The sequence below is a fragment of the Tsukamurella spumae genome (genome assembly GCF_012396015.1).
In the GTDB taxonomy this organism is placed as follows: Bacteria; Actinomycetota; Actinomycetes; order Mycobacteriales; family Mycobacteriaceae; genus Tsukamurella; species Tsukamurella spumae.
The window spans coordinates 56,935-112,966 of sequence record NZ_JAAXOQ010000008.1 but is presented as its reverse complement, the minus strand read 5'-3'; the positions used below and the strand labels follow the sequence as shown (position 1 = coordinate 112,966).

The 56,032-nt window shown below is 69.8% G+C and carries 57 protein-coding genes (1 of these 57 cut by a window edge); 24 read left to right on the top strand and 33 right to left on the bottom strand.

The annotated features are described in order from the left end of the window. Positions 1-74, top strand: the final stretch of a protein-coding gene (locus tag HF999_RS08075) for a (4Fe-4S)-binding protein (protein ID WP_168545375.1). The gene continues 199 nt to the left of window position 1, outside the view; the window shows 74 of its 273 coding nt (coding positions 200-273); its start codon lies beyond the left edge, outside the window; the stop codon is at positions 72-74. Positions 75-90: 16 nt separating this feature from the next. Here HF999_RS08075 and moeZ read toward each other — a convergent pair whose 3' ends face one another. The 3 genes from moeZ to HF999_RS08060 all read right to left on the bottom strand — a co-directional run bounded on the left by moeZ (position 91) and on the right by HF999_RS08060 (position 3,390). Then, on the bottom strand, positions 91-1,272 hold the full coding sequence (gene moeZ / locus HF999_RS08070; RefSeq protein ID WP_210733605.1) for an adenylyltransferase/sulfurtransferase MoeZ: 1,182 nt from the start codon (positions 1,270-1,272) through the stop codon (positions 91-93). Between the two features lie 96 nt (positions 1,273-1,368). Further along, on the bottom strand, positions 1,369-2,370 hold the full coding sequence (locus HF999_RS22960; protein ID WP_168545373.1) for a DUF3152 domain-containing protein: 1,002 nt from the start codon (positions 2,368-2,370) through the stop codon (positions 1,369-1,371). A gap of 51 nt (positions 2,371-2,421) precedes the next feature. Further along, positions 2,422-3,390, bottom strand: a complete 969-nt coding sequence (locus tag HF999_RS08060) for an alpha/beta fold hydrolase (RefSeq protein ID WP_168545372.1) — start codon at positions 3,388-3,390, stop codon at positions 2,422-2,424. A 128-nt stretch (positions 3,391-3,518) separates the two neighbouring features. Between HF999_RS08060 and fasR the strand changes: the two genes are divergently transcribed. The 4 genes from fasR to HF999_RS08040 all read left to right on the top strand — a co-directional run bounded on the left by fasR (position 3,519) and on the right by HF999_RS08040 (position 8,474). Further along, entirely contained in the window at positions 3,519-4,190 is a 672-nt protein-coding gene (gene fasR / locus HF999_RS08055) for an HTH-type transcriptional activator FasR (protein WP_168545371.1), read from the top strand. Positions 4,191-4,321: 131 nt separating this feature from the next. Further along, positions 4,322-5,476 (top strand): EfeM/EfeO family lipoprotein, encoded by a 1,155-nt coding sequence (locus tag HF999_RS08050; RefSeq protein ID WP_168545370.1) that lies wholly within the window; start codon positions 4,322-4,324, stop codon positions 5,474-5,476. Beyond that, complete coding sequence (locus HF999_RS08045) at positions 5,473-6,615, top strand: Dyp-type peroxidase (protein WP_168545369.1); 1,143 nt, start codon at positions 5,473-5,475, stop codon at positions 6,613-6,615. The genes HF999_RS08050 and HF999_RS08045 overlap by 4 nt, the downstream gene beginning before the upstream one ends. Continuing rightward, positions 6,612-8,474, top strand: coding sequence for a phospholipase C (locus HF999_RS08040; protein ID WP_168545368.1), 1,863 nt, complete (start codon positions 6,612-6,614; stop codon positions 8,472-8,474). Before HF999_RS08045 ends, HF999_RS08040 begins: the two co-directional genes overlap by 4 nt. Before the next feature lie 68 nt (positions 8,475-8,542). Here HF999_RS08040 and HF999_RS08035 read toward each other — a convergent pair whose 3' ends face one another. Continuing rightward, on the bottom strand, positions 8,543-9,691 hold the full coding sequence (locus HF999_RS08035) for a DUF418 domain-containing protein (RefSeq protein ID WP_168545367.1): 1,149 nt from the start codon (positions 9,689-9,691) through the stop codon (positions 8,543-8,545). Between the two features lie 145 nt (positions 9,692-9,836). Here HF999_RS08035 and HF999_RS08030 point away from each other — a divergent pair, with 145 nt between their 5' ends. Then, on the top strand, positions 9,837-10,085 hold the full coding sequence (locus tag HF999_RS08030; RefSeq protein WP_168545366.1) for a type II toxin-antitoxin system Phd/YefM family antitoxin: 249 nt from the start codon (positions 9,837-9,839) through the stop codon (positions 10,083-10,085). Further along, positions 10,082-10,462, top strand: coding sequence for a type II toxin-antitoxin system VapC family toxin (locus HF999_RS08025; protein ID WP_168545365.1), 381 nt, complete (start codon positions 10,082-10,084; stop codon positions 10,460-10,462). The genes HF999_RS08030 and HF999_RS08025 overlap by 4 nt, the downstream gene beginning before the upstream one ends. Positions 10,463-10,636: 174 nt before the next feature. Here the strand turns inward: HF999_RS08025 and HF999_RS08020 are convergent, their stop codons facing one another. From HF999_RS08020 to HF999_RS08010, 3 genes are read right to left on the bottom strand one after another with little or no spacing between them, the layout of a single operon-like run. After that, entirely contained in the window at positions 10,637-11,032 is a 396-nt protein-coding gene (locus tag HF999_RS08020) for a type II toxin-antitoxin system VapC family toxin (protein WP_168545437.1), read from the bottom strand. Next, the gene (locus HF999_RS08015) at positions 11,029-11,262 is read right to left on the bottom strand and encodes a type II toxin-antitoxin system Phd/YefM family antitoxin (protein ID WP_168545364.1); all 234 of its coding nucleotides are present in this window, start codon (positions 11,260-11,262) and stop codon (positions 11,029-11,031) included. The genes HF999_RS08020 and HF999_RS08015 overlap by 4 nt, the downstream gene beginning before the upstream one ends. A gap of 40 nt (positions 11,263-11,302) precedes the next feature. Continuing rightward, positions 11,303-11,770, bottom strand: coding sequence for a MarR family winged helix-turn-helix transcriptional regulator (locus HF999_RS08010; protein ID WP_168545363.1), 468 nt, complete (start codon positions 11,768-11,770; stop codon positions 11,303-11,305). A gap of 61 nt (positions 11,771-11,831) precedes the next feature. On the opposite strand from HF999_RS08010, the gene HF999_RS08005 reads away from it, so the two are divergent. Then, positions 11,832-12,215: a VOC family protein gene (locus HF999_RS08005; protein WP_168545362.1), complete on the top strand. Its 384-nt coding sequence runs from the start codon at positions 11,832-11,834 to the stop codon at positions 12,213-12,215. A 114-nt stretch (positions 12,216-12,329) separates the two neighbouring features. Here HF999_RS08005 and HF999_RS08000 read toward each other — a convergent pair whose 3' ends face one another. Continuing rightward, positions 12,330-13,898: a DEAD/DEAH box helicase gene (locus HF999_RS08000; protein WP_168545361.1), complete on the bottom strand. Its 1,569-nt coding sequence runs from the start codon at positions 13,896-13,898 to the stop codon at positions 12,330-12,332. A 262-nt stretch (positions 13,899-14,160) separates the two neighbouring features. Between HF999_RS08000 and HF999_RS07995 the strand changes: the two genes are divergently transcribed. The 3 genes from HF999_RS07995 (at position 14,161) to HF999_RS07985 (ending at position 16,416) form a co-directional block, all read left to right on the top strand. After that, on the top strand, positions 14,161-14,832 hold the full coding sequence (locus HF999_RS07995; RefSeq protein ID WP_168545360.1) for a ferritin-like fold-containing protein: 672 nt from the start codon (positions 14,161-14,163) through the stop codon (positions 14,830-14,832). Between the two features lie 79 nt (positions 14,833-14,911). Further along, on the top strand, positions 14,912-15,139 hold the full coding sequence (locus tag HF999_RS07990) for a DUF3107 domain-containing protein (protein WP_168545359.1): 228 nt from the start codon (positions 14,912-14,914) through the stop codon (positions 15,137-15,139). 35 nt (positions 15,140-15,174) lie between these two features. Next, a complete protein-coding gene (locus HF999_RS07985) occupies positions 15,175-16,416 on the top strand; it encodes an Rv3212 family protein (protein WP_168545358.1) in 1,242 nt (413 codons plus the stop codon). An 8-nt stretch (positions 16,417-16,424) separates the two neighbouring features. On the opposite strand, the gene HF999_RS07980 is transcribed toward HF999_RS07985, so the two are convergent. Then, positions 16,425-17,243 (bottom strand): ParA family protein, encoded by an 819-nt coding sequence (locus HF999_RS07980; RefSeq protein WP_168545357.1) that lies wholly within the window; start codon positions 17,241-17,243, stop codon positions 16,425-16,427. A gap of 37 nt (positions 17,244-17,280) precedes the next feature. On the opposite strand from HF999_RS07980, the gene HF999_RS07975 reads away from it, so the two are divergent. Continuing rightward, a complete protein-coding gene (locus HF999_RS07975) occupies positions 17,281-17,895 on the top strand; it encodes a histidine phosphatase family protein (protein WP_168545356.1) in 615 nt (204 codons plus the stop codon). A gap of 9 nt (positions 17,896-17,904) precedes the next feature. Here HF999_RS07975 and HF999_RS07970 read toward each other — a convergent pair whose 3' ends face one another. Then, positions 17,905-18,366: a hypothetical protein gene (locus HF999_RS07970; protein WP_168545355.1), complete on the bottom strand. Its 462-nt coding sequence runs from the start codon at positions 18,364-18,366 to the stop codon at positions 17,905-17,907. A 40-nt stretch (positions 18,367-18,406) separates the two neighbouring features. On the opposite strand from HF999_RS07970, the gene HF999_RS07965 reads away from it, so the two are divergent. Both HF999_RS07965 and HF999_RS07960 read left to right on the top strand, forming a co-directional pair. Beyond that, positions 18,407-19,402: a diacylglycerol/lipid kinase family protein gene (locus HF999_RS07965; RefSeq protein ID WP_168545354.1), complete on the top strand. Its 996-nt coding sequence runs from the start codon at positions 18,407-18,409 to the stop codon at positions 19,400-19,402. 385 nt (positions 19,403-19,787) lie between these two features. Next, a complete protein-coding gene (locus tag HF999_RS07960; protein ID WP_013125780.1) occupies positions 19,788-20,042 on the top strand; it encodes a WhiB family transcriptional regulator in 255 nt (84 codons plus the stop codon). Between the two features lie 57 nt (positions 20,043-20,099). Here HF999_RS07960 and HF999_RS07955 read toward each other — a convergent pair whose 3' ends face one another. Beyond that, on the bottom strand, positions 20,100-21,593 hold the full coding sequence (locus tag HF999_RS07955; protein WP_168545353.1) for a sensor histidine kinase: 1,494 nt from the start codon (positions 21,591-21,593) through the stop codon (positions 20,100-20,102). Between the two features lie 84 nt (positions 21,594-21,677). Between HF999_RS07955 and HF999_RS23160 the strand changes: the two genes are divergently transcribed. Next, positions 21,678-21,752, top strand: a complete 75-nt coding sequence (locus tag HF999_RS23160; protein ID WP_371820987.1) for a 50S ribosomal protein bL37 — start codon at positions 21,678-21,680, stop codon at positions 21,750-21,752. 80 nt (positions 21,753-21,832) lie between these two features. Here the strand turns inward: HF999_RS23160 and rsrA are convergent, their stop codons facing one another. Both rsrA and HF999_RS07945 read right to left on the bottom strand, forming a co-directional pair. After that, a complete protein-coding gene (rsrA, locus tag HF999_RS07950) occupies positions 21,833-22,114 on the bottom strand; it encodes a mycothiol system anti-sigma-R factor (protein WP_168545352.1) in 282 nt (93 codons plus the stop codon). After that, a complete protein-coding gene (locus tag HF999_RS07945; protein ID WP_168545351.1) occupies positions 22,111-22,782 on the bottom strand; it encodes a sigma-70 family RNA polymerase sigma factor in 672 nt (223 codons plus the stop codon). Before HF999_RS07945 ends, rsrA begins: the two co-directional genes overlap by 4 nt. Positions 22,783-22,969: 187 nt before the next feature. On the opposite strand from HF999_RS07945, the gene ybaK reads away from it, so the two are divergent. Beyond that, entirely contained in the window at positions 22,970-23,458 is a 489-nt protein-coding gene (gene ybaK, locus HF999_RS07940) for a Cys-tRNA(Pro) deacylase (RefSeq protein ID WP_168545350.1), read from the top strand. A gap of 80 nt (positions 23,459-23,538) precedes the next feature. Further along, positions 23,539-25,647 carry an SDR family oxidoreductase gene (locus tag HF999_RS07935; protein ID WP_168545349.1) on the top strand — a complete coding sequence of 703 codons (2,109 nt, stop codon included), beginning with the start codon at positions 23,539-23,541 and terminating at the stop codon, positions 25,645-25,647. A gap of 45 nt (positions 25,648-25,692) precedes the next feature. Here the strand turns inward: HF999_RS07935 and HF999_RS07930 are convergent, their stop codons facing one another. Continuing rightward, positions 25,693-26,355: a helix-turn-helix domain-containing protein gene (locus HF999_RS07930; protein ID WP_168545348.1), complete on the bottom strand. Its 663-nt coding sequence runs from the start codon at positions 26,353-26,355 to the stop codon at positions 25,693-25,695. A gap of 62 nt (positions 26,356-26,417) precedes the next feature. Here HF999_RS07930 and HF999_RS07925 point away from each other — a divergent pair, with 62 nt between their 5' ends. Further along, positions 26,418-26,810: a VOC family protein gene (locus HF999_RS07925; RefSeq protein WP_168545347.1), complete on the top strand. Its 393-nt coding sequence runs from the start codon at positions 26,418-26,420 to the stop codon at positions 26,808-26,810. A gap of 81 nt (positions 26,811-26,891) precedes the next feature. Further along, complete coding sequence (locus HF999_RS07920) at positions 26,892-28,244, top strand: NAD-dependent succinate-semialdehyde dehydrogenase (protein ID WP_168545346.1); 1,353 nt, start codon at positions 26,892-26,894, stop codon at positions 28,242-28,244. 76 nt (positions 28,245-28,320) lie between these two features. Here HF999_RS07920 and HF999_RS07915 read toward each other — a convergent pair whose 3' ends face one another. The 5 genes from HF999_RS07915 to HF999_RS07895 all read right to left on the bottom strand — a co-directional run bounded on the left by HF999_RS07915 (position 28,321) and on the right by HF999_RS07895 (position 33,412). After that, positions 28,321-29,079 carry an SOS response-associated peptidase gene (locus HF999_RS07915; protein WP_168545345.1) on the bottom strand — a complete coding sequence of 253 codons (759 nt, stop codon included), beginning with the start codon at positions 29,077-29,079 and terminating at the stop codon, positions 28,321-28,323. A gap of 94 nt (positions 29,080-29,173) precedes the next feature. Next, positions 29,174-30,211 (bottom strand): hypothetical protein, encoded by a 1,038-nt coding sequence (locus tag HF999_RS07910; protein WP_168545344.1) that lies wholly within the window; start codon positions 30,209-30,211, stop codon positions 29,174-29,176. After that, positions 30,202-30,996, bottom strand: coding sequence for a hypothetical protein (locus HF999_RS07905; RefSeq protein WP_168545343.1), 795 nt, complete (start codon positions 30,994-30,996; stop codon positions 30,202-30,204). Before HF999_RS07905 ends, HF999_RS07910 begins: the two co-directional genes overlap by 10 nt. A 1,111-nt stretch (positions 30,997-32,107) precedes the next feature. After that, positions 32,108-32,560, bottom strand: coding sequence for a redox-sensitive transcriptional activator SoxR (soxR, locus tag HF999_RS07900; RefSeq protein ID WP_068571853.1), 453 nt, complete (start codon positions 32,558-32,560; stop codon positions 32,108-32,110). A gap of 33 nt (positions 32,561-32,593) precedes the next feature. Continuing rightward, positions 32,594-33,412, bottom strand: a complete 819-nt coding sequence (locus HF999_RS07895) for a hypothetical protein (RefSeq protein ID WP_168545342.1) — start codon at positions 33,410-33,412, stop codon at positions 32,594-32,596. A 118-nt stretch (positions 33,413-33,530) separates the two neighbouring features. Between HF999_RS07895 and aroA the strand changes: the two genes are divergently transcribed. Continuing rightward, positions 33,531-34,793, top strand: a complete 1,263-nt coding sequence (gene aroA / locus HF999_RS07890) for a 3-phosphoshikimate 1-carboxyvinyltransferase (RefSeq protein WP_168545436.1) — start codon at positions 33,531-33,533, stop codon at positions 34,791-34,793. Between the two features lie 9 nt (positions 34,794-34,802). Next, complete coding sequence (gene rsgA, locus HF999_RS07885; protein WP_168545341.1) at positions 34,803-35,795, top strand: ribosome small subunit-dependent GTPase A; 993 nt, start codon at positions 34,803-34,805, stop codon at positions 35,793-35,795. Between the two features lies 1 nt (position 35,796). Here the strand turns inward: rsgA and msrA are convergent, their stop codons facing one another. The 9 genes from msrA to HF999_RS07840 form a co-directional block, all read right to left on the bottom strand. Then, entirely contained in the window at positions 35,797-36,333 is a 537-nt protein-coding gene (gene msrA, locus HF999_RS07880; RefSeq protein ID WP_168545340.1) for a peptide-methionine (S)-S-oxide reductase MsrA, read from the bottom strand. A gap of 155 nt (positions 36,334-36,488) precedes the next feature. Next, positions 36,489-36,956: a GNAT family N-acetyltransferase gene (locus HF999_RS07875; protein ID WP_376766480.1), complete on the bottom strand. Its 468-nt coding sequence runs from the start codon at positions 36,954-36,956 to the stop codon at positions 36,489-36,491. Next, entirely contained in the window at positions 36,953-38,320 is a 1,368-nt protein-coding gene (locus HF999_RS07870; protein WP_168545339.1) for an FAD-dependent oxidoreductase, read from the bottom strand. Before HF999_RS07870 ends, HF999_RS07875 begins: the two co-directional genes overlap by 4 nt. 60 nt (positions 38,321-38,380) lie before the next feature. Further along, entirely contained in the window at positions 38,381-39,832 is a 1,452-nt protein-coding gene (locus tag HF999_RS07865) for a fatty acid desaturase (RefSeq protein WP_168545338.1), read from the bottom strand. Between the two features lie 33 nt (positions 39,833-39,865). Further along, positions 39,866-41,152: a fatty acid desaturase family protein gene (locus HF999_RS07860; protein ID WP_168545337.1), complete on the bottom strand. Its 1,287-nt coding sequence runs from the start codon at positions 41,150-41,152 to the stop codon at positions 39,866-39,868. A gap of 195 nt (positions 41,153-41,347) precedes the next feature. Next, a complete protein-coding gene (locus HF999_RS07855; RefSeq protein ID WP_168545336.1) occupies positions 41,348-42,607 on the bottom strand; it encodes a fatty acid desaturase family protein in 1,260 nt (419 codons plus the stop codon). Positions 42,608-42,728: 121 nt separating this feature from the next. Beyond that, positions 42,729-43,874, bottom strand: a complete 1,146-nt coding sequence (locus HF999_RS07850; RefSeq protein WP_168545335.1) for a ferredoxin reductase — start codon at positions 43,872-43,874, stop codon at positions 42,729-42,731. A gap of 110 nt (positions 43,875-43,984) precedes the next feature. Further along, positions 43,985-44,506, bottom strand: a complete 522-nt coding sequence (locus HF999_RS07845; protein ID WP_168545334.1) for a DUF6912 family protein — start codon at positions 44,504-44,506, stop codon at positions 43,985-43,987. Further along, on the bottom strand, positions 44,507-45,910 hold the full coding sequence (locus HF999_RS07840) for a WS/DGAT/MGAT family O-acyltransferase (RefSeq protein WP_168545333.1): 1,404 nt from the start codon (positions 45,908-45,910) through the stop codon (positions 44,507-44,509). Between the two features lie 101 nt (positions 45,911-46,011). Between HF999_RS07840 and HF999_RS07835 the strand changes: the two genes are divergently transcribed. Both HF999_RS07835 and HF999_RS07830 read left to right on the top strand, forming a co-directional pair. Beyond that, positions 46,012-46,581 (top strand): Rv3235 family protein, encoded by a 570-nt coding sequence (locus HF999_RS07835; protein ID WP_168545332.1) that lies wholly within the window; start codon positions 46,012-46,014, stop codon positions 46,579-46,581. A 66-nt stretch (positions 46,582-46,647) separates the two neighbouring features. Then, entirely contained in the window at positions 46,648-47,328 is a 681-nt protein-coding gene (locus tag HF999_RS07830; protein WP_168545331.1) for a lysophospholipid acyltransferase family protein, read from the top strand. A gap of 46 nt (positions 47,329-47,374) precedes the next feature. Here the strand turns inward: HF999_RS07830 and secA are convergent, their stop codons facing one another. Both secA and hpf read right to left on the bottom strand, forming a co-directional pair. Then, on the bottom strand, positions 47,375-50,086 hold the full coding sequence (gene secA, locus HF999_RS07825; protein ID WP_210733597.1) for a preprotein translocase subunit SecA: 2,712 nt from the start codon (positions 50,084-50,086) through the stop codon (positions 47,375-47,377). 154 nt (positions 50,087-50,240) lie between these two features. Next, the gene (hpf, locus tag HF999_RS07820; protein ID WP_168545329.1) at positions 50,241-50,963 is read right to left on the bottom strand and encodes a ribosome hibernation-promoting factor, HPF/YfiA family; all 723 of its coding nucleotides are present in this window, start codon (positions 50,961-50,963) and stop codon (positions 50,241-50,243) included. A gap of 307 nt (positions 50,964-51,270) precedes the next feature. Here hpf and HF999_RS07815 point away from each other — a divergent pair, with 307 nt between their 5' ends. Beyond that, positions 51,271-51,525 carry a ribbon-helix-helix protein, CopG family gene (locus HF999_RS07815; protein ID WP_168545328.1) on the top strand — a complete coding sequence of 85 codons (255 nt, stop codon included), beginning with the start codon at positions 51,271-51,273 and terminating at the stop codon, positions 51,523-51,525. 389 nt (positions 51,526-51,914) lie between these two features. On the opposite strand, the gene HF999_RS07810 is transcribed toward HF999_RS07815, so the two are convergent. Genes HF999_RS07810 through mtrB form a run of 3 tightly spaced genes read right to left on the bottom strand, consistent with a single transcriptional unit; the run spans position 51,915 to position 56,013 of the window. Then, entirely contained in the window at positions 51,915-52,601 is a 687-nt protein-coding gene (locus HF999_RS07810) for a ComF family protein (RefSeq protein ID WP_168545327.1), read from the bottom strand. A gap of 24 nt (positions 52,602-52,625) precedes the next feature. Continuing rightward, entirely contained in the window at positions 52,626-54,410 is a 1,785-nt protein-coding gene (gene lpqB / locus HF999_RS07805) for an MtrAB system accessory lipoprotein LpqB (protein ID WP_168545326.1), read from the bottom strand. Next, complete coding sequence (mtrB, locus tag HF999_RS07800; protein ID WP_312854065.1) at positions 54,400-56,013, bottom strand: MtrAB system histidine kinase MtrB; 1,614 nt, start codon at positions 56,011-56,013, stop codon at positions 54,400-54,402. Before mtrB ends, lpqB begins: the two co-directional genes overlap by 11 nt. Positions 56,014-56,032: the final 19 nt, after the last annotated feature.

The window sequence follows — 56,032 nt, the reverse complement described above, 5'->3', positions numbered from 1 at the left end:
CCAGCTACGCGCTCGGCTACCGCACCGCCGACGGTCGCATCCGCACCGCACCCGAGGATGCCGGAGCGCCGTGATCGACCACGCCGCGCCTCAGTAGACCGGCAGCGACGGATCCACGGTGCGGGCGTAGGCGTTGATGCCGCCCTGCAGGTGCACCGCGTCGCGGTAGCCGGCGCCCTTGACGGTCGCGAGGACCTCGGCGGAGCGGATGCCGGTCTTGCAGTACAGCACCAGCTTCTTGTCGGCGGAGACCTGCGCCAGGCCCTCACCGGACTCGAACGCGCCCTTGGGAACCAGCTTGGCACCGTCGAGGTGGACGATGTCCCACTCGACGGGCTCGCGGACGTCGATGAGCTCGAAATCGACACCCGCGGTGCCCATCCCGGCCAGCTCGGCGGGAGTGACCGTGCTCCCGGCCGCGGCGCGCTCGGCCTCGTCGGAGACCACGCCGCAGAACTCCTCGTAGTCGATGAGCTCGGTGATGGTCGGGGAAGCCGGATCCTTGCGAATCCGGATGGTGCGGTAACTCATCTCGAGGGCGTCGTAGACCATCAGCCGGCCCAGCAGCGACTCCCCGATGCCGGTGATCAGCTTGACGGCCTCCGTGCCCATGATCGACCCGATCGACGCGCACAGGATCCCGAGGACGCCGCCCTCGGCACACGAGGGCACCATGCCCGGCGGCGGGGCCACCGGGTACAGGTCGCGGTAGTTCAGGCCCTGCTTCTCGCCGTTCGGGCCGTCGGGCGCATCCTCCCAGAAGACGGACACCTGCCCCTCGAAGCGGAAGATCGAGCCCCACACGTAGGGCTTGTGCGCCAGCACCGCGGCGTCGTTGACGAGGTAGCGGGTGGCGAAGTTGTCGGTGCCGTCGAGGATCAGGTCGTACTGCTCGAACAGCTCGACCGCGTTCTCCGGCTCGAGCCGCACCGGATGCAGATTCACCTGCACCAGCGGGTTGATCTCGGCGATGGAATCGCGGGCGCTCTCCCCCTTCGGGCGGCCGAGGTCGGAGACACCGTGGATCACCTGGCGCTGCAGGTTCGACGCGTCCACCTCGTCGAACTCGACGATGCCGATGGTGCCGACACCCGCCGCGGCCAGATAGAGCAGCGCGGGGCTGCCGAGCCCGCCGGCGCCGATGAACAGCACCTTGGCGTTCTTGAGGCGCTTCTGCCCCTCGACGCCCATCTCGGGGATGATCAGGTGCCGCGAGTACCGCGCGACCTCGTCGCGGGTCAGATCGGCGGCGGGTTCGACGAGCGGGGGCAGTACGGTCACCTCCTGCTCAACGACGGTGCGCCCGCCACCATTCCCGCAGCGCCCGCCCGGGGAACGGGAACGGGTCGTCGTCGGCCCGCGGAACGGCTACTTGAGGGTGGGCGCGACCCAGGCGTTGGGCCGGCAGGTGAGGTCGTTGTCGTAGCCCTCGGACTTGTCCAGATCGAAGATGTCGCGGTTCTTCACCCCGAAGGACTGCTGCATCATGATCGGCGCCAGCGCGCCCTGCGCGGGGCAGGGCACGTGCTGCGCGTACCCGATGGCGTGCCCGACCTCGTGGTTGATCGCGTACTGCCGGTAGCCGGTGAGGTCGCCCTCGAAGGCGGTCGCGCCGCGGACCCAGCGCGCCAGGTTGATCACCACGCGCCCCAGCTCGCCGTTGTAGCAGGAGGACTCGAGTTGGATCGTGTAGCCGCAGGCCGAGCGGGTCGTCATCGGTGAGGTCAGGGAGATGGTGAAGCTCGGGGTGCCCTTGTCGATCCGCTGGAACGCGACGGCGGGGTCGTGGATCCAGCTGCGCGGGTCGGAGAGCGTCTTGTCGATCATCGCGGCGAAGGCCTGGTCGCCGCTCAACGCGCCCATGTCCACGCCGTCCTCGACGGCGATCATGTAGGTGAAGGTCTGCTGCTTGCCCTCGCCGACCTTGCCCGTCGCGCCGGGCACCACGTGCCAGGTCTCCCGGCCCTTCTCGGTGAAGGCGCCGCCCACCGGCAGTATCCCCGCGGGCGGCACGGGTCCCGGGACCACCTTCGACGGTGCGCCGACGATCGCCTTCTCCGGCGTCGGGTTGCGGGAGAGGTTCTCGGTGGCGCCGTCCGCACTGCGCTCCGTGACGAACGGGTTGCCCCAGAAGGTGACGACGAGCGCCACGGCCGTCAGCACCGCGAGCACCGGCACGGCGTACGCGCGCCAGCCGTAGGTCCGCAGTATCCGACCGAGCCGGCCCTGCTTGGCGTAGCGTCGCTCGCGCGGCGGCCGGTTGCGCTGATCGCCCGAGGTCGCGGCGTTGGAGTTGATCGGATCCCACTCCGCCCGAAGCGGCGCACGCCCGTCCGGCCGCGGACGCCTCGGGCTCGAAGGACTACTCACGTCGTCAACAATTCCACGACCGTCGTCTCCTGAGTGGAACCGACACGCGCGTCAGGCCCCCTCGGCGGCCTTCTCCGTCGCGACGACGAGATCGCGGACGATCCGCGCAGTCTCCTCCGGCCGCTCCATTTGCGCGACATGCCCGACGTCCTCGAACACCGTCAGCGTGCTGCCCTTGATGTGCCGCACCACCTTGGGCGCCACCCCGACGCTCACCAGCAGGTCACGCGCTCCCCAGACCACGGCCGTCGGCACCGACACGGCGCGCGCCGCGGCCCAATGCGCCGCACCGAGGTCCACCAGCCAGCTGCGCACGAGCGCGTTGAAGCTCGCCGCGAGGGCGTCGGGCGCCCACGGCATCGACGCGCGCGCCGCGGCCTGGTCCACCGCCTGGCGCCGCCGGACCGGGCCCATGACCTGCGGATCGACGAGGATCTCGCCGAAGGTCCGATCCACCTGACGCTCGGGGTAGGCGCTGGCGACGAGCCGGAAGCCCGCGGGCCCGAGGCCCGGGATCCGCACCAGCGACAGCGGCAGGAACTGCAGCCTCCGCACGCGCGGCCGCAGATCCGGGAAGGCCGGCGAGATCAACGTGAGCGAGCGCAGCAGGTCGGGCCGCAGCATCGCGACGCGCACCGCGATCGCGCCCCCGAGGGAGTTGCCGATCAGGTGCACGCCGGGGCCGCGCACCGCGACGAGGGTCTCGAGGTACGCGATCACGGTCGACGCGAACTCCTCGATCGCGTAGTCGCCGTCGGCCGGCGGGTCCGAGAGCCCGAATCCGGGCAGGTCCAGGGCGTAGGACGCGACGGCCGGTGCCAACACCTGACCGAGGTCGGTCCAGTTGATCGACGAGCCGCCCAGGCCGTGGATCATCACCGCCGTCGGTCGCGGGTCCGACGGTGCCGTGGTCGCCGCGGCGGCGTCGACGTGCCGCGCGAACACCCGCCGTCCGCGGAGGGTGACGAACTGTCCGGGCCAGACATCGCTGGTCCGGTTCACCTGCGCGAGAGCCGACACACCGGGCAGCTTGCCAGAGCAAGCCGAGGTCGGCGAACTCGGCGGGAGTATTGTCGGTGGGCCGGGCCGCGACGAGTCCGGGCAGGGCGGGGCGGTCTGTGTGCCCCGGGAACGGTGAGGTGGAGCACATGGCGGATCTGGGCGCGGCGACCGCGGCGGGCGATTCCCGCGGCGGAGCGAATCCAGCTCCCCGCCGCACGGCCCGCCTTCCGCGCAGCGCCCGGCGCATCCAGCTGCTCGAGGCCGCGAGCAGCGTGTTCGTCGACCTCGGCTACCACTCGGCGGGCATGGACGAGATCGCCGTCCGCGCCGGCGTCAGCAAGCCCGTGCTCTACCAACACTTCCCCGGCAAGCTCGAGCTGTACGTGGCCGTGCTCAAGGCGCACGGCGAGGCACTGGTCACCGCCGTGCGTGAGGCGTTGAGCAGCTCGACCGACAACCACGAACGCGTGATCGGCGCCGTCCGGTCCTTCTTCGACTTCGTCGACCGGGACAGCCAGGGGTACAAGCTGATCTTCGAGTCGGACGTGCTCGAACCGGTCGTCCAGGAGCGCGTCGAGGGCGCCGTGGAGCTGTGCATCGACGCGGTGTACGACCTGGTCTCGCAGGACTCGGGCCTGGACCCGTACCGCGCGCGGATGCTGGCCGTCGGTCTCGTCGGCGCGAGCCAGGTGAGCGCACGGTACTGGCTGTACGCCGACCGTCCGATCCCGAAGGACGAGGCCGTGGCCACCACCGTCGAACTGCTGTGGGGCGGCCTGAGTCACGTGCCGCTCCAGGCGCAGCGACGCACGCTCTGACGCACTCGACCAAGACCCGGTCAAGCCCCCGTCAACGAGTGTCCAGGGTGCCGTGAACGCTGCATGAAGCCCTTCGGACGCCGCAGTATCATGTCCTGATTTGCCCGATTCCTGCGGGCTAGCGTCGACGGGTGCCGGTTCCCCGGCGGTGGGTCGCGCCCACCGCATTCACTCTCGCCGCGGTCGTCGCCGTGGCCGGCGGCGCGTACCTGCTGACCGCTCCCGACGCACCGTCGACGAGCCGGACCGCGCCCGCGGGCACCGTCGGGCTGACCGCGAAGCTGGACGGCTGCGCGGCACCGTCCGGCACCGTCGACGCCGGGAACCGGACCTTCGCGGTCACGAACACGTCCACGCGGTCGCTCGAATTCGCGCTCGCCGGTCCCGACGGTGCCGTGTACGCGGAACTGGATGCGCTCGCTCCGCAGGCCACGCGCCTGCTGCGCGTCGCGCTCGGCTCCGGCGAGTACCGGTTCGAGTGCTACTTCGCCGAGACCGACGCCGTCACCGGGGCCTCCTTCCGGGTGCCGGGCGATGCGCCGCGCGGGCCCGCCGTGATCCCGACCTCGACGCAGGACCTCACCCCCGCGACGCTGGACTACCAGGCCTGGGTCGGCGGGCGCCTGCCCGCGCTGCGCGCTGCCGTCGCGGCCCTCGCCGCCGCCCCGGACATCGAGAGCCAGCGCACCGCGTGGCGCGCGGCGCACCGCCTGTACGAGACGCTCGGTGCGGCGTACGACGCCTTCGGCGACTGGGACGGAAAGATCAACGGCCGCCGCACCACCGGCGACGCGACCGGCTTCCACGCGATCGAAGCGGCGCTCTGGGCCCCCTCCCCGACGGTGCCCGCCGCGGCGGAGCGGACCCTGGTGACCGAGGTCGACGGACTGCTCGCCGACTACCCGTCGCTCGCGGTGAACCCGCTGCAGATCGGCCTGCGCGCGCACGAGATCACCGAGAACACGATCGAATTCACCCTCACGGGCGCCGATGACGCCGGCTCGCACACGGGCCTCGACACCGCCGCCGCGAACCTCGAGGGCACCCGGCGCGTCCTGGATGCGCTGAACGCCGTACTGGCGACACGGTACCCGCGGCTGCCGCAGACCCGCGCCGCGCTCGACCGCGCCGACGCGGTGTGCGCGGACCTCGCCGGCCGGTTCCCCGCGCGCCCGCTCGGCGATCTCCCCCTCGCCGACCGGCAACGGCTCAACACCGCGTTCGGCGGCCTCGTCGAACTGCTCGCCCCGATCGCCGCGATCGCCGACGTCCGGCGGACGAAGTGAGGGCGTCGCGCCGCGGCTTCCTCGGCGGGGCCGCCGCGGCGGCGGGGGCCGTGGGCCTCGCGGCGTGCGCTCGGGACGGGGCGGCTCCGAAGCCGGCACCGGTGGCCGAGCAGCGCCACGCGACCTACGCGGCCTTCGACGTCACGTGCGACTCGGCCGCCGAGACGGATGCGCTGCTGCACGCGCTGCGCGAGCGGATCGGCGCGCTGCGCCAGCCGCACACGCCCGTCGCCACCGCGATCACCGCCCCGCCCACCGACTCCGGGACCCTCGGCCCCGACCTCGACGGCGCACCCGACCTCACGGTGAACATCGGGTACGGGGCGAGCTTCTTCGACCGCTGGCACACCGACAAACGGCCGGCGGGCATCCGCCCGATGCGCGAGTTCGACGACGACCGGCTCGATCCGGCGCGCTGCCACGGCGACCTGCTCCTGGAGATCCGGGCGGCGGAGCAGGACACCGTGCTGCACGCGCTGCGCGACCTCAGTCGCGCCGGGCGGGGCGGGCTCGCGCCGCGGTGGCGGCAGGACGGCTCGCAACCGTCCCCCAGGCCCGACGGTGCGCCCCGCAACCACTTCGGCTTCAAGGACGGGACGTCCAACGTGCGCCCCGAGGAGTTCGACCGGCTCGTGTGGCTCGACGGTGCCGCCCAGCCCTGGACCCGCGGCGGTACCTTCCTCGTGGTCCGTCTGATCCGCATGCTCACCGAGTTCTGGGACCGGATCTCCCTGTCCGAGCAGGAGAACATCTTCGGCCGCGACCGCGCGAGCGGCGCCCCACTCGACGGCAGCACCGAGCTCGACGCGCCGCAGTACGCCGACGATCCGGGCGGCGACGTGATCCCGCTGACCAGCCACATCCGGCTCGCGAATCCGCGGACGGCGGAGACCGACGGCTCGCGGATCTTCCGCCGCGCCTACAACTACGCCGGTGGACTCGACGCCAACGGCAACCTCGACCTGGGGCTGGTCTTCACCTGCCTGCAGCGGGACCTCGTCGGCCAGTTCGAGGCGGTCCAGGAACGGCTGAGCGGCGAACCGCTCACCGATTACATCGCCCCGTTCGGCGGCGGCTACTTCTATCTTCCGCCCCGCGACACGGGAACGGACTGCTCCACGACAGGAGGCATACTGTGAACCCCTTCCGCTACCGGGGAACTCGTTCCCGCACCACGCGCGCCGCAGCGCTCGCCGGTGCCGCGGCGATCACGCTGGCGGCCGGCGCGATCGGCGCGCCGTCGGCGCTCGCCGATCCCGGCGACACCGCCACCCCGATCAAGCACGTGGTGGTGATCTTCAACGAGAACATCTCCTTCGACCACTACTTCGGCACCTACCCGGTGGCCGCGAACACCCCCGGCGAGAAGCTGCAGGGCTCGGGCCTCGACGCCCCGCGGTTCACCGCCGCGCCCGGAACCCCCACGGACGTCAACACCTTCACCCGCGCCGGGCTCGCGGGGGACGCGAACCCCAACAAGTACAAGCCCTTCCGCTTCACACCGGGCCAGGCGGTGACCTGCGACCAGAACCACGAGTACACGGCGGAGCAGGAGGCCGCGAACGGCGGCGCGATGGACAAGTTCGTGGAGTTCACCACGAAGGACAAGTGCGCCTCGTCCGGCCCCGGCATGTTCGAGCACCCCGGCTCGGTGATGGGCTACTACGACGGCAACACCGTGACGGGCCTGTGGAACTACGCGCAGAACTACACGCTGGGCGACAACTTCTGGTCCACCCAGTTCGGCCCGTCCACGCCGGGCGCGATCAACCTGATCTCCGGCCAGACCTTCGGCGTCGAGTCCTACGACGCCGCCACCGGGAAGAAGACCACGGCGCCGGACAAGTACACCGTCGGGGCCCCGAACGCCGCCGGCGTGGGCACCGTGTACGAGGACCCGGACCCGCTGCACGACGATTGCTCGAACAAGAACCGCACCGGCAAGGACGCGCTGGCGGCCATGCAGGGCAAGAACATCGGCGATCTGCTGAACGAGAGGTCGGTGTCCTGGGGCTGGTTCCAGGGCGGCTTCCGCCCGTCGACGGCCGCCGCGGGCGGCGCCCGCGCGCTGTGCAACGCCACGCACAAGAACGTGGCCGGCAACGCGTCGATCGACTACAGCCCGCACCACAACCCGTTCGCCTACTACCAGTCGACGGCCAACGAGCATCACGTCGCTCCGGCGAACGTCGCCGAGGTCGGTCACAACGGCCCCGCGAACCACAACTACGACCTCACCGACTTCGACGCCGCGCTCAACGCCGGCAGCCTGCCCGCGGTGAGCTTCCTCAAGGCCGGCGAGTACCAGGACGGCCACGCCGCGTACTCGGATCCGTTGGACGAGCAGACCTTCATCGCGACGTACGTCAACCGCCTGCAGCAGTCCAAGGACTGGGCGTCGACCGCGCTGATCCTCGCGTACGACGACTCGGACGGTTGGTACGACCACCAGGCTCCGGTGATCCTCTCGGGCAGCAAGGATCCCAAGCTGGACAAGGGGATCTGCGCCGATGCCGCCGCGCCCGCGCTCGCCGGACAGTCGGTGCGCTGCGGCCCCGGCACCCGCCAGCCCTTCCTGCTGATCTCGCCCTTCGCCCGGAAGAACACGGTGAACCACGACGCCATCGAGCAGGCCTCGATCACCAAGTTCATCGAGGACAACTGGCGCACGGGCCGCGTCACCGATTCCGCCGACGAACGATCCGGAAAGCTGGACGGGTTCTTCGACTTCGGATCGCCGCGCACCGACAAGGTGTGGCTGAATCAGGTCACCGGCGCCGTGGTCGATTCCCCGCCGCCCGCGGACCAGGGGGCGCAGACCGCCGCCGTGAAGGGCGCACCGTCCAGCGCCGCGGCCGCACCGTCCGCCACGCAGGCCGCGGGCGAGTCGAAGGACTCCTCGTCGAACACCTGGCTGTGGGTGGGCATCCCCGTGGTCGTCGTGATTCTCGTCGGCGTGGGCGTCTGGGCGCTGCGCAGCCGCCGGTCGGCGTCGTAGACGGCTGCTCGCCGCCCAGTGCGGTCGTTCTCCTGCGGTATCCGTGGGAGAACGACCGCATTCGCGGTTCACGCGGCGCGATGCATGAGCATCTCGATCGGGCCGCGGTCGAACCGGCGCGTCCAGAGGGCGGAGGCCGCGAGCAGGCACGCCATCACCGTGACGTACACGGCCACCGTGAACGCGAGGCGGTGATCGGCACCGAACCGCGCCGCCAGGCCCAGCCCCCAGCCGTAGCAGAGCGCCGAGGCCACGAGGTTCTGCAGCACGTAGCAGCTCAGGGCAGTCCGGCCGACCTTGCTCAGCGCGCCGCCGACCCGCCCCACCGCACGTCGCTGGTAGAACTCCGCGATCACCGCGAGCAGCCCCAGCGCCACGAGCGGGGCGATCGCGTATCGCCCCACGAACACCGCGGGGCCCGACAATCCCAGCGGCGCACCGGCGATGCCCACCGCGAGGTCCACGACGGCGGCGACGGCCCCGATCCTCGTCAGGCGGCGCCGGAGGTCGGTGCCGTCCGGCCCGAAGATCCCCGCCTGGAACAACCGTGCGCCCGTGAGGAACATGGCGATGGTCAGCGGGACCAGGAAGATCGTCTCCGCGCGGAAGAGCAGGCCGTGGTCGGCACGGAACAGCACCAGATCCCAGAACGAGCCGTCGGCATAGGGATTCGCGGTCGACCGCTCCCCCGTCGTCCCCTCGCCGGGCAGCATCATGGCGATCACCGCGAGCACGACCACCGCCAGGTGCACGGCGACCGCGCCGATCACCCAGCGCGTGCGCACGACCGGTCGCAGGATCAGCAGTGCGGAGACGAGGAACGAGACCAGCGCGTAGCCCATCAGCACGTCGAACTCGGCGACGAGCAGGAAGTGCACCAGGCCGTCGAGGAACAGGACCAGGGCGCGGCGCCAGTACCGCCCCGGCCACGGGCGCTCGTGGCGCACGGCCGACGCCTGCTGGATCGCCAGGCCCACCCCGAACATGAGGCTGAGCAGGCCCAGGAACTTCCCCTGCGCGAGGGTCTGCAGCACCCGGATCGGCAACGACTCGCCGCCCACCGTCTGCAGGTACCCAACCATCCCCCGCGGCTCGGTGAAGATCCACACGTTGGTGCCGAAGGTGCCGAGGATCGCGATGCCGCGGGCAACGTCGAGCGAGGCGATGCGGCGCGTCGTGGGCGCCTGTGGGTCCGTGGGGGCCGAGGTCGAGGTCATGACCCTCACGTTCCCCGAGGGCACGACGGCCCCGCGACCGCCATCCGGCGGGGCCGGGGGTCCGTCGTTCGGCTGACGGACTCCGCGTTTCGTGTGGTCAAATCGCGCAAACCAACGCGGTAGCACAGATGCTACAGTGGGTGAGATGAAGACGATAGGGCTTCGCGAACTCCGGCAGAACGCGTCCGAATTGGTGCGTGATGTTGAGGCGGGCGAGGAGATCACGATCACGGTGTCGGGGCGTCCTAGCGCACGGATGGTGTCGGCGGTCCCGCGCGCGTGGCGGCGCTACGAGGATATCGCTGCGCTGTTCGAGGGTGGTGCCGATCCGGATTGGGATGGTGATCGAGATCGGGTGGATCAGCAGCTTCGCGATCCGTGGTTGCCCGAGTGAAGGCGCTCTTGGATACCAGTGTCGTGATCGCGACAGACGTTGCGCCGCTTGAAGGCGAGCTGGCGATCAGTGCGGTCACACTCGCGGAGATGCACTTCGGTGTTCTGGTGGCCCGCACGCAGCAAGTTCGTGCTGAGCGACTGAGGCGGCTGCTTGTTCTGGAACGCAGCTTCGATGCGTTGCCGCTCGATGGGGCTGTCGCGGAGAGCTACGGGCGCCTCGCAGCCGCAGTGGTCGATGCTGCGCGCAAGCCTCGCGGCCGGGTGATGGACTTGCTCATCGCGGCCACCGCACACGCGCATGGCGCGCGCCTGTACACCCGGAACCCGGCGGACTTCCGTGGCCTGGACGGCCATCTTGAGGTTGTAACGGTCTAAGCCGCCGCGCGTAATCGCCAGGAGGCCGCGGGTGGCCCCACCACCGCCAGGTGGCGAGCTACCCGGCCGAGGCCGACAAGTCGAACGAAGGGCACCCACGCAGGCGCGAGGCCAGAATTTCGGTAAGTCGGACCCCGGTCGAGTAGCTCCCCTACGGCTTCGCTGATTCGTGGACTACTTCGTGACGATGACCTGTGTCATCGCCCCCTCGCGGATCACTCGGTCGCTGGTGGCGATCGCGAGCCCGCGGCGGGTGGCCTGGGCGACGATCATCCGGTCGAACGGGTCCCGATGGTCCCAGTTCAACTGCCCGGCCAGTGTGGCGTCCGCCGAGTCCATGGCCAACTCCTGAGCCGTCATCGCCTCCAGGGTGTCCTTCCAGCTCGACAGGATCCCCGCTCCGTCGAGACGCCCCAGGCGGGTCTTGATCGCGATCTCCCACGCCGAAGCCGCCGAGACGAACAGGTCGTTGGCCGGGTCTTCGAGCACCTCGCGTGCCGACTCCGCCACCAGTTCGGGCGACTTCACCAGCCACAGGAGTGCGTTGGTGTCCAGCAGCACCGCGGTCATGAAGCGGAATCCCACGCCGCCAGCTCCTCGTCGGGGAGGGGTGCATCGAAGTCATCCGAGATGACCAGTCCAGGAAACTGCCCGAACGTGCGCGTCTTCGGTGTCGCAGGCGAAATCACGGCGACCGCGCGGCCGTGCGAGGTGACGGTGACCGACCTCCCCGTCTTCTCCACCTCGGCGAGGACGGCGTTGAACTTGGCCTTCGCCTCGGTGCTCGTGATGGTGCGCATGGACACACGATACGCCAATCGGACCAGTCCAACTAGTCAGTTATGTCTCCACCTGTTTCGCCGCCTTCTCGCCCTGTAGGGCACGCGCCATCTGATGCAGCACGGCGAACGTCGTGGACTGGTCGGCGGGCGCGATATCGGCGAGCATCCGCTGCTCGACCGACCGCACCGCCTCGGAGGCCTTCGCCAGCCGGCGCCGGCCTCGTGGAGTGAGCTGGGCGGGGAGAGCGCGCCCCGCGGGAGCGACCGCGGGCCGCAACACCTCACCGTCACGCTCGAGCGTCTGCAGCAGGACGTGCATCGCCTGCCGAGTGACGAAGGCCCCCCGCGCGAGTTCGGAGTTGGACAGTCCGGGCCTCTGCGCAAGTAACTCGAGGCACGAATAGTGCGTGATGTTCATCCCCATCGGACGCAGCACCTCCTCCATTGCGACCCGCAACGCCACGGACGCCTCCTTGAGCAGGTAGCCCATGGACTGCTCCAGATCGATGCGCTCGCCTTGACTCATGTCAGTATTCTGACATACAGTCTCGATGTCAGCTATTTGACATACACGACAGGAGCACGCCATGCCGGTCACCGGCCCCGACTTCCTTTCTCTCCAGGTACGCGACCTCGACGCCGCACAGGCGTTCTACGAGCGGTTCCTCGGGCTCGTCCGCTCACCCGCGGGACCCCCGCATGCCGTCGTGTTCGACACCGCCCCCATCGCCTTCGCCCTCCGCGACCTCGTGCCCGGCACCGACCTCGACGCCGTTGCCCAGCCCGGCGTCGGCGCGGCGATCTGGCTGCACGCCACCGACACCCAGTCCATCCATGACGCACTGGTCGCCGCCGGCCACACCATCGCCGCAGCCCCTATCGACGGCCCGTTCGGGCGCACGTTCACGTTCGTCGACCTCGACGGCTACCACGTCACCCTGCACGATCGCGCCGACCGTGCCCGACCGTGAACGTCCGCCGGCTCGGCGGGACAGGGGCAACGCCCCGATCGGGTAGCTCCCCGCTCCAACCGAAAGGACCCCGCGATCACCGAAAGGTGATGGCGGGGTCCGTTGTTCGGGGGCCTACTCGGCCGCGGCCTCGGCGGGTGCGGCGCCCTCGGTCTTCTTCGCGCCGGAGCGGCGACGACGGCGACGCTTGCGTGCCGGGGCGTCGCCTTCGGGGCCGGAGCCCTCGGCCGCGGTCGCCGACGGCGCACCGTCGGACGTGGGAGCCTGCGTGGGCGCCTCGGCGGGGGCGGCACCGTCGGTCTTCTGCCCGCCGCGCGTGCGCGTACGGGTCCGGGCGCGGGGCTCGCGCTTCTCGCGGGGCTTGCGCTCCACGACCTCGCCCTCGGCGCGCTTGCGCACGCCGGGCAGGCTGCCCTTGACCTTCGGGTCGATGCCGAGATCGGTGAACAGGTGCTCGCTGGAGCTGTAGGTCTCCACCGGCTCCGGCTTGCCCAGGCCGAGGGCCTTGTCGATGAGCTCCCACCGGTGCAGCTCGTCCCAGTCGACGAGGGTCACCGCGGTGCCGGTCTTGCCCGCGCGGCCCGTGCGGCCGATGCGGTGCACGTAGGTCTTGTCGTCCTCGGGGCACTGGAAGTTGATCACGTGGGTGACGTCGTCGATGTCGATGCCGCGGGCCGCGACATCGGTGGCGACGAGCACGTCGATACCGCCGTCGCGGAACTTGCCGAGCGCCTTCTCCCGGGCCACCTGGCCCAGATCGCCGTGCACGGCGCCGACCTTGAAGCCGCGCTCGGCGAGATCGTCGGCGACCTTCTGCGCGGTGCGCTTGGTGCGCGTGAAGATCATCGTGGCGCCTCGGCCCTCGGCCTGCAGCACCTTCGCCACCAGCTCCACCTTGTCCAGCGCGTGGGCGCGGTAGACGAACTGGGTGGTGCGCTCGTGCACGGCGGAATCGTCGTGGTGCTCGGCGCGCACGTGCGTGGGCTGCCGCAGGAAGGTGCGGGCCAGCGTGATGATCGGGCCGGGCATGGTGGCCGAGAAGAGCATGGTCTGGCGATCGGTGGGGACCATGCCGAGGACCTTCTCGATATCCGGCAGGAAGCCCAGGTCCAGCATCTCGTCGGCCTCGTCGAGCACCAGGATCTGGATCTTGCCGAGCACGAGGTGGCCCTGCTTGGCCAGGTCGAGGAGGCGCCCGGGGGTACCGACGACGACGTCGACGCCCTTCTGCAGCGCCTCGATCTGGGACTCGTACGGACGGCCGCCGTAGATCGAGGTGATCCGCAGCTCGCGCTCGCCCTTCGTGGTCTGCACGCGCACGCCGTCGGCGGCGCGCTCCAGGTCCTCGGTCACCTGCACGCACAGCTCGCGCGTCGGCACGATGATCAGCGCGCGCGGCGTACCGTCGAGCGCCCGCAGTCCGTCCTCGCCGACCTCGGCCCGGGCCTGCGTGATGAGGCGATTGAGCAGCGGGACGCCGAAACCGTAGGTCTTGCCCATGCCCGTGCGGGCCTGGCCGATCAGGTCGTTGCCGGCCAGGGCGAGCGGCAGCGTCAGCTCCTGGATCGCGAAGGTGCGCTCGATGCCGCGCCGGCCCAGGGCGTCCACGATGCCCTGATCGACGCCGAGTTCGGCGAAGCTGGGCGAGACGTGATCGTCGCCGATCACGTGGACGTCGGGCATGCCCTCTTCGGTGGCGGGCTCGGTATGGATGTCGTTATCGGTGGTGATGATGTCTGCCTTTCATGGGCGGCGTATGCGTCGCGTGTTTCCCGCGCGCACTGTTTCCGGCCATGAATGGGACCCGGGTCGTGATGATCCGAGCCGCGTCCTCGACTCCAACGCCCCGGTTCGGAGCGGAGTGCGCGCACAACTACCGGCGACCTCGCTGGATCGCACGTTCATCATGGTACCCCGCATCGCGGCTGGCACTAGCATGTGCACTATGAGCGAACAGGCGCAGGATCGGGGAACCACCGCCGAGCACCCGGGCGTGGCGGCGTTGTTCGCGGTGCTCGCGTACGGCGAGCTCGCTGCCTTCCAGCGACTGGCGAAGGAATCGGAGATGGCACCGGACCTGCGCGGACGGATCGCCGTGGCGTCGATGGCGGCGGCCCAGATGCGCAACTTCGAGCTGCTCGACACCGAGCTGGACCGTCGCGGGCAGGACGTGACCGTCGCGACCGCACCGTTCGTCCCGGTGGTCACCCGCTACCACGAGCGGACCACGCCCCGGAACTGGAACGAGGCTCTCGTCAAGGCGTACATCGGCGACGGCCTCGCCGCCGACTTCTACTCCGAGGTGGCGCGGGCCCTGCCGGGCGAGCCGGCATCGGTGGTCGCCGCCGTGCTGTCCGACACTCGCGAATCCGAGTTCGCGGTCTCCCGGGTGCGCGGCGCGATCGCCGCGAACCCCGGGCTGCGGTCCCCGCTGACCCTGTGGGGGCGTCGGCTGCTCTCCGAGGCCATCACCCAGGCGCAGGAGGTACTCGCCACGCGCGACGAGCTCGCCGCGCTGCTCTTCGAGCACTCCGGCGATCTGCCCGGCGTGGCGCAGTTCTTCGAGTCGCTGCAGACCCGGCACGCCGAGCGGATGGCGACCCTCGGCCTCGGCTGACTCCGGGCCGCGACTGCTGTCAGCTGAAATCGCCGGGCTCGCGGCGCCCCCGCGGCACGGGGACGGATAACCTCGTGCCATGGAGATCAAGATCGGTATCGCGGAGTCGAACCGCGAACTCGTGCTGCAGAGCAAGGACTCGTCCGAGGACGTCAAGAAGGCCGTGGGCGATGCGCTCGCCGGCCGCACCGAGCTGTTGGAGCTCACGGACGAGAAGGGCAAGCGCTACCTTGTGCCCGCCGCCCGCGTGTCCTACGTCGAGCTCGGCGTGAACGAGAGCCGCTCCGTCGGTTTCAACGCCAGCTGACGGGCACCGCGGCCTCCCGCCAGTAGGCTCAGGCCGTGGTGAAACCCGAACGCAGGACCGCAGTCGACCTCGCGGTGACCGCCGCGATCGTGGTCGTGGCGCTCGTCGCGGGCTTCGTGGCGTGGAACACCGGCTCGGCGGGTAGGGCCGTCAGCGAGACGGCTCCGACCCCGTCGACGGTGCCCGGCTCGCTGATCGAGCTCCCCGCGGCGCTCCGCGAGGCCTGGACCGCGGAGTCGGACCGTCCCGTCCTCGCCCTGGCCGGCACCGTCGTGACCGCCCGCGGCGGGGAGGTCACCGGGCACGACCCGGCCACCGGCAAGCGCACCTGGCGGTACGCCCGCGGCGACACGCAGGTGTGCGGACTGACCGCCAACGCCGGCCTCGTCCTGGCGTTCTACCGCGATGTCCGCGGATGCGGGGAGGTCATGGCACTGGACCCCGTCACGGGGCAGCGCCGCGCGAGCCGGTCGAGCCGCGAGGACCACGAGGTCACGCTCACCGGCGACGGCAACTACGCGATCGCGCAGGGGCCCACGCGGGTCGACGTGTTCCGTTCCGACCTGGTGCGCACCGTCGAGTACGGCAAGCCCGATGTCCCCGTGAACCCCGGCGTGCAACCCCGCTCGGGCTGCACCATCGGCTCCGCGCTGCCCTCCGGCGCTTCGATCACCATCCTCGAGACCTGCCCGACGGAGCCCTACCCGCGGCTCACCGTCATCGGCGCATCGCCGAAGGAGGCGAGCGAGCCGCAGGAGACCTCGTCGGTGGTCGCGGCGGCCCTCGGCTCCTCCGAGCCCGTCGACGGTGACCGTCCTCGCCTCATCACCGCCACCGCGGCCGGCGCCGTGGCCTACCTGCCCGCGCAGGACGGCCGGTCCGCGCGCGTGGTCACCGTCGACCTGCAGGGGCGCGAGCTGCGCTCCGTGGACGTGACGACGCCGGCCGGCGGCGCGCCCCGGGACGTGCCCGTGGTGACCGAGGCCGGGATCGCATCGTTCTTCACGGGGACCTCGACCGTCGTCGTGGACGCCCCGTCGCTCGTGGCCGAGATGGTGATCCCGGGAACGCTCGGGCCCGGCGCGGTCGTGGGCGGCCAGATCGTGGTACCCGGCCCGACCACGCTCACCGCCTACGATCTGGCCACCCGGGCGCAGGTCCGCTCGACGCCCGTCTCCCGGCCCGGCTATTCGACGGGGCCGGTCCTGCTCACGCTGGCGAGCGATGCGCTGGTGAGCCAGTGGGGCGGAACGGTACAGGCGTACCGTCCGGCCTGACCGAAACGCTAGTCCGCGACCCAGGTGACCAGCGGCGCACCGTCGGCGACGTGGGCCCGGATGCTCTGCGCCAGTTCGCGGTAGGCGGTGGCGCCCTTGTTCTTCCGGCCCGCGAGCACGGTCCGGCCCGCGGCGTTCGCCTCGGCGAACCGGACGGTGCGCGGGATCGGCGGGGAGAGCACGTCCAGCCCGTAGCGGTCGGCGACATCGGAGAGGATGTCGCGGCTGTGCGTGGTGCGCGCGTCGTAGATCGTGGCGATCGCGCCGAGCATGGACAGATCCGGGTTGGTGATGGCCTGCACGTCGCGCACCGTCTTGAGCAACTGCCCGACGCCGCGGTGCGCCAGCGTCTCGCACTGCAGCGGGATCGCGACGGCGTCGGCGGCCGTGAGCCCGTTGAGCGTGAGCACGCCGAGGCTGGGCGGGCAGTCGATGATCACGATGTCGAACCGGTCGCCGACATCCGCGAGGGCCCGCTTGAGCGCGTACTCGCGCCCCGCGCGCATGAGCAGCAGCGCCTCCGCGCCCGCGAGGTCCAGCGTGGCCGGCAGCACCGTGACCCCGTCCTCGGTCTCGAGCAGCACCTCGTCGATCGTCTTGTCGCCCAGGAGCACGTCGTGCACGCTGTTCTCGATGCGGTCGGGGTTGTGGCCGAGCGAGAAGGTCAGGCAGCCCTGCGGGTCGAGATCGACGACGAGCACGCGGGCACCCAGCTCCACCAGCGCCGCACCGAGGCTGGCGACGGTGGTGGTCTTCGCGACGCCGCCCTTCTGGTTGGCGACGGCGAGGACGAAGGGGGCGCCGTCGGACGGCGTGGCACCGGTCATGCTGCGAGGGTACCCACCGATGCGCGACGATGATCGGATGAGCACCGCAGCACGCCTCGTCTACATCCGCCACGGCGAGACGGAATGGTCGCGGTCCGGCCGCCACACCGGCGTCACCGACATCGACCTCACCGAGACCGGGGCGGAGCAGGCGCGCGGCCTCGCCGGCGTTCTGGAGTCGCTCGCCCTGCGGAACCCGACGGTGTGGGTGAGCCCGCGCCATCGCGCCGCCCGCACCGCCGAACTCGCGGGCCTGACGGTGACGGGGGTCGACCCCGACCTCGCCGAGTGGGACTACGGCGACTACGAGGGCCTGACCAGCGCCGAGATCCGCGTCGACGACCCGGGGTGGACGGTGTGGCGCTCCGGCGCGCCGGGCGGGGAGTCGATGGCACAGGTCTCCGCGAGGGTGGACCGGGTGCTCGACCGGGCTCGGGCCGCGATGGCCGACGGTGACGTGGTCCTCGTCGCGCACGGCCACCTCGGACGGGTGCTGACGGCCCGGTTCCTCGGGCAGGCACCGGAATTCGGCCGCAACGTGATGATCCTGCCCGCGTCCGCCGCCGTGTTCGGCTACGACCGCGACGACGTCCCGCAGCTGACCCGGTTCGGACTCACCGGCTACGCCGCGGCGCACTACAGCGGGCGGTAGCGCCCCGCATCAGTCCTGGCGGTACTCCCCCTCGAGCCACGCCACCGTCGGCGGGCTGAACAGGAGGACGAGCACGACGATGGCGGGGGCGAGGAGCGGGTAGCCGAGCAGCGGGGAGCTCTGGGCGAACGCGCCGCTGATGCCCGTGAAGCCGAGCAGCAGGTTGGTGAGCACGCCGAGGGTGCGCCCCCAGCGCTTGCCGCGCAGCAGCGCGACACCGCCGGCGAGCACCGCGGCGCCCATCGGGATCATCCAGAAGGCCAGGCCGTAGGCGCCCGTGGTGGTGGCGGCGTGGCCGGTCAGCCCGCGCACCAGCTCGACGACGCCCACGACCAGCGCGATCGCCCCCTCGATCGCCACGAGGCCGCCGGCCACGAGGACCGTCACGGGCGCAGCGGTGCGCGTGGCGCCCGAGCGCTTCGCCGTCGAGCGCGTCGCGCGGGGTCGGTCGCCGTCGTTCGTCGATGTCACGACACCAGGGTATCGGGGCGGCGTGGGTAGGCTGCTCGGTGTGCGCGCCCTGTTGATCTCCAACCCCAACGCCACGTCCATCACCGCAGCGGGACGAGACCTCGTCGCCATGGCGTTGGCGTCCACGCTGGACGTGACCCTGGCGCAGACGCAGCACCGCGGTCACGCGGCCGAACTCGCCGCCGCGGCCCGCGCGGACGGCACCGACCTGGTGATCGTGCACGGCGGCGACGGCACCGTCAACGAGGTGGTGTGCGGGATCCTCGGGCGCGAGGGCCTGCCCGGCGCGGCCGCCCCGGTCGCCCCCGAATCCCTGCCGGCGGTCGCCGTGATCCCCGGCGGGAGCGCGAACGTCTTCGCTCGGTCCCTCGCGGTTCCGCGCAACCCCGAGGAGGCCACCGTCCACCTCACCGACCTGCTGGCGCGCCGCAGCTTCCGGACCATCGGCCTGGGCTGCGCCGACGAGCGCTACTTCCTGTTCAACGCGGGCATGGGCGTCGACGCCGAGGTCATCGCGAACATGGAGGCGCTGCGCGCCAAAGGCAAGGCCGCGACCTCCGCGCGGTACGTGCGCACCTCCATCCGTACCTTCTTCCGGGCCGCGCGACGCGAGCCGCTACTCACCGTCCACCTACCGGGCGAGCAGCCGGGCACCTGGGAGGAGATCGACGGGGTGCACTTCGCGTTCGTATCGAACGCGAGCCCCTGGACCTTCCTCAACAACCGCGCCGTCTTCACCAACCCGGGGACCGATTACGGCACCGGACTGGGGGTGTTCGCGTCGCGCTCGATGCGCACGGTCCCGAACCTCATGCTGGTCCGGCAGATGCTCTCGGCCCGCCGCACGAAGGGTCCGACGGTGCGCCACCTCGTCCGGCACGACGACCTGCCCGAGCTTCGCGTGACCAGCGACGTCCCGGTCGCGGCGCAGGTCGACGGCGACCATCTCGGCGAGCGCACCGAGGTGCGGTTCTGGTACTCGCCGGAGCGGATCCGGGTCGTCGCCGACCTGCCCCCACTGCCGCGCGTGCGCTGACGGGGATCGCGGCGAGCGCGGCTCCCGGCGGGGGCTTCCCACAGACTCGGCGCGAAGACATCGCCGCGGGCGGATTGAGCGATAGATCACCCACCGCAAGAAAACTGTTGCAAACCTGCAGCGTGTGCGGATACTCTTGCGGGCACGCCGCTGAACCGGCAGGAGTGTAGTACACCGCTCGTAGGCACGGTCTCACCGCCCCCGCTGTGAGATAACCCACCTCTGAGTCGGAATCTCTTGACTCCTGCTGGGAACGTGGAAATATTCATGACGTAACAACGCGGAAACAGTTCGGTTCCTCCCGCGTTAACAGCCTGGAAATTCGGTGCCGGATCGGCACCTGCGATGAGTGGCGCGCCCGTGCGCCTGAATGGAGTGTACTGACATGGATTGGCGCCACAAGGCCATCTGTCGCGACGAGGACCCCGAGCTCTTCTTCCCCGTGGGGAACAGCGGCCCGGCGATCGCGCAGATCGCGGACGCCAAGCTGGTCTGCAACCGCTGCCCCGTGACCGCCGAGTGCCTGTCCTGGGCGCTGGAGTCCGGTCAGGACGCCGGTGTGTGGGGCGGCATGAGCGAGGACGAGCGTCGCGCGCTCAAGCGCCGCAACGCGCGGACCCGCACGCGCACCGCTGTCTAGGAACACGACGTGAAGAGGGCCCGGTGGATCTCCACCGGGCCCTCTTCGCGTGCGGGGTCACACGGGTTGTAGTGGCACCTGCACCACCGCGTCCGTCCCGCCTTCCCAGGCGGTCAGGCGCAGCTCGCCGCCCAGCTCTGAGGTCACGAGCGTCTGCACGATCTGCAGCCCCAGCCGGTCGGAACCGTCGAGGGTGAAGCCGGGCGGAAGGCCGGCACCGTCGTCCCGGACCGTGACCTCGAGCATCCTCGTGGACCGGTGCGCGAGCACCTCGACGGTGCCCGACTCCCCCGGCCCGTAGGCGTGCTCGATCGCGTTCTGGATGAGCTCGGTGACGACCATCGCGAGGGGCATCGCGCGGTCGGCGTCCAGCAGGCCCACGTCGTCGCGCCGTACGACGGTGACCCTGCCCGTGGCCTCGGCCGGCGCGACATCGCCCATGATCGGGATGAGCCGGTCGATCACGTCGTCGATGTCGACGTGCTCGTCCACGCTCATCGACAGCGTCTCGTGCACGAGCGCGATCGACGCGACCCGGCGCACCGACTCCTGGAGCGCGCGCTTGGCCTCGTCGTTGCGCGTGCGGCGGGCCTGCAACCGCAGCAGGGCCGAGACCGACTGCAGATTGTTCTTCACCCGGTGATGGATCTCCCGGATGGTCGCGTCCTTGGAGATCAGGGCCCGGTCGCGGCGCTTGAGCTCCGTGACGTCACGGAGCAACACCGCGGCGCCGGCCGGCCGGCCGTTCGGATGCAGACCGAGCACCCGCAGCACGACGGTCACGCCGCCCTTCGTCAGCTCGATCCGCGAGCCCCCTCCGCGCAGGAGCGCACCGTCGAGCGCGACGGCCAGGTCCTCCGATTCGAACGAGTCCCCCACGAGCTCCGCGGTCACCTCCACCAGCCGGCTGCCCTCGAGGTCGGTGGGCGCGCCCATCCGGCGGTAGGCCGACTGCGCGTTCGGGCTCGCGAACACGACCTTGCCCTGCGCATCGAGCCGGACGAAACCGTCGCCGGCCCGTGGCTCCGCCTCACCGGTGGGCAGTTCCTCCCGCTCGGGGAAGGTGCCCTCGGCGACCATCGTGCACAGATCGTCGGCGCACTCGGCGTACGCGACCTCGAGCGGACTGGGGGTGCGCGGGTGCGTGACGTTGAAGTCACGGGTGAGGACGGCGACGACCCCGCCGCCCGAGGACACCGGGACGGCCTCGCGCCGCACCCGGGAGGGGCCCGTCCAAGCCGGGGTCACGCCGCGTACCACCACGGCGCCCTCGAACGCGGCGTGCAGCGTGGGGGTCTCCCAGGGCGGGACGACGACGCCGACACCGTCGGAGTCGTAGACGGTCGAGGTCGTGTTGGGGCGGCACTGCGCGATGCAGATGTACGCGGGGTCGGTGCGGTCGCCCTCCGGGTCGTTGCGCACCCAGAGCCGCAGGTCCGCGAACGACAGATCGGCGAGCAGCTGCCACTCGGCGGCGACGCGCTGCAAGTGGCGCGCGGCACGACCGGGGAGGTTCGTGTGGATCGCCAGGAGGTCGGCGAGGGAGGCCATGGGACCGCCTTTTTGTCGTCGTCGGTGCCGTCGTGAAACAATACCGGGTACTGCGAATGAGCTCGGGACAGGAAGGAGACCGCCATGGGAAAGCGTGGACGTAAGAAGCGCGGGCGCAAGAAGAACGCCGCCAACCACGGCAAGCGTCCGAACTCCTGAGCCATCAGGGATTCACCGCACTTGCGCACGAGGGCCCGCCGACGCGATGTCGGCGGGCCCTCGTCATGTGTACGGACCGCTCACTCCGGGCGGAAGTGCACCTCGGTGTGCCGGATGCTGATCGTCAGTCGCTCGCGCAGCCCCTCAGGGGCGCGCTCGCCGCCGCACTTGCGGTTCACGAGCGACTTGATCTGCTGCTCGATGCCGTAGTGCGACAGGCACTGCGAGCAACCGTCGATGTGCGCCTTGAGCCGCTCCTTCGCGGCGGCGTCGCACTCGTTGTCCAGCAGCAGCCAGACATCCGCCATCACGGCGGAACAGTCGAGCTCGAGGTCCGGGTTCCCGTCCGACGAATAGGTCACTTCTCCACCTCCTGATCGGCGGCGTCGACCTCGTCGTCGGCGGCGCCCCGCAGGAACCCTCGCTCCCGCGCGACCCCCTCCAGCTCGGCACGCAGCTGACGCCGGCCGCGGTGCAGCCGCGACATCACCGTGCCGATGGGGGTTCCCATGATGTCCGCGATCTCCTTGTAGGGGAAACCCTCCACATCGGCGTAGTACACCGCCATGCGGAAGTCCTCCGGGAGCTTCGCGAGCGCTTCCTTGATCTCGTCATCGGGCAGCGCGTCCAGCGCCTCGATCTCCGCGGAGCGCAGGCCGGTAGAGCTGTGCTCCGCCGTGGCCGCGAGCTGCCAGTCGGTGATCTCGTCCGTGGGGTACTGCGCCGGCTGCCGCTGCTTCTTGCGGTAGCCGTTGATGTACGTGTTGGTGAGGATGCGGTACAGCCACGCCTTGAGGTTGGTGCCCTTCTTGAAGCTGCGGAAGGCGCTGTAGGCCTTCACGTAGGTCTCCTGGACCAGGTCCTCCGCGTCCGCCGGGTTGCGGGTCATGCGCAGCGCGGCACCGTACAGCTGGTCGAGCAGCGGCAGCGCCTCGGCCTCGAAGCGTTCAGTGAGCTGCTCGGGCGTCTCGGTCACCTCGTCGGGCGCCGAGTCCAGTTCCGCTACGTCCGCGTTCTCCCGGTCGGTCATACCGACGAAGGCTACCGGTCGCTCGAGGACCGCTGCTCCGCTACCTGCACTCACGACTTCTGCAACAGCGAGGTCCGCCCGCTTGTTCCCGTGCCGTCCGGATCAACCCAGCCGGAGCCGGACCATGGGCGGCGGACCGCGCGCGCTACGGATTGTCCGCGCCGTGCTCGCCTGCTTGACTGGCGCCATGGGCAAGAAGAACGCGGCGGCGACTCCGGCGATCGCGGCGCTGCAGACGGCGGACATCGAGTTCCGGGTGCACGAGTACGAGCACGACCCGCGGGCGGAGTCCTTCGGCGGCGAGGCCGCGCAGGCATTGGGGAACGACCCGGCGCGGGTGTTCAAGACCCTGGTCATCACCGACGGCAAGCAGCTCGCCGTAGCGATCGTGCCGACCTCCGGCAAACTCAGCCTCAAGGCCGCGGGCGCCGCGCTGGGCCTGCACCGGCCGACCATGGCCGACCCCGCTGACGTGCGACGGGTCACCGGCTACGTGCTCGGCGGCGTGTCCCCGCTCGGGCAGCGCAAACAGTTGCGGACGGCCGTCGACGAGTCCGCATTGGGCTTCGAGACCGTCTTCTGCTCGGCCGGACGGCGAGGGCTCGAGGTGGAGCTGGCACCGTCGGACCTGGTGGCCGCGACGTCCGCCGTGATCGCGCCCCTCGCCGCCCCGTGACCGGGCGTGGTAGTCAATAGGTGAGTGCGGGCGGGCAAGACGGGTTTGGCGGTGGCCGCGCCGGAAAGTAGGTTCGTGATATGGCCAGCTACTTCGTCACGGGCGGGACGGGCTTCATCGGCCGTGCCGTGGTGGCGCGGCTCGCGGCCGCGGAACGCGAGAGCACGATCTACCTGCTGGTGCGCGACGCGTCGCTGCCGCGCTTCGAGCGGCTGATCGCCGACCTCGGCCACGATCTGGCACCGCAGGTCGTGCCGGTGGCCGGCGACATCACGGAGCCGGGCCTCGGCATCGCGCCGGGGGATCTGCCCGATCACGTCGACCACGTGATCCACCTCGCCGCCGTCTACGACATGGAGGCCTCGGAGGAGCTCCAACAGCTCACCAATGTCACCGGCACGCGCAACACCCTGGCCCTGGCGGAACGGCTCGGGGCGACGATGCACCACGTGTCCTCGCTCGCGGTGGCCGGCAACCACGAGGGATGGTTCACCGAGTCGGACTTCGACGTCGCCCAGGACTTCCCCACCCCGTACCACCGCAGCAAGTACGAGGCGGAGCGGCTCGTCCGCGAGTCGTCCGCGCCGTGGCAGGTGTACCGCCCGTCCATCGTGGTGGGCGACTCGATGACGGGCGCGATCGACAAGATCGACGGGCCCTACTACTTCTTCCCGTTCCTGCGCCTGATGGGCACGATCCCGCACCACCTGCACGTCCCGTTCGCCAACCTCGGATACACGAACATCGTGCCGGTCGACTTCGTCGCCGCGGCGCTGGTCGCGCTGGTGACCGCTCCGCCGGCACCCGGCACCGTCTACCACCTCGCCGACCCCAAGGGCCAGAGCATGGCCGCCATCTACGAGGCCATCGCGCCGGCGTTCTCCGGTCCCAAGACGCTGCCGCTGCCGAGCGCGCCGCTGGGTGAGTTCGCCGCACGCATCGGACGCCGCAACGAGGTGCGCGCGTTCCGGGACACCATCGCCCGCCAGATCGGGCTCCCTCCGTCGGTCCTGGATCACCCCTTCTACAACACCCGGTTCGATTCGGAGACCACCTTCCGGCTGCTCAGCCAGTTGGGCGTGGCGCTGCCGCGCCTGAAGTCCTACGGCCCCCGCCTGTTCCGCTACTGGGCCGAGCACCTCGATCCCGCCCGGAACCGCCGGGACGACCCGCGCGGCCCGCTCGTGGGCAAGCACATCCTGCTCACCGGCGGATCCTCGGGCATCGGTCGCGAGGCCGCGAAGCAGGCCGTCCTCAAGGGCGCGAACGTGTTCATCGTCGCCCGCAAGCCCGAGGACCTGGCCGACGCGGTGCTGCGCATCGAGGCGGAGCCCGGGCTGCCGGGCGTCCCGAAGGGCATGGTCCGTCCCTACCAGTGCGATGTGACCGACCCGGAGGCCGTGCGCACCACCGTCGCTCAGATCCTCGCGGAACACGGCCACGTCGACGTGCTGGTCAACAGTGCCGGGCGATCGATCCGCCGCGCGACCGTCGACTCGGTCGACCGCGCCCACGACTACCAGCGCACGATGGCCGTGAACTACTTCGGCGCCGTCTACCTGATCCTGGAACTGTTGCCGCACATGGTCGCCCGCAAGTCCGGGCACGTGGTCAACGTGTCGTCGATCGGCGTGCAGGTGCGCGGGCCCCGGTTCGCGGCGTACATCGCCTCGAAGTCGGCGCTCGAGGCGTTCAGCGACATCACCGCGGCCGAGACGATGTCGGATCACGTGACCTTCACCAACATCCACATGCCGCTCACCCGCACCCGGATGATCGAACCCACCGATGCCTATGACAACGCGATAGCGCTGCCGGTGGAGAAGGCCGGCCAGATCGTCGTGCGCGCCATCGTCGAGCGGCCGCGGCGCATCGACACCCCGCTCGGCACGCTCGCGCAGTTCGGCCAGTTCCTCTCGCCGCGGATCGCCGCCGCCGCGCAGCATCAGGGCTATCTGTTGTTCCCCGAGTCCGCCGGCCAGGGCGACAACGGGTCCGGAGCCGCCCAGGTGGTGGAAGTCGATGTGGCCGAGGTGGATACGCCGCGCGGCCGACTCGCTGCCACGAAGGACCTGTCGAAGGACATCTCCACCGCGGCGGTCAGCCCGCTGTTCGGCATCTCCGGCGATCAGGGCCTGCGCCGTCTCGCCCGCAAGACCCTCAACCGCCTCCCCGGCATCAACTGGTGACCTCTCACGCCCGTACCTGTGCACCGTTGATCAACTGTCAGTTGATCAACGGTGCACAGGTTCCGGGGCGAAGAGCGCCCGCGGCGTGACGCCGGTCAGCGCGCGCACCTCACGGGTCAGGTGGGCCTGGTCCGCGTAGCCCGACGATGCCGCCGCCACGCCGAGCGCATCACCCGCACGGATCAGCGCAACCGCGCGCTGGAACCGCAGGATCCGCGCGAGCGTCTTCGGCCCGTAGCCGAACGATCGCCGGGCCAGACGATGCAGCGTCCGCTCCCCGAGCCCGGTCTCGGCCGCGACCTCGACCACGGCGCGCCCCGCTCCCAGGCGGACCGCGATCGCCGTGATCCGTCGGTCGAGGGCCACATCGTCGAGGAGCTGCGCCGCGATCTCCTCGGGGTCGCGGGAATCCCGCAGCCGACGGCGCGGGAGGACCTCGGCCAGGGGGACGCGCACTCCGGTGAGCTCGTCGGCGGCGACGCCCAGCAGCTGCGGGAGCACGCCGGGCGGGAACCTCAGGCCGTCGAGTCGCGCACCGTCCGAGCCGATGACGTGCGCCGCGACGGCGTCCGGGCCGGCGACGACGGGCTCGCCGTCGATGACGATGACGTCCATGCAGCCGTCGGGCAGGATCAGCGCGGTCCCGGCGCTCCCCGTCGAGCGCCACCGGACCGCGCCCGGGATCCTCGACGGGCGTTCGCGGTACACGCACTCGAGTATGTCCGAAACCTTCAAGACCCGTCGGTGCCGCCGCGCATACGGTGGGCTCCATGACTGAACGCCTGCGCTTCGACGCCATCGGGATGGTGGCGGACGACCTCGCCGCCACTCTCGCCTTCTACCGCCTGCTGGGCCTGGACATTCCCGCCGGTGCCGAGCACGAGCCGCACGTGGAGGCGCAGCTACCGGGCGGGATGCGGCTGATGTGGGACACCGCGGCGGTGATCCGCACGATGGAGCCCGATTGGGTGAAGCCGACGGGCCAGAGCGCCACGCTGTGCGTCCTCTGCGCCTCGCCCACGGTGGTCGACGAGGTGTACGCGGAGCTTCTCGCCGCCGGCCATCCCGGCGCGATGGCCCCGTTCGACGCGCCCTGGGGGCAGCGGTACGCGGGGGTGCTCGACCCGGACGGCTATCAGGTGCAGCTTTTCGCGTGGCAGTAGCGTCCGAGACGACACACGGGATGTGTTGGGACGCCTATTCTGGGGGACGCCCCCGTTCCGTCCCCCACAAGGAGATCCGACATGGTCGACGTCCAGTACGCAGTCACGAACCCGGCGACCGGCGAGGTGCTGCAGACCTACCCGACCGCCGAGCCCGCCGAGATCGAGGCCGCGCTCGACGCCGCCTCGCGCGCTGCGCGCACCTGGCCGCACACGTCGACGGTGGCCGAGCGAGCGGCTCTCGTGCGCCGCGTCGCCGAACTGCACACCGAGAAGCGGGAGATGCTGGCCGGGATCATCCACCGCGAGATGGGCAAGCCGCTCGACGAGGCGCTGGGAGAGGTCGACTTCGCCGCCGCGATCTACGAGTACTACGCCGACAACGCCGAGGCCCTCCTCGCCGATCAGCCCGTCGCGCTGTCCGAGGGCGAGGGCACCGCCGTCATCCGGCGCGGCCCGATCGGCGTGCTGCTCGGCATCATGCCGTGGAACTTCCCGTACTACCAGGTGGCTCGGTTCGCCGGCCCGAACCTGTGCGTGGGCAACACGATCCTGCTCAAGCACGCACCGCAGTGCCCCGAGTCCGCCGAGGCGATGCAGCTGATCTTCACCGAGGCCGGGTTCCCGGCCGGGGCGTACGTGAACATTCGCGCCACCAATGAGCAGGTGGCCGACATCATCGCCGACCCGCGGCTGGCGGCGCTCTCGCTCACCGGCTCCGAGCGGGCCGGCGCCGCGGTTGCCGAGATCGCCGGCCGCAACCTGAAGAAGTGCGTCCTCGAGCTCGGCGGGTCCGACCCGTTCGTCCTGCTCTCGACCGACGATCTCGACGGAGCGGTCGAGGCCGCCGCCTCCTGCCGCCTCGACAACACCGGACAGGTATGCAACGCCGCCAAGCGCTTCATCGTGGCCGCGCCGCTGTACGACGAGTTCGTGGAGAAGTTCACGGCGCGCATGCTGGCGGCGACCGAGTCGATCGCACCCCTGTCGTCCGAACAGGCCGCGGTGAACCTCGAGAAGCAATTGGCGCAGGCCGTGGACGGCGGCGCGACCCTCGCGATCGACGGTGCCCGGCGCGGCGCGGTGTTCCCGCCCGCGGTCCTCACCGGCGTCACCGAGGAGAACCCCGCGTTCCACCAGGAGCTGTTCGGGCCGGTGGCGACCGTCTACAAGGTGGACGGGGAGGACGAGGCCGTGGCGCTGGCCAACGACACCCCGTTCGGCCTCGGCTCCTACGTCTTCACCACCGATTCCGAGCAGGCCGCGCGGGTCGCCGACCGTATCCAGGCCGGCATGGTCTTCGTGAACGGCGTGATGCTCGACGCCGCCGAGCTGCCCTTCGGCGGAGTGAAGCGCTCCGGGTTCGGCCGCGAGATGGGCCCGCTGGGCATCGAGGAGTTCCTCAACAAGAAGCTGATCCGCACGGTGAAGTAGGTCGACGGGCGGTGGTTCCTGGCCCAGTCAGGCCAGGAGCCGCCCCTCCGCGACGTCGATCACCCACTGCTTCGGGTCAGAGCAGGCTGAGCTGGCCGGGCTCGCTCCCCGGCTCGGTGCGCTCGATGAGCGCGGGGCCGTCGTTCTTGACGGTGTTGACCAGCGTGGAGACGGGCCGGATCTCGATCCGCTCGGCGACCTCGAGGGCCGGCGGCAGCAGCAGTGCCGGGTCGGCGGCACCGTCGGGATCGAGCCACTGGTCGAACAGCTCAGGGGTGAGCACCAGCGGCATCCGGTCGTGCACCGCGCGCAGCGGCCCGACGGAGTCCGTGGTGAGCACCGTCGCCGAGAGGACGGGCGGCGCCTCGAGCCCCGCGCCGGCAGGACGCCACACCGACCACAGCCCGGCGATGTACATCCGGGTGCCGTCCTGCGGGGTCAGGTACATCGGCTGCTTGCGCGGCTTCGTGGCGTCCGGGTCGAGCACCTGCCACTCGTACCAGCCGTCCATCGGGATCAGGCAGCGCTTGTTCTTGATCGCGGTGCGGAACGCCGGCTTCTCGGCGACGGACTCCGCCCGCGCGTTGAACAGCGGCGGGCCGCTCAGCGTCTTCTGCCAGTGCGGCAGCAGCCCCCAGCGCATCGCGCGCAGCCGCCGGGTCGGCTCGTCGTCGGGCTGCTCGTGCGAGTGCCGCGCGACGACGGTGACGATGGTCGTCGTGGGCGCGACGTTGTAGCCCGGTACGTCGAGCTCGACGCCGGCCGTCTCGTCCACCGCGTCGATCTCACCCGCCAGCAGCGCCGGGTCCGTGGTCACCGCGTACCGTCCGCACATTCCACCACGGTACGACAGTCCACATTCCACTCAGCCGCGAGCGCCCCTAGCGAGCTTCAACGACAGTCCCGGACATGTGCCGCCTACGCCTGCGCTATCGAACCCAGCGCACGAGTACCTCCGAACCGTTGGCCCCAAAACCGGGCGCCTCTACTTTCGTAGGGCGACTCTTCCCGTCGATAGCCACCCGATAGATCGAACCATTCCCGCGCACGAGCACCCAGGCTCCATCAGGGGACGACACAGGATTGAAGACACGCATCTTGTTCGTCTCGGGCAGCAACTCCCTCCTCCCCGAATTGCACTCACCATTCAGCGTTGTGTTGAAATAGAGCTGATCCGAGAACCCTGCCGCACCGAGGGTGATATATCCGGCTGCCCCCACCCACGGAGCTGAATTCGACCGAATACAGCTGTAGCGATCCAAGTCTGCAAGCAAGAATGAGTACGAACCGTCTGGACGCGTCACGAAATTCTCGCCGTTGGGGAATTGATCATATGGCGCAGAAACCGCCTTGGTCTGCCCCGCCGGAACCCGGTAAATTGCTCGATTTCCGTCTGTCACCGACGAGAAGTAGTAGTCTCCGACTCCATCGAATCCGTATGTTGAGAACGTCGTTCCGCCACCGAAATCATCACCCCGCTCAGCTTTCGGCGTGACTTCAGTGAAGTCTCCGGATCGATTGATCCAGCCGAATCTGACGCCACCGACACCTCCTTGGATCGTGAGCGCTATGCGCTCTGCTGTGGGATCGATGGACGGCCTCCCATCTTGATACTGAAAAGAGAACCTCTCCGAAGAAGAGTATGCGAAAGAGAACAGGCTACGATACTCGCCCGAATCAGGATCGATAACGCCGATGCGCACCGGCCCTTGATCGTTGTAAGCAACCTCACTCGAGGTGATGACACCATGTGGAATCTCGAAGGAAGGAACCTTGGAGCTGGTGATCTCCGCAGGGCTAGAAGTCCGCCCACCGGGGACTGCCTCATCCCTGGACCGAGCCTGATTCTCGTGACTGCACCCCACAGCGATAGAAGCAACAATTAGTACCACCGTCACAGATTGAGATTTGACGATCGACATCCTCCGACGCATCAGGTTTTTCCTCCTTGCAACATTCATTTCCACGAAACAACCACTTCTGACGGGTCCGGGTTACCAGTCGAATTCTGGCAAACGATTTGCGCCAGTCGGCCTTGTTCCTTATTGGGACTGTCAGTGCAGGCATACGAGCGGAGCGGCGATTCCCCTGGAAGGGCATTTCCACTATCACCACCGCCTGCGAACTTTGCCTGATAATTGGCAACAATTGCGCGCGCATCGTCGCAGTCAAGTTCGTTTCCGCGAATACTCAACTGTCCCGCTCGTATGATGCCTGGGCCAGCTTCGAGTCGGCCACATTTTGGGCCGTAGCCCAGGGCGGCGGTTCGCGGGCACTGATACCTGAACGCGGCCTCCATCATTCGGTAGCGCCGCTTGCGCTGTTCGATAAGGTCTTCGGGCGATGCGTTCTCCACACTTCGCATTATTGCGGAATCCGCAAGATGCCCGCTCGAGAACAATGTGATCAGTGTCTGTCTCCAGGCCGCAGGGTCCCGTTCGATCGTCGCGATCTCCTTCTGATCCACCTCCAGCGTGGTTTCCGACGGACTCAACCTTTGTTCAGCGCATACTTCTACGCCCTTTAGTACGACGACGTGAGGGTTGGCGCGAACGATGTCCGGTGTCACTCTGAACGATGAGAATGCCGCCGCATCCCACTTGGTGCGCATGCTGTAGATCTCACACATCGCGTCGGCGAACCTCGCGTCACCTCCTGCCGGACGGTTCGAGCCCCAATCCGTGATGTCCATGGTGCTGCTGACAACAGCCTGGGCGGCGACGAGTTGCTCGGTTGACGAATTGCTTGACACGGTCGCTGGACATGGTCCGCGGACGCCGACGGGGAGCACCGACTGAGCGATCCGCGTCAACGGGTTCGCGTCATCGCCGAAGCGAGCGAGGAGAGCTCCACTCCCGATGATGCTCACAACCAAGCCTGCAACGACACCCCCTACGATCCAACGACGCTTCACCTTTTGCGGCTTGGGGTGAACCTCAGGTCGGCCATCGCTGGTAGCAGGGGCTTGCTGGCCAGGCGCAACGCTTCTGGCCGGACCACGGAACGCCGGTTCAATCCGGCGTTGCGGTTGTCCGTGTGGCTGCCGAAGCTGGTGAGCACCGGCCGTCGTTCCGCGTTCAGGAGAAAGTCTCGGAGGTTGAGCGGCCCGCGGCCTGACAGGGGGGCGGAACATCGTGGTGTCAGGCGCACGGGAGGACTGGGCGGGCTTGTTCGGGTTCGACTGAGAAGGCTCGCCGCGCGCCCCTCCCGGAGGTGGAAACCGGTTCAAATTCATAGGCCTTTCCGGAACTGAGCGTTCTAGTAGTTTCCACTAGTAGAAGCGGCAGATGTGAGCACGCCGATCCACAGCACGAGCGCCACCGCCAAGGCTGTGACGATGGTGTTGATGACTATGCCTACGACCGCAGTGGTGTTCCTATATCCGCGGCGCTTCGAGGCAACCAGGGCGAATATGCTCACCAGCAATGGCACTGGTGGGCAACACAGAAAGTTGAGGCATAGCCCCCAAACCGCGGTCGAGATGACAGGATCTTGACTTCCCGGCGGTCTGGCACCGGTCGGAGACGAACTCAGCCGCTGAGGCGGCGAGTATTGACTCGCGCCGACATAGTAGGGCTGCCTCGGATTTCCGGATTGATTGACCATGGGTCGAGCTGTCGATGGAAGTTGCTGCCCCCGGCTGGCGTCCGCAGGGCCGCCGTAACGTCCGGGTTGACCTTGAACGGGGACTCTGCCGCTCCCGGACCCTGACGAAGACACGGGGCGCTGCGGCCGACGAGCACCGAAGTTCGACGAAGGACCATTTGGCGGATTCACCGACCAATAGTCCAATTCCTCCCAAGGATTGACAATCATCTGTTCAGATGACAGCCAAGCCTTCGTCAAGATGTCTGTGGCGTCGACTACTCCTCGAAGCTGTCGAACACGCGCCGGGGCCCGACGCCGGTGGTGGCCAGTGCGTCGTGCGGGTTCGCGAGCGCGCAGGACGCCATGGACAGGCAGCCGCAGCCGATGCAGTCGGTGAGGTTGTCGCGCAGGCGGGTCAGCTCGTCGATCCGGTGGGACAGGTCGTCGTGCCAATAGCGCGAGAGGCGTTCCCAGTCGGTCCGCGTGGGGGTGCGGCCGTTCGGCAGCGTCTCGAGCGCCTCGCGGATCGTGGACAGGGGAATGCCCACGCGGTGACTGATCCGGATGAACGCGACCCGGCGCAGCATCTCCCGCGGGTACCTCCGCTGGTTGCCGGAGGTCCTGCGTGCGGTGATCAGTCCCTCACGCTCGTAGAAGTGCAGCGCCGACACGGCCACACCACTACGGGCGGCGAGCTGTCCGACGCTGAACTCCCGGGTGGTCTCCACACCCCGGATCCTACCTGAACATTAGTTCAGGGATCAGCGTGCCTTCGGGGCCGCAGACGACGGTGCGGCCGGCTTCGCCGACGCGGACGCACCCGGCTTGGCCGAGGCGGGCGCCGCCGGCTTCGCCGATTCGCTCGCAGCGGGAGCGGGGGTCGCCTGCTGCGGCTCCGGCGGGTTCTTCAGGATGGTGCTCTGCACGCGGAGCAGGTCGACGGCCAGCTGATCGTCGGCACCCACGAACGGAGCGGGCTCGCGGGACTGGCGTCCGCCGCGCAGCGACATGGTGACGCCGTTGACCACGCCGGTGTACTGCCGCGACTGCAGGTACTCGACCTGGTTCCCGCGCTTGCTCTTCTGCGTGAACTCGAGGCCCAGGCCACCGGGGATGCCGGTCGCGGCGATCTCACGCACGGCGACCTCGTTGGTGACCCCGTCCTTGACGGCCTTGAAGGTCGCGCACTTGGGGAGCGCGGCACGCAGCGGCGCCACATCGATCGCGAACTTGGAAACCACCATCGACCAGGTGGTCCCGCGCGCGCTGCCGTTGGTCTGCGCGGTGTCGGTGCCCTTGGGGATGGGCAGGCCCGCGTAGAGCACCTTGCAGTCCGCCGGATCGACCTTGGCGGTGTTCAGCGACGCCCACGCACCGTTCCACCCCGCGGCCGCACCGGACAGCACGGCGCCGCCGAAGTCCATCGTGTCGGGGAGGTTGCCGGATCCGAGGACCAGCTCACCGGCCTTGTTCTTCGGCGGCTCCGCCGGCTTCGGGTCCGCCGACGCGACGGGCGCGAGAAGCCCCGCGGCGGTCGCCACAGCGGCGAGGGTGGCAGCCGTCGAGACAGCCCTGCCCACGGACGTACGATTTCGCTTCATGGAGGATCTCCCGGCGGTGATGACCTGACCTGTTCTGTCCAGCAAGGTAGCACGTGGTGAGGTCGCCCTCGTGTGCGAGGATGGGCCGGTGGACCTGTTGGAGCTGTGGCCAGCGCCCCTCGCCGTCGGCCCGGTGACGGGCACGATCGCCCTCCCGGGCTCGAAGTCGATCACCAATCGTGCGTACATCCTCGCCGCTCAGGCACCGTCTCCGTCGATTCTGACGAACGCCCTCCGCAGCCGCGACACCGACCTCATGGCCGCCGCGCTGCAGGCCCTGGGCACCGAGGTCGCGTTCACGGGCGAGACCACGGTCACCGTCACCGGCGGGCCGCTGCACGGCGGCGCCGTCGACTGCGGACTCGCGGGCACCGTCATGCGCTTCCTCCCCTCCCTCGCGGCCGGGGCGCACGGCACCGTCGAGTTCGACGGTGACCCGCAGGCCCGCGCCCGGCCCCTGGGCACGATCCTCGACGCGCTGCGCGGGCTCGGCGCCCGGATCGACGGTGACGGGCTCCCCTTCGCCGTCCACGGCGACGGACCGATCCGCGGCGGCACCGTCACCATCGACGCGTCGGCGAGCTCCCAGTTCGTCTCGGGCCTGCTGCTCTGCGCGCCGAGCTTCGTCGAGGGCGTCGTCGTGCATCACGACGGCAAGCCCGTCCCCTCCATGCCGCACATCGACATGACCGTCGACATGCTCCGCACCGCGGGCGCCCAGGTGGACACCTCGGAGGCGAACACCTGGCGGGTCGCGCCGGGCGGGATCCGCGCGCACGACTGGACGGTCGAGCCGGACCTGTCGAACGCCACCGTCTTCCTCGCGGCGGCCGCGGTCACCGGCGGCGCCGTGACCGTCCCGCATTGGAACCGGGCGTCGACGCAGCCGGGCGTCCAGTTCGCCGACATCCTCACGGCGATGGGGGCCGGGGTCTCGTACGCCGACGGTGCCATCACCGCCCGCGGTACCGGCGCCCTGCACGGCGTCGACTGGGATCTGCGCGACATCGGGGAGCTCACGCCGACGGTCGCAGCGCTTGCGGCCCTGGCGGATTCGCCGTCGCAGCTGCGGGGCATCGCCCACCTGCGCGGCCACGAGACGGACCGCCTCGCCGCACTCACCGCCGAGATCACCGCGCTGGGCGGACGCTGCGCCGAGACCGAGGACGGCCTGCACATCGAGCCGGCGACGCTGCACGGCGGCGTATGGCACAGCTACGCCGACCACCGCATGGCCACCGCGGGCGCGATCCTGGGCCTGGTCACCGAGGGCGTGCAGGTCGAGGACATCGCGACGACGGGCAAGACCATGCCCGACTTCCCCGCCCTGTGGAACGCATTGCTGGGCAATCGATCTTGAGCCGGCTCGTTGGGTAAGCGCGAGTACGACGAGACCGATGTCCGGGTGCGCCCGGGCAAGAGCAGTCGTCCGCGCACCAAGACCCGGCCCGACCACAGCGACGCCGAGACGGCGATGGTCGTCTCCGTCGACCGCGGTCGCTGGGGCTGCGCCCTCGGCGGCGATCCCGACCACGTGATCACCGCGATGCGGGCCCGCGAGCTGGGCCGCACCCCCATCGTCGTCGGCGACTCGGTGGGCGTCGTCGGCGACCTGTCCGGCCGCAAGGACACGCTCGCCCGGATCGTCCGCGTCGACGAGCGGAAGACGGTGCTGCGCAGGACCGCCGACGACACCGACCCGTACGAGCGGATCGTCGTCGCCAATGCGCAGCAGTTGCTCATCGTGACCGCTCTCGCGGATCCGCCGCCCCGCACCGGCTTCGTCGAGCGCACGCTGATCGCCGCCTACGCGGGCGGACTCACGCCCGTGCTGTGCCTGACCAAGAGCGACCTGGCCGATCCCGCCGAGTTCGCCGCCGCCTTCGCCGATCTGGACCTGCAGGTGATCGTCGCCGGCCGCCGCGACCCGCTCGACGAGGCGCACGAGCTGCTCACCGGGCACGTCACCGCGCTCATCGGGCACAGCGGCGTCGGCAAGTCGACTCTGGTCAATCGACTCGTGCCGGATGCCAACCGCGCCACCGGCGTCGTCTCCGGAGTGGGCAAGGGACGGCACACCTCCACCCAGTCCGTGGCGCTGTGGCTGCCCGCCGGCGGCTGGGTGGTCGACACCCCCGGTATCCGCAGTTTCGGGCTCGCGCACATCTCGACCGACGACGTGGTCGCGGCCTTCCCCGACCTGGCGGAGGCCGTTCTCGATTGTCCTCGCGGGTGTACACATCTCGGTCCGCCCGCCGATCCGGAGTGCGCCCTCGACGCACTGGAGGGGACGGCGCACCGTCGGGCGATGGCGGTCCGCGGCCTGCTGGCCGACCTGACCGCCACCCCCGACTGGGCCTGAACTACGCGGACGCGCGCTTGGGCAGCTTCCAACCCGGGCGCGGGAAGTGGCAGGTGTAGCCGTCCGGGTACTTCTCGAGGTAGTCCTGGTGCTCCGGCTCGGCGTTCCAGAACGGCGCCGGCGCCTCGATCGTGGTGACGGCCTTGCCCGGCCACAGCCCGGAGGCGTCGACATCGGCGATGGTGTCGCGCGCCACCTTCTCCTGCTCCTCGCTCAGCGGGAATATCGCCGAGCGGTAGCTCGAGCCCACGTCGTTGCCCTGGCGATCGACCGTCGACGGGTCGTGGATCTGGAAGAAGAACTCCAGCACGTCGCGGTAGCTGGTCTTCGCCGGGTCGAACACGATCTCGACCGCCTCGGCGTGCCCGGGGTGATTGCGATAGGTGGCGTTCGCGTTCGTGCCGCCGGTGTAGCCCACGCGCGTGGCCTCGATGCCCGGCTGCTTGCGGAGCAGGTCCTGCATACCCCAGAAGCACCCGCCGGCGAGCACCGCGGTCTCGCGGCCGGCGACGGTGGTGATGGTGCCGTTGTCAGTCATGCGCAGTTCCTTCCGCCGGGAGACCCGCGCTCCCGCCAATCGCTTCAACACCGCTGTGTGTCGCACGATTCCGACGGTACTCGGGGTGGGTGCTGACATGTGCGCCCCAGCGGCGCGGGCGTTCTACGACCTGGGCGTTTCTGGGCGTGCGCCGCTCAGGGGCACATCTCAGCGGAGACCCTGGTGAGGAAAACGCTGTTGGGGTCATCGAGGTAGTCACCGAAGGGTCCGCAGGGGACGAAACCATGGGCGGCGTAGAGGGCCCGAGCCGGGGCGAAGAAGTCCTGGGTCCCGGTCTCCAGCGAGATCCGTTCCACGCCCCGTGTGCGCGCATCCTCCAGCGCGTGGGCCAGCAGCCGACGTCCGATCCCCCGCCCGCGCGCCCGCGGCGCGGTGCGCATCGACTTGAGCTCCTCGTGACCGGATTCCAGTGCCGCCAGGGCGACCGTCCCGACGAGCGCACCGCCTTCGTGACAGGTCCACAGCCGGACGTGCGGCATACGCAACTCGTCCAGCGCGAGCGCATGCTGACTCTCCGGCGGCGCGGTGGGCGCCATGTCCGCGTGGTGCGCGGCGAGGAACGCCGCGAGCGCGGGATCGTCGAAATCGGCGCGGGCGATCACTCCGCGGCGGCCTGCGCCGCGTCGATCATCGCGTCGACACTGGTGAGCTTCACGCGCGGGCGATCCTCCTCCTCCGCGAGGGCGGTCTCGTGCGCGTCGATCGCCATCCAGCCGTCGTACTCGACGAGGTTCGGCACCCGCTCGACGACGAGCTTCTCGACCTGGGCGCCGTCGAACTCGCTGCGGGCCAGCTTGCCCGCGGCGGCATCGGCGAGGAGCACCGAGACGGTGTCGCGTGCGCAGTCGCGGTTCGTGGGGATGACGCCCGACGGTCCGCGCTTGATCCAGCCGACCACGTAGTGGCCCGGGAGGGGCGCACCGTCGTAGCCGACGATCCGCGAGTCGGCGTTGCGGAACACGCCCCGCTCCGTGTCGAACGGGATGCCGGGAATCGGGGTGCCGTGGTAGCCGACGGCGTGGATGACCAGGCCCGCGTCGTGCTCGGCGACCGCACCGGTGGGCTGCGCCTCGACGGTGCCATCCTCGCCCAGGGCGAGCTCGTTGGTCGCGACCGAGACGGTGCGCACGGCGCCGTCCCCACCGATCCCGACGACGGAGCGCAGGAACTTCAGCACGATCCGACGGTCCGCCCCGGTCGGCTCGAGGGCGGCCAGCTTGCGCAGCTGCTTGAGATTGTTGCGCTCGATCGGCGGGCGGGCCTTGTCGCGCTCCTTGTCCTCCGCGGGCACGTCGGCCGGGTCGACGATGACATCGACGCCCGGCAGCTTGCCCAGCTCGGCGACCTCGGAGGGCGTGAACGCGGCCTGCTCCGCGCCGCGGCGACCGAGCACGACGACCTCGCGGATGGCCGAACCGCGCAGGGCCGCCAGCGCGTGCTCGGCCATGTCGGTGCCCTCGAGCTTCTCGGTGCCGGTGACCAGGATCCGGGCCGCGTCGAGCGCGACATTGCCGTTCCCGATGACAACGGCGCGCTCCACACCGAGGTCGACGTCGAGGTCGCGGCGGTCGGGGTGGCCGTTGTACCAGCCCACGAAGTCGCTGGACGGGTGGTTACCGGGAAGCCAGGCACCGTCGACCTCGAGGCGCCGGCCGCCGGACGCGCCGATCGCGTAGATCACGGCGTCGTACCACTGCGCGAGCTCGGCGGCCTGGATGTCGGTCGCGACCTCGACATTGCCGAAGTAGCGGAAGTTCTCGTGCTGCGCGGTGCGGTCGAAGATCTTGGTGACCGACTTGATCGCGGGATGGTCGGGCGCGACGCCGTAGCGGACCAGGCCGAACGGCGTGGGCAGCCGGTCGAACACGTCGACCTGCACCTCGATGTTGTCCTGCTCCAACAGATTCCCGGCGGCGAAGAAACCCGACGGCCCGGAACCCACGATCGCGACGCGCAAGGGCTTCATCAACAACACTCCCGACGAGGACGACTCGGCAGTCTTCTTAGGCTGCCCAAAGTGGGGATTCTACGCCACCCCGGAGCGCCGGTGCCGCCGACGACGCGCGCGCTTGGCCTCCGACCGTGCCCGCTTCTCCTCGACCTTGTGCCGCGCCGCCTCGGCGATCGCCGTGCGGAGGCCGACGCGCTCCACCTCGAGCTGCGCGGCGTGCGCAGCCTCGCGGGCGTGGGTCAGACGGTCCTGCGCCGCCTCCTGGGCGTGCACCAGGCGATCCTGCGCCGCCTCCTGGGCGTGCACGAGCCGGTCGTGCGCATTCTCCTGGGCCAGGGCGAACCGGTCCTGCGCGTTCTCCTGGGCGACGACGAGACGCTCGCGGATCGCGGCGAACCGCAGCTCCGACGCCGTCTCCGGGGCATCGTCCGAGGTGGCGCGCAGCCAGCGGTCGGGCAGCGAGAGCTTCGCGATCGTGCGCTGGGACAGGTAGTACTGACGCAGCAACGGACCCTCGGTGTACGGGAGGTCGTACTTCTCACAGATCTCCCGCACCTTCACGCTGATCTCCGCGAGCCGGTTCGACGGCAGGTCGGGGAACATGTGGTGCTCGATCTGGTAGCTCAGGTTGCCGGTCATGAAATCCATCGCGCGGCCGCCGGAGATGTTCGCGCTGCCCAGCATCTGCCGCAGATACCACTCCCCCGGCGTCTCGTCGACGATGGACTCGGTGGTGAACTTCTCGGCACCGTCGGGGAAGTGCCCGCAGAAGATGACGACGTAGGTCCAGATGTTGCGGACGACGTTCGCCGTGAGGTTCGCGGACAGCGTGCGTCCGAACGAGCCGCCGACGGCCTTGCTGACCACCGGGTACAGCACGAAGTCCTTACCCAGCTGCCGCGCGGCCTTGACGCCCAACTCGCGCAGCTGCTTTCGCGTTTGCGGCCACGGCTTGTTCCCGGCGATGGCCTCGGCCAGCTCGATGTCGTGCAGGGCGATGCCCCACTCGAAGGTGAGCCCGAGGAACAGGTTGTTGAGGAACTGGGCGGACCGCTTGGCCTCCCACCGCTCGTCCCGGGTGACCCGGAGGACGCCATAACCGACGTCCAGATCCATGCCCAGGACATTGGTGTACTTGTGGTGCAGGAAGTTGTGCGAGTGCTTCCAGTGCGCACCGGGACACGCCATGTCCCACTCCCACGTGGTGGAGTGGATCTCGGGATCGTTCATCCAATCCCACTGCCCGTGCATCACATTGTGCCCGAGCTCCATGTTCTCGATGATCTTCGCGACCCCGAGCATGCCCGCGCCCGCGGCCCAGAACCATCGACTCCGGGAGCCGAGGATGGTGAGCCGGCCCGCGGCCTCGAGCACGCGCTGCGCCCGGATCACGCCACGGATGTACCGGGCGTCCCGCTCGCCGCGCGACGACTCGACCTCGGCGCGGATGGAATCCAGCTCCCGCGCGAGCTCCTCGATGTCGGCGTCATCGAGGTGTGCGTACTCGCCGACATCAGTGATAGCCACGTGTCTAAGGCTACGCGCGTCCGGCCCGCTCCGTTACTTCGCTGCCGCCAGCTCCTCGACGTGCGAGACCAGGCCACGACGGTTGCCCTCTGCATCGATCTCGCCCTTGACCACGGTGGTCCGGCCGGACTCGTCGTAGAAGCGCTTGTTCGAGTGCGTCTCGGGCGCATCGTCGACGGTGGCCGTCAGGTACTTGTCCGGCAGCGAGAGCTTGATGATGGTGCGCCAGGACTCGGCGTACTGCTTCCACATCGGCCCGGTGTTGTACGGCAGGTCGTACTTCTCGCAGATCTCGACCAGGCGCGAGTTGATGTAGTTGTAGCGGTTGGAGGGCAGGTCCGGGTACAGGTGGTGCTCGATCTGCCGGCCCAGGTGCCCGGTGATGAAGTGCAGCGCGTTGCTGCCCTCGAAGTTCGCGGTGCCCAGCATCTGGCGCAGGTACCACTCCGGGAGGGTCTCGTTGTCGATGTCCTCGATGGTGAACTTCTCGGCATCGTCCGGGAAGTGACCGCAGAAGATGGTCATGTGATCCCACACGTCGCGCACCGTGTTCGCGACGTAGTTCGCCGAGGCGGCCTTCTTGTAGCCGCGGGCGCCGGTGAAGGGCACCGCCATCGCCGGGAACAGGACGTAGTCCTTCGCGGTCTGCTTGGTGATCTTGGTGAGGACCACCTTGAGCCGGCTGCGGAACTCCTCCCAGTCGTACTCGGCGTACTGCTCACCGCCGTTGAGCGCCGCCTTGATGGCCTTCATCAGCTCGAGGTGCTGCACGGCCTTGCCGTACTGGAAGCCCGTCATGAGGATGAAGTTGTAGACCGGATTGAAGAGCATGTACGGCTCCCACGGCTGGTCGCGCGTGACGCGCAGGATGCCGTAGCCGATGTCGTCGTCCATATCGGTGACGTTGGTGTACTTGTGGTGCATGTAGTTGTGGGTGTGGCGCCAGAACTTGCCGTCCGAGGCGCTGTCCCACTCCCAGCTGGTGGAGTGGATCTCCGGATCGTTCATCCAGTCCCACTGGCCGTGCATGATGTTGTGGCCGAGCTCGTTGTTCTCGATCACCTTCGCGTAGCTCAGGCACGCGGCGGAGGCGGCCCAAGCGGCCTTGCCCTTCCAGCCCTTCATGCCGGCGCCCAGCCCGAAGACGCGGCCGGCGGTCTCGGCGATGCGCTGGCTCTTGATCACGCGGCGGATGTACTTGGCATCCTCCTCGCCGCGGCTCTCCTCGATCTCGCGACGCAGCGCGTCCAGCTCAGCACCGAGCGCCTCGATATCGGCGTCGGTCAGGTGCGCGTACTCCGCGACGTCAGTGATAGCCACGAGGCGATCCCCCATCGGTACGACCGCATGGTGCGGCCTCAAGAACAGAACGATTCCACCGTAGCAGCCGGGTAGGACAAAGTCATCGATCTTGTTTCACGTGGGGCGCACGTCACACGTCCGCGGTACCGATCTCCCCCACGAGACGCCGATGCCCGACGGTGCGCGGCGCACCGTCGGGCAAGGGAACGGGGGTCAGGCGCGGCGGCGACGCCGGGCGTGGACCGCGGCGCGAGCGGCCTTGAGGCCGAACCGGCGCCCGGTGACCGCGTCGACCCGCGGCTCCGCGAACTCGGTGCCCGCGAACATCGCCTCCGAGGCGGTCTCCGGGGCGTCGTCGGCGGTGTCGCGCAGGTACTTGTTGGGCAGCGACAGCTTGGCGATGGTGCGCCAGGACTTGTAGTACTGCACGTGCAGGGGCCCGATCGTGTACGGCAGGTCGTACTTCTCGCACAGCGCGCGAACCCGAACGCCGATCTCCGCCAACCGGTTCGACGGCAGGTCGGGGAACAGGTGGTGCTCGATCTGGTAACTCAGATTGCCGGAGAGGAAGTCGATGACGGGGCCGCCGGAGAGGTTCGCACTGCCGAGCATCTGGCGCAGGTACCACTGCGCCTGCGTCTCGTTGTCGACGTCCTGCTTGGTGAACTTCTCGGCACCGTCGGGGAAGTGGCCGCAGAAGATGACCGCGTTGGTCCACACGTTCCGGATCACGTTGGCGGTGATCGTCGCGGTCAGCGCCTTGCGCCACCCGCGCGCACCGCCGAAGGACACGCCGACGAGCGGCGCCGCGACATAGTCCTTGAGCACCTGGCGGCCGATCTTGCGGCCGACGTCCGAGGCGTCCGCCTTGAAGCCCTCACGATCGAACCACGACTTCTTCCACTTGGTGGCCGCGCGGCCGAGCTCGAGGTGCTGGATCGCCACGCCGTACTCGAAGAGCAGCATGAGGATCGTGTTGTAGACGAGGTTGCCCGAGTTGAACGGGGTCCACGGCTGATCGCGCGTGACGCGCAGGGTCTTGTAGCCCACGTCGTCGTCCATGTCGAGGACGTTCGTGTACTTGTGGTGCACGTAGTTGTGGGTGTGCTTCCACAGCCGCGAGGTGCCGGCGTTGTCCCACTCCCACGTGGTCGAGTGGATCTCCGGATCGTTCATCCAGTCCCACTGCCCGTGCATGATGTTGTGCCCGAGCTCCATGTTCTCGATGATCTTCGCCAGACCGAGCGAGACCGCCGAACCCCACCAGAAGCCGCGCTTGTGCGCGCCGAGCAGCATCGCCCGGCCCGCCACCTCGAGCCCGCGCTGCGCGGCGATGGTGCGCCGCAGGTACTGCACGTCGGTCTCGCCCCGGACGGCCTCGATGTCGCGCCGGATCGCATCCAGCTCCGCCCCCAACGTCTCGACGTCGGCCTCGGTGAGATGCGCGTACTCGGGGATGTCGGTGATCGCCATGCGGGCCCGTCCTTCAGTGGTCGGTCGGTGTCGTCTCTAACCTACGCAACCGTAAGTTACGGGTGCGTAGCCTGTCAACGGATGTGACCAACCCGCAGGTCGGACGCCTCGGCGCGCAGCGCTAGACGTCGAGCGTGCAATCGCCGACCGCAACGGAGATGCACGTCTGAATCCGCTCGCCCTCCGTGTGCAGGTCACCGCTGCGCAGGTCGCGGACCTGACCGTCGGCGAGCTGCACCACGCAGGTCTGGCAGATGCCCATGCGGCAGCCGAAGGGCATCTGCACGCCCGCGGCCTCGCCGGCCTCCAGAAGGGTGGTGGCACCGTCGACATCGGTGGTCTTCCCGGCCTTGAGGAAGGTGACCTCGCCGCCGCTCGCCGAGACATCGGCGCGCTCGACGGTGAACCGCTCCTGGTGCAGCCGCGACTCGATCCCGCGGTCCTTCCAGGCCTTCTCCATGTCGCTCAGGAACACGCCGGGGCCACAGATCCACGTCTGCCGCTCCTGCCAGTCCGGCACGACCTCGCCGATGTTGGCGGGCGTGAGCCGGCCGGTCTCGCGGGTGTACCGCAGTTGGACGGCCACATTGTCGTGGTTCGCGTCGAAGGCCTCGAGCTCGTCGCGGAACAGCGTCGCGTCGGCGGTCGGGGCGGAGTGCACGGCCACGATGTCGGTGGACGCCGGGATGCCGCGCCGCTCCAGCGTGCGGAGCATCGCCATGACCGGGGTGATGCCGCTGCCCGCGGTGAGGAACAGGACCTTGGGCGGCAGGGGGTTCGGGAGCGTGAAATCGCCCGACGGTGCCTGCAGCCGCACGATCGTGCCCTCGGAGACGCCCGTGACGAGGTGGTTCGACAGGAAGCCCTCGTTCATCGCCTTCACGGTGATCGAGACCTCGCGCGGCCCGCGACCCTGCCCCATGTCCGGCACGGAGGTCAGCGAGTACGAGCGCCACGTCCACTTGCCGTCGACGAGCACGCCGATGCCGACGTACTGCCCGGCCTCGTACTTGGTGTTGAAGCCCCAGCCGGTCTCGATCGTGAGGGTGACCGAGTCGTCCGTCTCCTGCTCGACCCGCACGATCTTGCCGCGCAGCTCGCGCGCCGACCACAGCGGGTTGATCAGGTGCAGGTAGTCGTCCGGGAGCAGCGGGGTGGTCAGGCGCGCCACGGCACCGCGCACCAGATTGGTGCGGGGATGCTCGGCGGAAACGTCCTTGGCCGGGGACTCGAGCCAGTCACGGAGGGCGCGGAAACGGTTGCTCATGCCCTGAGCCTACGGTGCCGTAACCTGTTGGGACAATTTCTTCCCGACTGTTCCATCGCGGTGTGACGCGATGCTCCCGCGCAGCCGGCTGTGACGCCGTCCCGTCCGGGTCAGAGCAGTTCGAGGAGGAAGGGCAGTTCCTGTGTCGCGTACCAGGCGAGGTCGTGATCCTCGGCGTCGCCGACGGCGAGCTCGGCGTCCTCGTCGCCCAGATCCGCGGCGTCGACGACCTGCGCGGCGCGGGTGACGGCGTCCTCGGCATCGGACACGTCCACGTGCACGGCGAGCACGTTCTTGAGGAGGATCGGCTCGGTCACCTTGAGCACCGCGTCATCGAGGTCCGGGCGCTCCTTCGCGGCGGGGACGTCGGCGGTGATGACCACGCGCCGGATCGGATCCGGTTCCGCGCCATCGGTTTCCGGCGCACCGTCGACCGCGAGCAACCGCAGGGAGGCCCGCGCGGCGTTCCGCATGGCGGCCTCGGCGAGCTCCTCGTCGTCGCCCGAGGTGTACGCCTCGCGCAGCGCCGGCGTCACCCCGAAGACGGTGCCGCCCAACGGGAACAGCTCACCGTCGCGCTGCAGGACCTGCAGCCCGGCCAGGGTGCTGGGCACGTACACGCGGACAGACATCTACTCCCCCTTCGCGGACGCGGCGAGCTCGTCGCGCGCCTCGTACAGGAACTCCGTCATCGAGATCACGTCCCACATGCCGTCGCGGTCGGCGTTGAGGCCGATGTAGACGGTGCCGTTGTACGACGTGATGCCGATGGACACCACCTGATCGGCGATGAGCGGGGGCACCGGGTACACCCGCTGCACCTCGATCCCCGCCAGGTACACCGGCGCCTGCGGCCCCGGCGCGTTGGTGACCAGGATGTTGAACGAGCGCGGCGAGACGCTCATCGCCGTGCGCGCGCCGAGGGCGTGCAGCGTGGGCGGGGTGAAGCCGCCGCTCGCCGCGAGCGCCCGGGCGGCCACCTGCCGGTTCCGGTCGACCTGGGCCGCCGCGCCGTGCGCGATCTGCCGCATCCGGACCACCGCGTTGCCCTCCGCGACCGGCAGCCGGACGATGTACGCGCGCACCTGCTCCCCGACGCCCAGGCCCACGTCGTCGACGGCGATCGGCTCGAGCACCCGCACCTCGGTGCCGGCGCTGATCGGTTCGCCCCGCGAGATCAGCCAGGTGCGCAGGCCGCCGGCGACCACCGACAGCAGCAGGTCGTTGACCGTGCAGCCGTACGCGGCGCGCAACCGGCGGAACTCGTCGAGGTCCATCCGCGCGACCGCGAACCGTCGGCTCCGCGAGATCGGCACGTTGAGCGAACGGACCGGGGTCACGGCGGTGCGGGCGCGCACCAGTGACGACGCGCGTTCGATCACGTTGACCGCGTCCTCCTGCAGCCCCGTGATCGACTCGGCGACCTCGCCGACGACGCCCTGGATCATGGCCGCGGTGCGCTTCGGGCGCGAGAACATGTCGATGACGGCGCCCATCACGAGCTCGCCGTCGCTCGGCTCGTGCTGGCCCATCCACAGGTCCTCGGGCGGCTGCGGCGTGTGCGGTGTGTCGGTGAGCAGCAGCTGCATCAGATCGACATTGGCGCGGCCGTCGACCAGCGCCAGGTGGGTCTTGCTGAACACCGCCAGCCGATCGTCGGCGACGCCCTCGATGAGGTAGACCTCCCACAGCGGGCGCTCGCGGTCGAGCGGACGCGAGTTGAGGCGGGCGACGAGGTCGTGCAGCTGATCGTCGCTGCCCGGTTGCGGCAGGGCGGAGACCCGTACGTGGTAGGTGATGTCGAAGTCGCGGTCCTCGATCCACACCGGCCGGGCGATCCCGAGCGGCACCGTCCGGACCTTCTGCCGGTACCGCGGCACCGCGGCCAGGCGCTCCTCGATCGTGTCGAGCAGGCGCTCGTAGTCCAGGCCCTCCTCGGGGCGCCGCAGGATCACCAGCGATCCGACGTGCGTGGGGGTCGTGGAATTCTCCAACGCGTAGAACTCCGCGTCGGACTGGCTGAGCCTGCCCTTCACCGCGCACCTCCCCAGCGTCGATCTTCGGCGCCAGCATACGGGATGGGCGGGCACGGGCCGGTCGGAGTACGAGGGATCCGAACGGCTCCCTGGTGCGTCTAATGAGTATGGGGGCGATCATTCTCACGGCCGGCGGGACCGGGTCCCGCACGCCGTCGTCGAAGGAACGGGGCTTCGTGGTGCTGCGCGCACCGTCCGCCGAGCCGCCGGCGGAGCCGTTGACGCGACCGCGGGCCACACCCGCCGCACCGCCGGTCCCGGCACCGTCGAAGTCCGGACCGCCCGCCCCGACGGCCCTGCCCGGGCCCGTGGCCGCCGTCCATCCCGACGCGCACCGGTTCGTGCTGTCGACGCTGCGCCCCGTCTTCGAGGTGCTCGACCGACGACGACCCGCCAAACACCTGGCGGCCATCGCCTCGACCACCGTCGTCGACGTGCTCCGCACGCTCGCCGACCACGGTCCGGCGGGGATCGTGTCCGGCTGGGGCGATGTGCACGTCGGCACGCCCCGGGCGCTCGCGCCGCGCACCCGGCCGCGGGCCGGCGATCCCGAGGTGGGCGCCGAGATCTTCCTCACCTACAGCCGCGGGGACCGCGTCCTCGCGGCCGCGGGCCGGGTCGAGGCCACGGCCGGACGGTGGCGGTGGGTCGCGTTCACGACGGCGGCGTGAGCTCGGCCGGGGATCGATTCCGCCATTCGCGGCCGCCCGGTCCCGCGGAGCGGTACACAATGGGACATGTCGCTGAGTTCCCTGCGCGCCGCGTTCCGCTACCGAGTCGCCCGCCACCTGCTGATCGGACCCGCCCTCTGGGCCTGGGGTCGCCCCGAATACAGCGGGCTGGAGAACATTCCGCGTACCGGGCCGGTGATCCTGGCGGCCAACCACCTCGCGATCTCGGACTCGTTCTACGTGGTGCAGAGCGCCCGGCGGCCGGTCATGTTCCTGGCCAAGGCCGACTACTTCACCCAGCCCGGGATCAAGGGGAAGTTCAAGAAGATCTTCTTCTCCGGCATGGGGCAGATCCCCGTCGACCGACGCGGCGGTTCCGTGTCCGCGCCCGCGCTCGAGGCCGCCACCGGGATCGTCGAGAGCGGCGGCGTGTGGGGCATCCATCCGGAGGGCACCCGCTCCCCCGACGGCCGGCTGTACAAGGGCAAGACCGGCGCCGTGCGCGTCGCGCTGGCCACCGGCACGCCGATCGTGCCCATCGCACTGCGCCGCACCGACCACCGCACGCTGAAGAACTTCTGGAAGAGCCGGGTCGTCGTCGACGTGCTGCCCCCGCTCGACCTCAGCGACGCGAGCCCGGACGACCAGGACTCGATCCGCCGCGCCACCGACCGGATGATGGACGCGATCGGCGCCCGCACCGGGCAGGACCGGGTGCCCGAGTACGCGAAGAAGGGCGGCAAGTAGCGCTCCCGACGGCCCCCACCTGCGGGGGCCGTGCCGGAATCCGCTGCTACCGGCGGTGCTTCGCCCGCGCGCTCGCCGCCTTCTGCGCCGCCTTGTCCGCCTCGCGCTTGGCGGCGCGACGCTCGGAACGCGAGCCCTGCGGCTCGTCGGCGCTCTGCGAGATCTCCGTGAGATCGCCCGACTCGGAGGGGCCGGAGAGTGTGACCTTCTCCGGATCCGGCTCGGCCAGGGCCTCGCTCAGCGTGAGCGCGGCGTCGTGCTCCTCGGACGGGGCCGCCTGGCCCTCCTCGGGCTGCTGGACCTGCACCTTGAACAGGGTCGAGACCGACTCCTCCTTGAGGCCCTCGAGCATGCCGTTGAACATGTCGAAGCCCTCGCGCTGGTACTCGACCACCGGATCGCGCTGGGCGATCTGGCGCAGCCCGATGCCCTCCTTGAGGTAATCCATCTCGTACAGGTGCTCGCGCCACTTCTGGTCCAGCACCGTCAGCAGCACGGACCGCTCGACCTGGCGCATCGTGCCCTCACCGGCGGCCTTCTCGATGCTCTCCTGGTGAGTGTCGTAGGCGGCGTGGATGTCCTTGAGGAGGATGTCCTTGAGTTCGGCACCGGTGATCTCGTCGCGGTCGCCGTTCTCGTCCTCGCCGACGACCTGCTTCCAGTCCAGGCTGATCGGGTACAGCGTGCGCATCGCCGTCCACAGTTCCTCGAGGTCCCAGTCCTCGACGTAGCCGGTGGCGGTGGCACCGTCGACATAGGCGGAGACGACGTCGTCGGTCATGTGGTTGACCTGGTCGAACAGGTCCTCGCCGCGGAGGATCTTGCGACGCTCGTCGTAGATGACCTTGCGCTGCTCGTTCTGCACGTCGTCGTACTTGAGCACGTTCTTGCGGATCTCGAAGTTCTGCTGCTCGACCTGGGTCTGCGCGCTGCGGATCGCACGGGAGACGAACTTGTTGTCGATCGGCACGTCGTCGGGCAGGTTGACGCGGTTCATCCACGCCTCGATCTGCGCGCCGTTGAAGCGCCGCATCAGTTCGTCACCCAGCGAGAGGTAGAACCGGGACTCGCCCGGGTCGCCCTGGCGGCCGGCGCGGCCGCGCAGCTGATTGTCGATGCGCCGCGACTCGTGCCGCTCGGTGCCGAGCACGTAGAGGCCGCCCGCGTCGCGCACGTCGTCGGCCGCCGCCTTGGACTCCTTCTTGATCTTCTCGATCGTCTCATTCCAGGCGGCCTCGTACTCCTCGGCCGTCTCGACCGGGTCCAGGCCGCGCTCGCGCAGCGCGAGGTCGGCGAGGATGTCCGGGTTGCCGCCGAGCACGACGTCGGTGCCGCGACCGGCCATGTTGGTAGCCACCGTCACCGCGCCGGGCGTGCCGGCCTTGGCGATGATCGCCGCCTCCTGCTCGTGGAACTTGGCGTTGAGGACCGTGTGCGGGATCTTCTGGCGCTCGAGTTGACGGGAGAGGTACTCGGACCGCTCGACCGACGTGGTACCGATCAGCACGGGCTGGCCGGCCTCGTGGCGCTCGGCGATGTCCTCGACGATGGCCGAGAACTTCGCCTCCTCCGTCTTGTAGATGAGGTCCGTCTGGTCCTTGCGGATCATCGGCTTGTTCGTGGGGATCGGGATGACGCCCAGCTTGTAGATCTGGTGCAGCTCGGCGGCCTCGGTCTCGGCGGTACCCGTCATGCCCGCGAGCTTGTCGTAGAGGCGGAAGTAGTTCTGCAGCGTGATCGTCGCCAGGGTCTGGTTCTCCGCCTGGATCTCGACGTTCTCCTTCGCCTCGAGGGCCTGGTGCATGCCCTCGTTGAAGCGGCGGCCCGCGAGCACGCGACCGGTGAACTCGTCGACGATGAGGACCTCGCCCGACCGGACGATGTAGTCCTTGTCGCGCTCGTAGAGCTCCTTGGCCTTGATCGCGTTGTTGAGGTAGCTGACCAGGAGCGAGTTCGCCGAGTCGTACAGGTTCTCGATGCCCAGCTGGTCCTCGACCAGCTCGACGCCCGCCTCGTTCACGCCGATCGTCTTCTTGCGGATGTCCACCTCGTAGTGGACGTCCTTCTCCATCAGCGGCACGATCCGCGAGAACTCCGTGTACCACTTGCTCGACCCGTCCGCCGGGCCGGAGATGATGAGCGGGGTGCGAGCCTCGTCGATGAGGATCGAGTCCACCTCGTCGACGATGGCGTAGTTGTGGCCACGCTGGACCAGCTCCTCCTCGCTGTGCGCCATGTTGTCGCGCAGGTAGTCGAAGCCGAACTCGTTGTTGGTGCCGTAGGTGATGTCCGCGGCGTACGCCACGCGACGGCGGTCCGGGTCCTGCCCGGCGAGGATGCAGTCCACCTCGAGCCCGAGGAAGCGGTGCACGCGGCCCATCCAGTCCGCGTCGCGCTTGGCGAGGTAGTCGTTCGTGGTCACCAGGTGCACGCCGTCGCCGGTGAGCGCGTTGGCGTAGGCCGCCATCACCGAGGTCAGGGTCTTGCCCTCGCCGGTCTTCATCTCGGCGATGTCGCCCTGGTGCAAGGCGCCCGCGCCCATGATCTGCACGTGGTACGGCTTCTGCCCGAGCACGCGCCACGCCGCCTCACGGGCCGTCGCGAAGGCCTCGGGGAGGATGTCGTCGAGGGTCTCGCCCTTCTCCAAGCGCTTCTTGAACAGCTCGGTCTTGGCCTGGAGCTTCTCGTCGGAGAGCGCCTCGTACTCGTCGTTCAGGCTCTCCACGTAGGAGGCCAGACCATCGAGCCGCTTGACCATCCGGCCTTCGCCGAACCGCAGCACCTTGGAGAGAACCACTGAGCAACCTCAATCCCGTGATGAAAACGATCTTTGCCAACGCGTCGCGCGAGCGGCACGACAGCACGGATCCCGGCCGCCTGTCGGGCGACCGGGATCCATGGTAGGCGAAACGTCAGGTCAGCCGGAGGAGGCCGTAGTCGAAAGCCTTCCGGCGGTACACCACGGACGGCTTCTCGGTCTCCTTGTCGAAGAAGAGGAAGAAGTCGTGACCGACCAGTTCCATCTGCGACAGCGCGTCATCGACCGTCATCGGGGTGCCCGGATGATCCTTGATGCGGACCACCTGACCGGGCAGGTGATCCTCGACGAGGTGGGCGTACGGATCGCCGTCGGACTCGTCGACCGGCGCATCGAGAAGGGCCGACGGTGCCGTGGCCTCCGAGACCGAGACCGGTGTGCGGTTGCCGTAGTGGACCTTCTTGCGATCCGAGGCCTTGCGCAGCCTGCTCTGCAGCCGTGTCAGCGCCGTCTCGAAGGCGCCGTAGAAGCTCTCGGCCGCCGCCTCGGCCCGGGCGACGCCGCCCTTGCCGCGGACCGTGAGCTCGAGGCGCTGGCATGCCTTGGACTGGCGCGGATTCGGCTCGTGGAACAGGTTCACCTCGAACACGGTGATCGTGGAGCGGAACTTCTCCAACCGGGCCAACTTGTCTTCCAGGTAGATGCGGAAGTGCTCGGGCACCTCCACATTGCGGCCGTCGATGGCCACGGGGGCGTTGGGCGTGAGGAACTCCTTGTCGCGCTCGTCGGCCAGGTGGCCGGGTTCGCGGAAGGGGTCGACCTCGACGTTGGGGGTCGCGTGGGCGCGATTCGTGTCGCGCGAAGACAGAAGGGTCATGTGGAACCTTTCATGCGGGGCCGCAGTCTCTACGCTCGGCCGGATCACTACTCCGGCGCGTGGTCAGATGCGTGACTGCAGGCTCAGATTCGAACGCCGGGCGGACTGCCGGGCGCCTGGGAAGTGCGACATCACCTCCTCTTTCTCGAATCCGGAAAGGTACCCCCGAAGATAGCCCGAGTGCTCCGTTCCCGCCAGGATTTGGTCGCTGTGAGTTCCCTCGCGCGTCACCGTCCGGTCGATGACGCCGACGGTGCCCCGCGCTCGACGGCGATCGCCTCGGATCGGAGTGATGTAGAGTTACATCATGAGTCACCGCACGCAGATCACACTGGAGGACGCGCAGTACGAACGCCTCCTGACTGAGTCGCGAGCGTCAGGGCTGGGCCTGGCGGAGTTGATCCGCCGCGCCGTGGATCGGACGTACGGCGGAGTGGACGCCGAGGAATTCGAAGCGGCGCTCGATCGTAGCTTCGGAACCTGGGGCCCCGACACCCCGGACGGCAGGGAGTACGTCGAGGGGATCCGACCCGCACGGGAGGACAGGTTCGCCCGGTGGTAGTCGGCGCGCCGATCCTGCTCGATACGTCGATCTTCATCGACCACCTCCGCGGACGACCCGAGGCCCGCGACGCGCTGGCCCGGGCCCGCCACAATGAGAGCCGGCTACTCGGATCCGTCCTGACCCGCACCGAGATCCTCGGCGGAATGCGCGCAACGGAGAAGTCGTCGACCCGCGCCCTGCTGACCGTCTTCGAATGGATCCCGGTCTCGCAGGAGATCGCGGACGCCGCGGGGTGTGCTGGCCCGCCGATATCGCGCATCGCACTCGGGAATCGATATCGCCGACTACCTGATTGCCGCGACCGCCACGGCCGCAGGCGCAGAGCTCTGGACCCGAAACATCAAGCACTTCCCCATGTTCGAGCGCCTCGAATCGCCGTACTGAGCTCACGCCGCGGCGAGGGTGATCGCGGCGGCGACGGACACGCCCCGTCGGGCCAGAACGGCGACGGACTCCGCCAGGGTGGCCCCGGTGGTCACCACGTCGTCCACCAGCACGACGGTGCCGGGGCCCGGCAGGGCGCGCACGCGGACGGTGCCGCGCACATTGCGCGCCCGCGCCGCGGCGCTCAATCCCACCGACTCCGCCGCGCCGACCGACCGCAGGACGGGAGAGACCGTCACCGCCTGGACGGGCGCGGCCGTGCGCGCCGCGGCCCGGCACACGGCGGTCACCACATCGCCGCCGCGGCGGCGAGCCGCCCACGCCGTCGTCGGCGCCGGGACCAGGACGAGCGGCCCCGTCGCCGCGCCGAACTCGCCCCAGGCGCGCAGGCGCAGCAGCGCGTGCGCGACGCCGCGGCCCAGCGGAACGGCGAGATCGCCCCGGCCGCGCTCCTTGAGCTGCAGGACCGCGGCGCGGCGCGCACCGTCGTACCGGCCCAGCGTCCAGACGGGCACCCCGGCCGGCACCGTGGTGCGGATCAGCGCAGGGACATCGTGCAGGGCCGCCTCGCAGCGGCCGCACCAGCGCACGCGGGGCGCGCCGCAACCGCCGCAGGTGCGGGGCACGGCCAGCTCGACCAGATCGTCCACGCCGCCGAGGACTCCGCGCACCGCTCGCTCGACGCGCATCGCTCCCCCCCCGCCCCGGCGCGACTACCCCGGCAGCACCGGGTTCGCCCGGCCCCCCGCCAGACGATCCACCTGGCTCCAGTATTGCGCGTCGTTGTCCGGCGCGACGCCGATCTCCCACACCCCCGACGAGTCGGTGGCGTACACCGTGGAGATGGACGCGGCGACGCTCGTGACCGGCGGCGACAGGTTGCGGCTCGGCAGGGGCGTCGTGTCGCCCGCGTCGTAGCGCACCATCAGCACCGGCGAGTCCGAGGTGTTGCGGCCGACCACGAACTGGTCGCCGGACTGCCAGTCGATCGACGAGGCCGCCGGCTCCCGGTCGGTGATCACCGACTGCAGATGCGCGATCCGCGTCTGCCCGGTCGGCGTCGTCTGCACGACACCGACCAGCGCGCGACCGCCGACCACGAGCGCCACCCGGACGCCGTCGCGCGAGAGCCGCAGCTCCGTGATCGGCCCGGGCGCGGCCGCCGCCACCTCACCGGAGTCCACGTCGGAGCTCGACACCTCGCCCGTCGTCTGGTCCAGCCGGAACTTGACCACCCGCGCACCGTCGACCACCGTCCAGACGCCGGTGTCGTCCGGCGTCCACGAGGGCCGCGTCATGGAGACCGCGGCGGTGAGCACCTGGGTCGGCACGCCGCCGTAGGGTCCCAGCATCAGGGAGGTGCCGGGCCCGCCGCGCGCCCCCGCGTCGAGTACCGCGGCGACCTGCCGGCCCGAACTCGACAGCCCGACCGAGCGGATGGAGGTGCTCGCCCCCAGCGGCCCGGCCACCGGCGTCACCTGCGAGCCCGAGACCTTGACGAATCGACCGTCGAGAACGCCGTGCAGGCCGACGGCGAGGTCCGAGGACGCGTTCGGGCTGAGCGACGCGACGTCGTTGGGGTTCCAGCCCGCCTGGTGCTTCTCGTCGAGCGGGGTGCCATCGACGGTGATCACGTACGGCCCCTGCACCTCGGCGCCGGAGAGCGACCACACGACCTGGCCGGCGACGAGTTTCGCGACGTCCGGCTCCACGCGCGGCAGGCCCGTGAAATCGACGTGGACGCCGGCGAAGCCGACGCCGGGGTCGCGCTGATCGCCCTGCGCGTCGGTGACCGCCCCGCGCACCGCCGCGGAGCTGCCGAACGGGTTGAGCACCGCGTCCTTGAGGCTCGCGCGGGGACCGCGGACCAGGAGCATCAGCAGGTCCGCGGCCAGCTTGGGACGCGGGCTGGCCAGCCACCGCGCGTCGGGCACCAGGGTGCGGCCCGTCGGATCGGGGAAGTACAGCAGGTGCCGCCGGTACACCGAGCGGAACTGCGTCGTGTCGATGACCAGCATCGGGGTCTCGCCGACCGAGCTGAGGCCCTGGATGCGCCACTGCCCGTCGACCTGCACCAGCTGGACGTTCTGCGTGATGGACTGCGTGGTCGGCTCGAGGGTGCCGTCGGCGCCGAAGAACCCCGTGGCCTGGGCGCGGATCGTCGCCTTGATGAGGTTGGCGGAGCGCTCGCCCGGCAGCACGTCGATGTCCTTGACCACGACGGCCTGCTTGGGCACCTGCCAGTTGCTCGCGCCGTTCTGCACCAGGAACTTCCGCGACGCCGCGTAGTTGCCGTCGGCCACCGCGTTGGCCTTGAGGAAATCGCGCACGATCGTCTCGGGCTGCGCGTCGCGCCGCGGCCCGAGGTCGCGGTCCGGGGTGGTGGTACCGCCGCCCAGGTCGCCGATCACCCGGGGGTTCGTCGAGTCCGGGATGTTGCTGCACCCGGCGAGCAGCAGCAGCCCCACGAGCGCGACCGCGAGGAGCCTACGCGTCATCGGAGCTCCCCTCCGTGCCGCCGGCGCGCCGCGTCGTCGACTTGAGCGGCAGCGGGCTCACCGTCACCTTGCCGCCGCGCGCGCGAGGCAGGGTCAGCCGGAAGCAGGACCCGCTGCCGGGCTCACCCCACGCCTCGAGCCGCCCGCTGTGCAGGCGCGCGTCCTCGATGCTGATCGCCAGGCCCAGGCCCGTGCCGCCGGAGCGGCGCACGCGCGACGGGTCGGAGCGCCAGAACCGGTTGAACACGAGCTTCTCCTCCCCGGGCCGCAGGCCCACGCCGTAGTCGCGGACGGTGACGGCGACGGCATCGTCGTCGGCGCGCATGGTGAGGATCACGGGCTTGCCCTCGCTGTGGTCGATGGCATTGGCCAGCAGGTTGCGCAGCACCCGCTCGACGCGGCGCGTATCGGCCTCGACGATGACGGGGTCGTCCGGCATGTCGAGGATCAGCTCGGTCTCCGACTGCTCGGCGAGGTGCCGGACGGTGGCCATGGCCGAGGCGATCGGCACCTCGATGTCGATCTGCTCGGAGTGCAACTCGGCGACGCCGGCGTCGTGCCGGGAGATCTCCAACAGCTCGGCGAGCAGCGTCTCGAAGCGGTCCAGTTCCTTCTGCATCAGCTCGGTGGTGCGGCGCAGGCCGGGGTCCAGTTCGTCGGCGGAATCGGCGATCATGTCGGCCGCCATCCGCACCGTCGTCAGCGGCGTCCGCAGCTCGTGCGAGACATCGGAGGTGAACTGGCGTTGGAGGTTGCCGAACTCCTCGAGCTGGTTGATCTGCTTGGACAGCGACTCGGCCATGTCGTTGAAGCTCATGGCGAGCCGGGCGATGTCGTCCTCACCGCGCACCGGCATGCGTTCCTTGAGCCGCCCCTCCGCGAACCGCACCGCGATCCGGGCGGCCGACCGGACGGGCAGCACCACCTGCCGCGCGACCAACAGGCTCACCGCCGCGAGCAGCACCAGGAGCACTCCGCCGCCGGTGTACAGCGTGCCCTGCATCAGGGTGAGGGTGTTCTCCTCCTGCGTCAGGGGGAACACCAGGTACAGCTCCAGCCCCTGGATCGAGGACTGCACGGGCGTGCCGATCACCAGCACCTTGCCGTACCGGCCGGTCGTATCGGTCACCGTCGCGTGCTGGTAGGCGGTCTGCCCGCTGCGTACGAAGGTCTGCAGGGACTGCGGGACCTCGGTCTCGTTACCCGACACCGTGGGCGGCCGGCCGGCGCCGTGCGGCACGATCAGCACCGGGTCGTAGTTGCCGGACCGCGCCGCCGTCGGACCCACGTCCAGGCCCTGGCTGACCAGGCTCGACCGGACGCTGCGCAGCACCGACTCCACGCCCTCGGTGCGCGGCTCGCTGCGCCCGAGCGCGATCTCCAGGCTCTGCTTGACCCGGGCCGTCTCCTCCTTGCCCGCGGTGAGCTTGGCGTCGATGAGCTGCTTGGCGATCTGCGAGGTGAGCACGAAACCGAGCAGCAGCAGCACGGTCAGGCTGAGCACCAGCGTCTGCGTCACGACGCGCAGCTGCAGCGACCGCCGCCACACCCGCCCGGCGTAGGACAGGCCCATGCCCGCGTACCGGGCACCGTCGCGCAGCACGACCGCGGGGTCCGAACGC

Bases quoted from the DNA above. Each gene is read 5' to 3' on its own strand.
- fasR (WP_168545371.1), top strand. From the start codon at position 3,519: ATGGCGGATCTGGGCGCGGCGACCGCGGCGGGCGATTCCCGCGGCGGA.
- HF999_RS08035 (WP_168545367.1), bottom strand. From the start codon at position 9,691: ATGACCTCGACCTCGGCCCCCACGGACCCACAGGCGCCCACGACGCGC.
- HF999_RS08030 (WP_168545366.1), top strand. From the start codon at position 9,837: ATGAAGACGATAGGGCTTCGCGAACTCCGGCAGAACGCGTCCGAATTG.
- HF999_RS08020 (WP_168545437.1), bottom strand. From the start codon at position 11,032: ATGACCGCGGTGCTGCTGGACACCAACGCACTCCTGTGGCTGGTGAAG.
- HF999_RS08015 (WP_168545364.1), bottom strand. From the start codon at position 11,262: ATGCGCACCATCACGAGCACCGAGGCGAAGGCCAAGTTCAACGCCGTC.
- HF999_RS08010 (WP_168545363.1), bottom strand. From the start codon at position 11,770: ATGAGTCAAGGCGAGCGCATCGATCTGGAGCAGTCCATGGGCTACCTG.
- HF999_RS08005 (WP_168545362.1), top strand. From the start codon at position 11,832: ATGCCGGTCACCGGCCCCGACTTCCTTTCTCTCCAGGTACGCGACCTC.
- HF999_RS08000 (WP_168545361.1), bottom strand. From the start codon at position 13,898: ATGCCCGACGTCCACGTGATCGGCGACGATCACGTCTCGCCCAGCTTC.
- HF999_RS07995 (WP_168545360.1), top strand. From the start codon at position 14,161: ATGAGCGAACAGGCGCAGGATCGGGGAACCACCGCCGAGCACCCGGGC.
- HF999_RS07990 (WP_168545359.1), top strand. From the start codon at position 14,912: ATGGAGATCAAGATCGGTATCGCGGAGTCGAACCGCGAACTCGTGCTG.
- HF999_RS07980 (WP_168545357.1), bottom strand. From the start codon at position 17,243: ATGACCGGTGCCACGCCGTCCGACGGCGCCCCCTTCGTCCTCGCCGTC.
- HF999_RS07975 (WP_168545356.1), top strand. From the start codon at position 17,281: ATGAGCACCGCAGCACGCCTCGTCTACATCCGCCACGGCGAGACGGAA.
- HF999_RS07960 (WP_013125780.1), top strand. From the start codon at position 19,788: ATGGATTGGCGCCACAAGGCCATCTGTCGCGACGAGGACCCCGAGCTC.
- HF999_RS07955 (WP_168545353.1), bottom strand. From the start codon at position 21,593: ATGGCCTCCCTCGCCGACCTCCTGGCGATCCACACGAACCTCCCCGGT.
- HF999_RS07945 (WP_168545351.1), bottom strand. From the start codon at position 22,782: ATGACCGACCGGGAGAACGCGGACGTAGCGGAACTGGACTCGGCGCCC.
- ybaK (WP_168545350.1), top strand. From the start codon at position 22,970: ATGGGCAAGAAGAACGCGGCGGCGACTCCGGCGATCGCGGCGCTGCAG.
- HF999_RS07935 (WP_168545349.1), top strand. From the start codon at position 23,539: ATGGCCAGCTACTTCGTCACGGGCGGGACGGGCTTCATCGGCCGTGCC.
- HF999_RS07925 (WP_168545347.1), top strand. From the start codon at position 26,418: ATGACTGAACGCCTGCGCTTCGACGCCATCGGGATGGTGGCGGACGAC.
- HF999_RS07920 (WP_168545346.1), top strand. From the start codon at position 26,892: ATGGTCGACGTCCAGTACGCAGTCACGAACCCGGCGACCGGCGAGGTG.
- HF999_RS07915 (WP_168545345.1), bottom strand. From the start codon at position 29,079: ATGTGCGGACGGTACGCGGTGACCACGGACCCGGCGCTGCTGGCGGGT.
- msrA (WP_168545340.1), bottom strand. From the start codon at position 36,333: ATGACTGACAACGGCACCATCACCACCGTCGCCGGCCGCGAGACCGCG.
- HF999_RS07870 (WP_168545339.1), bottom strand. From the start codon at position 38,320: ATGAAGCCCTTGCGCGTCGCGATCGTGGGTTCCGGGCCGTCGGGTTTC.
- HF999_RS07855 (WP_168545336.1), bottom strand. From the start codon at position 42,607: ATGGCGATCACCGACATCCCCGAGTACGCGCATCTCACCGAGGCCGAC.
- HF999_RS07850 (WP_168545335.1), bottom strand. From the start codon at position 43,874: ATGAGCAACCGTTTCCGCGCCCTCCGTGACTGGCTCGAGTCCCCGGCC.
- HF999_RS07845 (WP_168545334.1), bottom strand. From the start codon at position 44,506: ATGTCTGTCCGCGTGTACGTGCCCAGCACCCTGGCCGGGCTGCAGGTC.
- HF999_RS07835 (WP_168545332.1), top strand. From the start codon at position 46,012: ATGAGTATGGGGGCGATCATTCTCACGGCCGGCGGGACCGGGTCCCGC.
- HF999_RS07830 (WP_168545331.1), top strand. From the start codon at position 46,648: ATGTCGCTGAGTTCCCTGCGCGCCGCGTTCCGCTACCGAGTCGCCCGC.
- secA (WP_210733597.1), bottom strand. From the start codon at position 50,086: ATGGTCAAGCGGCTCGATGGTCTGGCCTCCTACGTGGAGAGCCTGAAC.
- hpf (WP_168545329.1), bottom strand. From the start codon at position 50,963: ATGACCCTTCTGTCTTCGCGCGACACGAATCGCGCCCACGCGACCCCC.
- HF999_RS07815 (WP_168545328.1), top strand. From the start codon at position 51,271: ATGAGTCACCGCACGCAGATCACACTGGAGGACGCGCAGTACGAACGC.
- HF999_RS07810 (WP_168545327.1), bottom strand. From the start codon at position 52,601: ATGCGCGTCGAGCGAGCGGTGCGCGGAGTCCTCGGCGGCGTGGACGAT.
- lpqB (WP_168545326.1), bottom strand. From the start codon at position 54,410: ATGACGCGTAGGCTCCTCGCGGTCGCGCTCGTGGGGCTGCTGCTGCTC.